Here is a 47271-nt window from a genome sequence, read left to right on the forward strand (position 1 = left end):
AATCTGCAATAGCATAGGCAACAGAATAATTAGGTCCTGTCCAACCACCTTCAGACCACATGAAGTAATATTTACCATTCCGTATAAACATAAAAGGTCCTTCTACATACCCTTTGGGTGTAATTTCTTTAAAAGTAGTTCCATCTTCAAATGGCACAAATCCTTTAAAATCTTTGCTCAGCTTGGCAATATTACAATGTGACCATCCACCATAAATCATATAATATTGTCCATCCTTATCTTTAAAAACAAACTGATCAATAGGTTGAGCCCCATTATGAAACTTATCGATCAATGGCTTACCCAGATGATCCTTAAACGGTCCTTCCGGCTTATCTGCTACAGCTACTCCTATTCCACCATATTCCTGATCGTTTTGAATATCATTTGCACCAAAGAATAAATAGTACTTTTCTTCTTTTTCAACAATAGCAGGTGCCCATATAGCTCTTTTGGCCCACTTTACCTGCGTTGTATCCAGTATACGTTCGTGTTTAGTCCAGGTCACCAGATCAGGAGAAGAAAAGGCGTCAAAAAACACCTGTTGATTGTAAGGTGCTGAATAGGTAGGGTAAATCCAGTATTTCCCTTTAAATAAAACACCCTCCGGATCTGCATACCATCCTGGAAAAACAGGGTTCCCACTAGTCTTTGTAGCAGACTTTTTTGAATCTTTTGGCGTTTTTCGGGATGCTTTCTGTGAAAAAACAGGGAAACAAAGAGCAATTAAAATACTGACTAAAAAGAGTTTTTTCATTTGCAAGTAGTAAAGATGATCAGAAAATTGCGACAAGGCGAAACTACACACAAACGATAAGAAAGCAAACATGGCTACTTCCGAATTTTAACTTTTCTGAAATAGAAAATGACTCAATAGAGCATGTGCTTTTGAAACAACATAGGCTCTATTTTATTTTTTATTGATTTTGACGCTGTTGGTTGAAATCTTCCTTTCTATTCTCAGATTACTTTGCATTTTTCTACTTACAGCCAAAAAGACACTTTAGAATCTTCTACCCACTTGACCAAAGACCTAATCCACAGGAAAAAGCCTTACATACCTACACTACCTACCACGGTTAATGGGAGCAAAGCTATCTTTGTTCTTTGGTTCTATTTCTACAGTCCCGCTAGCTTTATTTATAGAAATTAGAGATAATTTAAGCACTGTTTATCTGATGCTAATTTAGTTTATGAAAAACCTTTGGGTCTTGTGATAAAGTATATCCTGTGATGCGATTACGTCTATCCCTTATGAAAGTGATAGTTTCTTTTCCATTTGCATCTGTAAACGTATTTTCTTTTGTGAAAAACAGAGGATAATTACGATCCCGCACAATAGCATACAGTCCTTTTTCTCTTTCGCTCACTTTTATCTGGATCTTTGAACCGTCATTAAACTCATAGGTGCCTGTATATAATTTCAGATTATCTACAGGCTCCAAAGCCTTGTATGGATTATATTCGGTAAGAATCAATCCTTCACCAGGCGTCCATTTGTCGTATTCCATATAGTAAGCCGTTTTTCGAGCAGCATCAAATCCGTTTAGTTTGGCTACCAGATGCAGTGCCCCGTCTATACCTGCAGAAATACCAGCTGTTGTAATCAGATTGCCATTATCAACAAACCGCACATTTTTCAATACTTTTGTTTCCGGATAGCTCTTCTCCAGATTATCCAGCGAACTATGAAATGTAGTGGCTGTTTTTCCTTTCAACAATCCCGCTTCACCCAAGACAAAAGCACCCGTGCAAACAGAGAAATAATGTCCTATGTTTTGTTGTGACTGCACCCATTTGATTACATCAGGATCAGAAGCAGGCGCATTTGATGACCCACCAAAAAAAGCAAGTATATCAGCTTTAGGAGCATCTTGTATACTATAATCCGGAGTCACCGTCAGCAATCCCTGAGCCTTTATAGGAGCCTTTGTTTTAGAGACTGTAAATACATCGAAGCCAGCATAGGTAAAGACTTCCAGTGGACCTGCAAAATCCAATATCTCAATTCCATCCTGAAGATAAAATGCAATCTTTTTTCGTGTAGGAGACAGCTTGTCTTTGCTTTCATTTTTTAAGACCAATGGCATGCCACAATGGGTACAAACGCCCGGTTTATCAAAAGATAATGTATCACATTGGCTATTACAGGGAGGACACACATATGCAACAGGCATTTGTGAAAAGGATTGAAAAGATATGGACATCAACAACAGTCCCATAAACAGAGTGAGTAGTTTGTTCATAGTGTATTACTTTTATGATGGTCAAAGCTACAGATACTACTTTCCTCTGCAAAGGACAACATAACGCAGTATCAGGACATTTCCAATGAAGCAACGTCTCCCGGCAATACTCCCCGATGCTTTTTAAGCAATGCTCTGAGCTGATTAGGGCTCAAGCCACACTCTTTACTTACTACTTCTACTTTATTACCAGTCGATAAGAGCTGCACGGCTCGTTCAACCCTGAGTTTCTCAAGATAATCTCCGATTGTGATTCCTGTTGTTTTCTTAAAACACCGGGTCAGGTTACGGATACTCATGTTAACGTGCTCAGCTACAGACTCCAAAGAAGAGCTCCCAGATAAATGACTCATCAGATAATTTTGCGCCTCATGAATCTGACTGTCCATATGATTTCTGTATTGCAGAAAAATGCTTAGTTGTGGATCCCCTTCACTTCGCCGAAAATAGACTACCACTTCTTTGGCTACTTCGATGGCCCATTTTGTTCCAAACTCTTTCTCAATAATATACAAAGCCAAATCAATACCTGATGCAACTCCTGCACTGGTATATAAATTCCCATCTACCACAAACAATCTGTCTTTTCTGAGGTAAACCGCAGGGTATTTTTGCGAGAATCTGGATAAATACTTCCAGTGCGTTGTACAACTTTTTCCACTGAGCAAACCTGCCTCTGCCAATAAGAAAGCCCCCGTACACACAGAACAGACATGTGCTCCATGTGAAGCCTGTCTTCTAAGCCACTTAAAGAAGGGATCACAATTCTGTATGAAGCTACTATCTGAAATCAGCGTATATTCCAAGCCTGGCACAAATACATAGTCTTCTTCGCTCAATTCAAACTCAACATAGGGCTTCAGATTTGAAAAAGATAATCCAGCACTGCTTTCTGCATGTATAGTAGTACTTACAGAAACAAAATGTAGTTCGACAAGCATACCAAACTCTTTTGCCTCATAAAAAATATGGGCAGGACCATTCAGGTCTAACAAATGAACCTTAGGCGGAACTATAAATAGTATATTCTTACTAGTTTTCAGAAAGGTTGAGATAACAAATTGTAGGAAGTACCTGCTTTGTAGAAACCAAAATTATTATATCCTGGCTTTTCTTAAAGAAAAAATAAATCAGCAGGAAAAAATGTATACAATAAAAAAGCCTGTAAGGTTATCTCTTACAGGCTTTTATGGTAGCGGGAGCAGGACTCGAACCTGCGACCTTTGGGTTATGAGCCCAACGAGCTGCCAACTGCTCCATCCCGCGATCTAAATTGGAGTGCAAAGATGCAAGGTTGTTTTCAATAAACCTAATAGTAAGCACTTTTTATTTTATTTATTTTTCAAAACTCATTAACTCGCTACTAATCAACACACTGCAACCTTCTATCTCTTAAGAAAGTAAAAGCCTGTAAGGTTATCTCTTACAGGCTTTTATGGTAGCGGGAGCAGGACTCGAACCTGCGACCTTTGGGTTATGAGCCCAACGAGCTGCCAACTGCTCCATCCCGCGATCTAAATTGGAGTGCAAAGATGCAAGGTTGTTTTCAATAAATCAAGTATATTTGCAAAAAAAATCTTTATACCATAAATCTCTGTGTCAAAAAAATTCAAACAGGGATTCTTACTCAATATGACAGACGTACTACCAGATCAGGTCCTTCCTCAACACCGGGCAGGCTTTGTAAGCATTGTAGGCAAGCCCAATGTTGGCAAATCGACACTGATGAATGCATTAGTAGGTGAGCACCTCTCCATTATTACATACAAAGCACAGACTACCCGTCACCGTATTATGGGTATTCTGAACGGAGACGATTTTCAGATCGTATATTCGGATACACCAGGTATCATCCAGCCCAAATATGAATTGCAGCAGAAAATGATGCGATTCGTACATACATCTCTGGAAGATGCAGACATTATTCTATTTGTAACAGACATCTTTGAAAAACATGATGAGTCTGATGTTACACAAAAACTATCACATACAGAAACACCTATTTTTGTATTGATTAACAAAACAGATCTGGCAACAGAAGAACAGATAGCAGAAAAAGTCGCTTACTGGAAGGAAACTGTTAAAGCTAAAGAAGTTATCCCAATATCAGCTTTAAAGAAAAACAATATAGATCTGCTTTTTCAAACTATAATAGCCAATTTGCCAGATCATCCGCCTTATTTTCCCAAAGATGAACTTACGGATAAACCCGAACGTTTCTTTGCATCAGAAATACTTCGGGAAAAAATCTTTTTGAATTATGATAAAGAAGTTCCTTATAGCTGCGAAGTAGTCATTACCAGCTTTAAGGATAAAAAGGATATACTGGTTATTCAGGCTGAAATTATGGTAGAAAGGACCAGTCAGCGAGCCATTCTGCTGGGTCACAAAGGAGAAAACATCAAGAAAGTGGGTATGCAGGCCAGAAAAGATATGGAAGAGTTCTTTGGCAGAAAAGTATTTCTGGAAACCTTTGTTAAAGTAGAAGCAGACTGGAGAAGCAGAGAAAACACCTTACGGAGATTTGGCTATTCAGAATAAGGTACTTCGCCTGATTAATAACAAAAGAATTACACTATTTTTAAAAGATTTGAAGTCCGAATTTTTAGCGACTATATCTTTTGATGCAATGACTTAAGAATTTTATGGCAAATATTATAGCAATTGTAGGAAGACCTAATGTAGGCAAATCGACATTCTTCAATAGATTGATCGAAAAAAGACAAGCGATCATGGACAACGTCAGTGGGGTCACACGTGATCGACACTATGGGCATGGTGAATGGTGCGGAAAGTTTTTTACAGTAATTGATACTGGAGGATATGTAGTAGGATCTGATGATATCTTTGAAGAATCTATTCGGGATCAGGTTGAACTGGCTATTGAAGAAGCAAGTGTCTTACTATTCATGGTAGACGCAGATGCAGGCTTGACAGATCTGGACAAAGATTTTGCTCATGTCCTACGCAGATCCAAAAAACCAGTCTTTCTGGTAGCTAATAAAGCTGACACAATCCAAAAGGCTCAGATGGCCGGTGAGTTTTATGCATTGGGATTGGGTGAAGTGTATCCTATCTCCTCTCAAACAGGTTCAGGTACAGGAGAACTTCTGGATGAAGTAGTGAAAGACTTTACAGAAGAGGGAATTGAAGATCCAAATGCCGGTATACCTCGAATCTCGATTTTGGGGCGTCCAAATGTTGGTAAATCTTCTTTTTTAAATGCACTTCTTGGCAAAGAACGCAGTATCGTGACCGATATAGCAGGAACAACACGAGATGCTATTGACACTCACTATAAACTGTTTGGCAAAGATTTCATCATTACGGATACTGCGGGTATGCGTCGCAAAGCCAAAGTGAAGGATGATATAGAGTTTTATTCCGTAATGCGCTCCATCAGAGCACTGGAAGACTCTGATATATGTATTATCATGCTGGATGCTACACGTGGTATCGAAAGTCAGGATGTGAACATTATCTGGCTGGCAGAGCGTAGCAGAAAAGGTATCGTAATTATGATGAACAAATGGGATGCATTGGAGAAAGATCATAAAACTGCTGAAAAAGTAAAGAAAGAGATTCTAGAACGGATTGCCCCGCTTGACTATGCCCCTATTTTCTTTACGTCTGTCACAGAAAAACAACGAATTTTCCAAACTATTGAAAAAGCTGTTGAAGTGTATGATAATCGCACACAAAAGATAGCTACCTCTGCCTTAAACAATGCTCTCTTACCAGAAATCGAGCATTATCCGCCTCCTGCGGTTAAGGGTAAATACATCAAAATCAAATATATTACTCAATTACCAACCAAGACTCCAACATTCGCATTTTTCTGTAATTTACCTCAGTACATTCAGAAGCCATACGAACGATTCCTGGAGAATAAGATCAGAGAGCATTTTAGTTTTGAAGGTATTCCAATTAACCTGGTATTCCGGAAGAAATAATATAGAAAGCCCATCCTTTAATCTGAGGATGGGTTTTTGTTTAAAAAGGGAGATTACCTAGATCTACATTTCCTCCAGAGAAAATAATTCCAACCTTTTTCCCTTTAAATAGTTCCGGCTCTTTGAGTAAAGCAGCTAATGGAACCACTCCACTAGGCTCAACAACTACCTTCATACGCTCCCAGACTAATCTCATTGCAGCAATAATTTCTTCGTCTGTAACTGTAATAACACTCTTTACATATCTTTGGATTAATGGAAACGTCTTATCTCCCAGATTAGTCAACAAGCCATCCGCAATTGTTTTGATATAAGGCGCAGATACAATCTTTCCTTCTTGCAAAGACAGATAAGCATCCTGTGCACCTTCAGGTTCTCCCGCTATCACAATTGTCTTTGGAGAAAAATAATGTACACTTAGTGCTGTTCCACTTAATAATCCTCCACCCCCAACAGGTGTTAGTATACTATCCAGATCAGGTATCTCCTCTATCAACTCCTTAGCAGCAGTTGCCTGCCCTGCAATTACATGATAGTTGTTAAATGGATGTACAAATGTAGCTCCTGTACGTTCAACGACCTCATTCAATGCCTCTTCTCTTGCCTGAAGAGTGGGTTTACAAAATATTATTTCAGCTCCATATCCCGCAACTGCCTTTTTCTTGATTTCAGGTGCATTTTCTGGCATCACAATATAGGCTTTGCATCCTACTTCTCTGGCTGCATAAGCAATTGCCTGTGCATGGTTTCCAGAGGAGTGAGTAGCTACCCCCTTTTGCCGCTCTTCTTCACTCAGTTGTAAAACTGCATTCATTCCTCCCCGAATCTTAAATGCACCTATCTTTTGCAGATTTTCGCATTTAAAATAAACTTCGGCCCCTGATATCTCATTAATAGTAAGAGAGGTTAGAACAGGGGTTTTATGTATAAATGGACGGATTCGGGAATGGGCTTCTTCTATAATCTCTCTGGTAGGAATGATAATACTCTCAGATAACATTGTGTCAGGATTTATAAGATTACTAGTTGTAAAAGAAAAAAGTGAACTATACAAATCTAAACTCGCTCTACTATCCTACCCTTTCTTCTGGAAAACATAAACCCTTTTACCTTGTTCATAAAAAGGCATTTCATCAGGTTTGTTTACATTAACAACCTCGTAGAGAGCATAGGAATCTTTCTCTTTGACCAAAAGAAAATCTTCTGTCTTTTCAGCAGTTGATAAAGTAATCAGGTCTTGTTTGTTAAAAAAATTCCGGCAATCACCTGCAATACAAAGCTCATAATGCTGAAAATCTTTCCATCCTGTAATCTTACCATCCTTTTCAAACACTACAGTAGCATCCTCGGGCGCTGTCAGTTTATAATTTCCAGCTACAATATGTTGGTTGGTAACAGGCTGATACAGGAATAAAGATTCAGATATTTCGTTAGAAACATCAACTTTACTGAAAACGACTGTTTTTTGTGCACTGATATTCTTATAACTTAGTACATGTCCTTGAGTGGAAAGAACAAAATTGGTAAGAGAATCCTGATTAAACTTCTCCACTTGTAATATTGTATCATTTAGCCTTTTGAAGCCAAAGCCTACCTCTTCAAATCCATTGGTAAAATAAATAGAATCAACCTCTGGCTTAATATATATTTCTTCCAAACCTTCCTGAATTTCAGATATAGAATGAAACTGTAGAAGCTGATCTATATAGTCTTTAATAATCCAGTGTCCACTAAATGCTTCAGTTACATGATTGGTAGAATCACTTGGAGCAGTTGTTTGGTCAGAAACTGACTGCTTACAACTACTCAGACAAAATACAGCTAATAGGACAGTAAGAAAATAATATGAAAAGAATCGCATAAGAAATAGTAAGTGAGTAGATAAGTGGTTTTTATAGATATTAATACCCTCACTGTCAAAAAGTATACACGAGTTACAACACTAACCACAAAATAGTATCTCATTCACAACCAAACAATTATCTAACTACCATTCTAACATGCACTCCGAACTTCCATGTTAGCAAAAAGTATATAATTTAGTTTTTGTTTCTTTCCTATCGCAAAATGGATATATCGTTTTCCATCCGTCAAAACAAATACTGATTTTTGTTTTTTAGTAAGAAATTTTTCCAGAATAGATTCTCCTTTCAATTTCTCAAATTGATAGGCAGGGTTACTTTTTACGAACTCGCCTAATTTATCTTCCACTTGCTTTGACTCATCGCCAAGTTTAATACCTAAAAAACTGGCATAATCAGCACTTTCCGCTCCTTCTGCTAACTGTATTCCATATACCCGACATGATGCACTTAGATTTGCCTTCTGAGTATAATCATCTCCCAAAGCAAAAATTCGGCAATTTTGCCCCTCCAGATTCCAGAAATGCAACTGTCCGACAGGACACAGAGAGTCTGAATCTGCAAAAGTAGAGTCAGGTTGGTCTAACCTGGTGACAAAATTTTGGATGGAAAGATCTTTTATAGACTTTGCGGGTTGAAAATTGGTAATCCCAGAAAAGTTTTCCAGTTGATTAGTACTTCTATTCACAGAAGTTTCAGATTGCTTATCTGCTGCTTCTTTATCTACATTGCTGTTATTCTCTTCAGAAGTTTGGGCAGTATCAGACAAAATATCAGTTGTTGACTCACTGCTTTTCTGCTCTTTGGAAGCACAAGCTGATAAAAAAAGGAAAATAAGAAAGATGCTAACTATTCGCATAAAATATAGAGATAAAAATAGAAGTACGATTGCTGATCTGAAAGTACTATCAAATCAACAATCGTACCTCTGAAAATACAATTAAAGATGTTATCCAGCCATTGCAGATAGCAAGTCTGCCTGGGTAATAATGTGAACACGATTTAATTCATCGCGTACCAATAAGGCTTTATTTTCTTTATCAATCAATGATGATAGTACATCCAATGTATTGTCTAATCCCACAAATTTGAAAGGGGGGTCCATCAGTTCACTTACTGGAGAATCCCGAATCTCCGGTTTTTCGATAAGTTGACCCAATATTTTTGAGTCTGTAAGGCTTCCAACAATCTGTTCACCATCAGTAACAGGAATCTGAGAGATACCTTCTTTGGTTAGTAGACGAACAGCATCATTTACTTTCATAACAGTATCTACTGTTAGCAGTCGATCAGAAATATTTCGGGAATGAACAATATCACGAGCAGTTGCAAAGTCGCGTGCTTCCAGAAACCCGTGATCTTTCATCCAGGTATCATTATATATCTTATTCAGATAACGTGTTCCATGATCTGGTAATATAATCACCATTACATCTTCCTCTTTCATATGCTCACGGGCATATTCCAAAGCCCCATACACAGCCGATCCGCATGACCATCCTACAAACATACCCTCTTCCCGTGCCAACCGACGAGTCATGACAGCAGCATCTTTATCTGTGACCTTAATAAAATGATCAATAAGTGAAAAATCAACATTTTTCGGAAGAATGTCTTCTCCAATACCTTCAGTCAGGTAGGGATAAATCTCATTCTCATCAAAAACCCCTGTCTCTTTGTATTTTTTAAATACGGAACCATAGGTGTCAATTCCTACATTTACCACATTAGGATTCTGTTCTTTCAGATATTTGCCTGCACCACAAATAGTACCACCAGTTCCTACGCCACAGGCATAGTGTGTAACTTTTCCTTCTGTCTGTGACCAAATCTCCGGACCAGTGGTTTCATAATGTGCAGCCGCATTGGATAAATTGTCGTACTGATTCGGGTAAAAAGAATTAGGAATTTCCTGATTCAAACGACGGGCTACTGAATAATAACTGCGGGGGTCTTCTGGTGCCACGTTGGTAGGGCAAACAATTACTTCAGCTCCTACAGCACGGAGAATATTAATCTTTTCCTGTGATTGCTTATCTGAAACCGTGAAAATACACTTATATCCTTTGGCAATAGCAGTAAGAGCTAATCCCATACCAGTATTTCCGGAAGTACCTTCAATGATAGTTCCTCCTGGTCTCAGGATACCTGCTTTTTCTGCATCTTCAATCATCTTGATCCCAATCCTGTCTTTTACAGAATTACCAGGATTGAAATATTCTACTTTTGCCAAAATGGTTCCTTTAATCCCTTTGGTCACCTTATTCAATTTTACTAATGGAGTATCTCCAATAGTATCCACAATAGAATTATAATATTGCATAGAGGTAATATACTATGGGTTTGTTATCAATACAGATAGCTGTGAGCTTGCTCAAAAATAGTAGTCTTTTCTGAAAAACAGGTAGGTTATAATGTATTCTTTTACAGTAATTTTTAAAGCATGACTGTAGGTCTATTCAGAAAAATAACCTTAACCAATAAAGAAAACAGGACGTTAGTGTGCGAGATAATTTTTACTAAAAAAATAAGAGTCCAGAGCATACTTATGTAACACTATACTTTGGACTCCCACAAAAGATTTACACGCCAGATTCAAAAATATGCTCCATTACATAGGCATACATTCCAAAGGATGCTGCCGATTCGCGTAATTGGGAAGTCATTATCTTCAGGTGATCTCTGAATTCTGCCAGACAATATTTATTAATGGCTTGCTCAATAGGAATTGTAATGAATTTACCAGCTCTGGCTAGCAAACCATCCACAATGATAAGTTCCGGGTTGAATAAATGCACTGCAATAGATAGAGCCTTTCCCAACTCTGTACCTATCTCCTGAAAAAGATCTATACAAAGTTCATCGCCCTGGTGGGTAGCTGCAATAATCAAATCTTCTGTAATCGTATCTTTTTCTCCGTTGGAAAGCTGAAGAATTTTTGAAACTCTGCCTTTAGCAATTTCTTCCTTCACTCTGCGAATCAATACTTCAGTAGTAGTAACAGTTTCCAGACAACCTGTTTTGCCACACGAACAAAGTTCTCCCATTGGTCGTACCTGAATATGACCTAGCTCCCCTGCAAACCCTGCTGTTCCATTAAAGACCTCTCCTTTCAATAGAATACCTAATCCAACCCCCCAATCTATATTAATAGCCAATACATCATTGTAATCCTTAGCCAATCCAAAACGCTTTTCACCAAAAGCAATCGCTTTTGCATCATTCAATGTAAAGGCAGGCACATCAAGGTATTTTTCAATAAGGGCATTTAAGGGCTTGTCTTCCTTGTTTTTGTGTGTGTAATTATACCCTGTATTCTTATCGATCAAACCTGGCATACATATGCCAACTCCAATAATACGACTACTATCAATTTTTTCTTCTTTTAGAAACTCGCGGGTCTTCTCTGCAATAAAGGCAGCATACGAATTGTTGTTTTCCAGCTTGAAGTTGTAATCCTTTTCTGCATACACATCATGATTAAGATTATATAAAACCAACCGACCCTTTACTTTGCTTATGCTCCAGGTAACAACAAAACCATGAGAAGAATTTAAACCATATAATACAGGCTTGCGTCCTGATTTAGAAGACCCTACCCCTACTTCCATTACCCACCCCTCTTCAGCTAACTCATTGAGTAACATAGCTATGGAAGGAGGACTGGAATGAACAATCTTACTTATTTTGATAACAGTACTGGGACCACTGATATAGAGTTCCTTCAACAACAGATGTTTCAATCGGCTCTTTTTTATTTCAACAACCGACTCTTTGATCTCTAACATATTGAAAAATATTTTTTTTCAACAAATATATAAGTATTTGAATACTTTCTATTACAGAATATATAGGTTTAGTAGACTCAATCAATTAAAAAAATTTTTTATTAATTAAATAAAACAATGAAAATTAATTTTTATACTTGTACTTGAGTTATAGAATCGAGCTTTATCTGATTATTTTAAAAAAAATAACATCTCCATGTTAACAGAAACACCCTCCTTTTCAATCATTCAGGAAACTATAGATCAAAGTATCAGCTTTGAAAAAATTCCTACCAATATCTACGCAGACTCGAAGAAAGCGTCTGCCTGGGTAGCGAAGGAAATGGCAAAAGTGATCAACGAAAAAGGCAAAAGAGGAGAAACCTGTGTCTTGGGTTTAGCCACAGGCTCATCTCCAAAAACAGTATATGCGGAACTAATACGCTTGCACAAAAACGAAGGACTTAGCTTTAAACATGTAATCAGCTTTAATCTGGATGAGTACTACCCAATGACTCCAGATTCTATCCATAGTTATCATCGCTTCATGCGGGAAAATCTGTTTGACCATGTGGATATTCTGCCAGGAAATTTCCATATTCCGGATGGGACAATCCCATTAGCTATGCTATCTAACTATTGCAAAGAATACGAACAACGAATCATTGAAGCAGGTGGTATAGATTTTCAATTGCTGGGAATTGGAGGAAATGGACACGTTGCCTTTAACGAACCAGGATCATTACAATCTTCCCGCACACGTTTAATCACCCTAGACCAATCTACACGTGCAGCGGCGGCAACTGAGTTCGGCGGTATTCATTTAGTACCAAAGAAAGCAATCACAATGGGCGTTTCAACGATTATGAATGCTCGCCAAATTGTACTGCTGGCTTGGGGCGAACGTAAAGCACCTGTGATTCAGCAGGCAGTAGAAGGAGTAGTGAGTGAACAAAATCCAGCTTCTTACCTGCAGGCACATCCAAACACTCGTTTTGTGATTGATGAAAGAGCTGCTGCCGAACTTACCCGTATCAAAACTCCATGGTTGGTAGATGATGTGACATGGAATGATTCCATGACTAAAAAAGCAGTTACTCATCTTGCGTTGAAACTGGAAAAACCTATTCTGAAATTAACCAACCGGGATTATAATGACAATGGGTTGAGTGATTTGCTGGTACAGTATGGTAGTGCCTATGATATAAACATAAAAGTTTTCAATAAACTTCAGCGTACGATTACAGGATGGCCAGGTGGAAAACCGAACGTAGATGATACCAACCGCCCGGAAAGAGCCAATCCTGTTCGCAAACGTGTTTTGATTTTCAGTCCACACCCTGATGATGATATTATCTCTATGGGTGGTACTTTTCAACGCTTGGTAGATCAGGGACATGATGTACATGTTGCTTATCAGACATCTGGTAATATTGCTGTGGCAGATGATGAAGCTCGTCGTTTTATGGAGTTTGTAGTTGACTTCAACAATGCATTCGCTATTCAGTCTGATCAGGCATCGGATATGCTGAAGGAAACTGATACATTCCTGCAACAGGCACATGAAATGGACACAGCTTCGCTTCGCCATGTAAAAGGTCTGATCAGAAGAGGTGAAGCAAAAGCAACCTGTCGCTTTGTAGGTATTCCTCCGGAAAACGCACATTTTCTGGATCTGCCTTTCTATGAAACAGGACTTGTACAGAAAAATCCACTGGGAGAAGCTGATATTCAGATTGTGATGGATATCATTCGCCAGGTACAACCTCATCAGATTTACGCAGCTGGAGATTTAGCCGATCCACATGGTACTCACAAAGTTTGTCTGGATGCTATCATAGAAGCAGTAAACAGATTGAAAAGCGAAGATTTCATGAAAGATTGTTGGGTATGGTTGTATCGTGGAGCCTGGGCTGAGTGGGACATCCATGAAATAGAAATGGCAGTACCCATGAGTCCGGATCAGGTTATGAAAAAACGGTTTGGTATCTTTAAACATCAATCACAAAAAGATGGTGTAGTATTCCAGGGATCTGATGATCGTGAATTCTGGCAAAGAGCTGAAGAAAGAAACCGTGGAACAGCCGATTTATACAACCAACTTGGCTTGGCTGAGTACGAAGCAATGGAAGCTTTTGTCCGCTGGAAATTTTAAATAAATACTGTAAAATTAAAATCTCTAACCCCGATAAGAGTACCCCAATATACCTCTTATCGGGGTTATTCTTTCCCTAAAACAGACTTCTGGCTACTAAATGAGTCAGAGCAGAGAGTAAATCTGTTTATCTAAAAAAAGGTTCTCAACTTAATCTAAAACTATTATCTATTAAGCACATTATTTTCTATAGCGTTATAATCTCAGTGTATTTCAATAAAATTCCAAACCTGAAATTATTCTATCAAAAGCCTTTCTTATACTCTCCAAAATCCAGAAAATACAGTATGCTATATAATACCTCTGTTAAATAATGGAAAGGAAATATAAACTTTACATGAAGCAAGTTGACTAGTTCAACTTACTCCATATATTTTAATCTAAATATCGTAAGCAAGAGTATATTTTATTTCATTCAGTACAAAAGAGCTGTTTAGATTACCAATATTTTCAATAGTAGATAATTTATTGCGAACAAAGTCGTGATATTCACTCATATTCTTGACAGTCACCTTAAGCAGGAAATCAGTAGCGCCTGCAACATGATAACATTCCTGTACCTCATTGAATTGTTGAATCTCTTTTTCAAATTGTTCCACATTATCTTTTGTATGATGACGCAAAGAGACACTACAGAAAGAAGTTAACGTTTTGCCAATCTTCTCTTTATCCAGTAAAGTAATGTATTTCTTGATATATCCCTGATTTTCTAAACGTTTGATCCGCTCATATACAGGAGTAATGGTCATACCTAATCGGGCAGCGATTTCCTTATTGGTATAATGGGCGTTTTCCTGAAGCAGCCGCAGGATTGTAACGTCAAGATCATCTAATTCCTCCATAAAAAGAAAATTTTTCTAAAAAAACAGTTTACAAGTTACATTAAAAATAAAATATTACTATTAAATAAACTAAAATAAGTTTTATTTACCAAAAATTAAAATACTATTGGAAATAATTACTACATTCTTTAGTTTTGTCATAATAAAAGACCAATACTTCATCAACAAATATTATAGTATCAACAAACTAAAACGAAATACTTCGGAGGCTACAATCTCCGAAGTATTATTTTTAATATCATACTTTTTGTAAAAAATTATTTTGTAAAAGGAGCTTTTGACCGTTTTTCCTTCAAATATACGATGGTCCAAACAATCAATTACAATTTTTAAAAAGAAAGTAGACGAGTAATCAAGAATATTGATACAGATAAATAGAAAATACTTCATCAACAAATTAAAATTCCTCTTCAATTATGATTATTGGTGTTCCTAAGGAAATTAAAACCAATGAAAACCGTGTAGCAGTTACACCAGCAGGTGTAGCCGAACTAAAAAAACACGGACATCAGGTATATGTTCAGGCTGGCGCAGGAGAAGGCAGTGGGTTTGCCGATAAAACGTATATTCAGGCTGGGGCAGAAATTCTACCAACCATTGAAGCAACGTATGGTATTGCGGAGATGATAATAAAGGTAAAAGAACCTATTGCTAGCGAGTACGGACTTATCAAAGAAAATCAACTGGTATTCACTTACTTCCACTTTGCATCTTCTGAAGAACTGACTCACGCTATGATCAAAAGCAAGGCAATATGTCTGGCTTACGAAACAGTAGAAAAATCAGATAGAAGTCTTCCTTTGCTGGTTCCTATGTCAGAAGTGGCAGGACGGATGTCTATTCAGGCAGGAGCTAAATACCTTGAAAAAACGCACAAAGGCCGTGGTATCCTTCTGGGGGGTGTAGCAGGTGTAAAGCCAGCGAATGTATTGGTATTAGGAGGAGGAATTGTAGGAACACAGGCAGCAAAAATGGCTGCGGGTCTTGGAGCCAATGTAACGATTATGGATATTAGCCTGGCGCGTTTGCGTTATCTAGAAGATATTATGCCTACCAATGTAGACACGCTGGTTTCCAATGAGTATAATATCCGGGAGATGATACAAAACGCCGATCTAATTATTGGTGGAGTATTGATTCCTGGAGCAAAAGCACCTCGTCTTATCACACGTGATATGCTTTCCAGTATGAAGCCGGGTACTGTAATGGTAGATGTTGCGATTGATCAGGGTGGATGTTTTGAAACCAGTAAACCAACTACTCACGCAGATCCTGTTTATATTATAGATGATGTAGTACATTACTGTGTAGCCAATATGCCTGGAGCGGTGCCATATACATCTACATTAGCACTAACGAACTCTACTCTTCCTTATGCACTTCAACTTGCCAATAAAGGCTGGAAAAAAGCATGTCGTGAAAATCACGAGTTACAACTTGGACTAAATGTTATACAGGGAGACATAGTATATAAAGGTGTAGCAGAAGCATGGAATCTGCCATTGGTTGATGTTAACAATTACCTGGAGCTGGAAACAGTGCATTAATAATATTTCATATAAAAACAAACAACCCTGTAAAGATCTTTACAGGGTTGTTTGTTTTTATGTAAGTCATTTTTTCAGATAAGTTGGTAGTCAGTAGTATACTCGGATACTCCTATATTATTCTGCTACATAGATTCAAAAATTTTTGAGACGTAATGAAAAGTAGTAAATCACAAGAAAGATAAAACTGCCCAAATTCTCATAAGTAAATTTTGAATAAGAAAAATACAAAGACAGATGTATAAAAGGAGTCTATAACTTTTATATGATTATTACATAACCTATTGATTATCAAAACTAAAAACAGGCATTCGGTAACTAGAAAAATCAAAGCCTGACACTAACTATCTGAAAATCAAAAAAACTAGGAAAAGGTAAATGACGGAACTTTATCCTGCCCATTCAGATATATTAAAAGTAAACAGGTGCATGGGAGGCAGGTGTGAGTTTTTTTCAAAAAAAAACATCTTTTGTAAAGACTCCTACCTGTTTGCATCCAAATAAATATTAATCATACATGAACTAGAAAATACATATTTCTTTCTCACAGATAATTACTGCATCTTTATACTCCAATCGATAGAAGTTCCTGTTAAAGCATTGCCTATGAAATATTTATACCCAGCTTTTTTCAGGTCATCTTTGCTTTGTGCATTTGCAGCAGCTATTAGTACGGAAGGAATATCTTATCCAAAACTATCTGCAGCCCAAATGCAGGAAAGAGTGGAAACACTCCAGGCAGAGAACCAGATTCAAAGAATGTATATTACACTATTAATTATCGTAAGCATTATATTGACTATCCTTGTTGCTGTTGTCATATGGAGCCGAAAAAATATACAAGGCAATATGCATCTCGAAATAGAGAAAAAGCGACAGGAATTATTCGATATCCAGAATCAGGTTCAACAAGCCAATGAAGAGCTACGGGTTATCAATACGAATCTGGAAGCTATTGTGGAGGAGAGAACACTTAAACTAAGTAAGGTTAATCGGGAACTTGACATGTTCCTATATCGTGCCTCACATGATTTACGCCGTCCAATCACAACCCTGATGGGATTGGTTGAAGTATCAAAGCTTGGCTTTGATGAAGCATCAGGAAGAATGCTTTTTGAAAAGATCAATGACACTGCTATCAATATGGATAGTATGCTGGAGAAATTCTCAATGATCAATACGATCAATCATGACGAATATGAATGTGGGGAAGTTGATTTTGAAGATGTAGTGTGTCAGGTACAGCAATCTTCGATTATAAGTACTTACGCATCCAAAATTCAGTTTGATATAGATATAGAAAAAAATATCCGCCTCATATCTGAGCCCCGGCTTATTACATTTATTCTAAAAAACCTGATAGCAAACTCTGTTATTTTTCATTGTCGGACCAATCGTCAACCAGTAGTCAGATTAACAATCAAACAAATACAGGATTCCATAGCTATTGAATTGTATGATAATGGCATAGGAATTTCCAAAAGCATGCTTCCTGAAATTTTCCATTTATTCTATCGTGGTTCGGAAGTTTCCAAAGGAAATGGTTTAGGGTTATATGTTGTACAAAAGGCTATTGAAAAACTTAACGGACAGATTCAGGTAGAGAGTGAAGAAAATCAATGGACGAGTGTACACATAGTATTACCTCCTATGGAAGCCAAAACTATCGTGCTGTCATCAACAGGAACAACAACTTCATCTGCTATTGCATAAATTTTGACAGGAAGCAGACAGATTAGCAGTAATTGTCTACTTCCTATCCCTTTCATTAGACATTTTAAGATGTATTCTTAAAATTACTCCTCATTCAGCTACATTCTTAGTACTTATTAGTAGCTTTGCACCAAAAAAAGGAGCAGCGACCAACGATTATTCCTAATCTTTTGTTGTAGCTTTAGTTTACCTAGTCTTATTTTTGAGTAGAAATTTCCGTTATTATGAAACCAGATTCCATGCGGACTATCGACAGGTGGGCAGGTGTTCCTCTCACATTTCTGTTTTCGATAGTTTTATTTTTCACAGCTATTTTTCGAAAGCGCTCGGCAAAACCCAATCTTCATCATACATTATTCATTGAGCTTTCAGAAATGGGGAGTGCAATTATTGCAGATCCAGCTATGCGCAAGTTGAAAGCAGAAGGCAATGCTGAACTATACTTTGCAATCTTTAAATCCAATAAAAAAAGTCTTGATCTGCTAAAAACTATTCCAAGTGAAAATATATTTGGTATGCGATCTGAGAACATCTGGGTTTTAGCTGTAGATGTCATTAAATTTATATTCTGGTGCCGAAGCAAAAAAATCAACACAGTAATAGATCTTGAGTTATTTTCTCGATTTACGGCCTTATTAACAGCCTTGAGTGGGGCTAGTACCCGCATTGGATTTGGTAGCATACATGATGAAGGCCTATATCGTGGTAAGATTATTACCCATCCGGTTCGTTATAATGCACACGTTCATATATCCGTTAACTTCATTTCCCTCATTAACACAGCCTTAGGTTTTCATAATACGCCTTATCCTACACATCCCATTGACTTTCAGAGCATAAAGCTGGAAAAAGCTATCATCGACTCTAAAGATCAGCAAGAAGTACTGCAAAAGATAAAGAATTTATATCCACAACTTGGCCAACAAAAAATATTTCTTCTTAATGTGAATGCATCGGATCTCCTTCCTCAACGAAAGTGGTTACCTGAACGTTTTGCAGAGATTGGCCGTAACTTTCTGGAAAATAACCCGGATTGGATTATTCTTGCTACTGGGGCTCCTAATGAATATGAGTATGTAAAGAATGTAGTTGATATGATTAATGACTCCGGCTGTATCAATACAGCCGGAGCATTTAAATTTGAAGAATTAGTTCCTCTCTACAGTATTTCATCATTAATGTTAACAAATGATTCAGGTCCTGCCCATTTTGCATCTGTAACCAATTTGAAAACATTTGTTATTTTTGGTCCTGAAACACCTAATCTGTATCTTCCATTAGGTGGTAATGCTGAACCTATTTACCTAGGGCTTCCCTGCTCCCCCTGTGTAAGTGCAGCCAATCACCGAAAAACTACTTGTATTACAAGACCCTGTATAACAGGTATCAGTACCGCTATGGTACAGCAAAAAATTGATTCTTTTGTTCAATCCACATTTCCTGTATATATCAAAGCCACCTGAGTATAACAAAGGCATTATTCAAAAACCAACCTTGAATAATGCCTTTGTTATACCATAGTTCAGACTACCTACCTAATTTTATATGGGTAACCAAACCACACCTCTCCTACTCCCAGCCGAAAGCTCAATCAACCAATTTCTATTTATTGCACTTTGTAGCCTTATAGGGCTATTATATATTGCAGGATTACCCATCTACTTAATGGAGCCAGATGCAGCTGTGTATGCAATCTTGTCTAAAAATATGGTACAAAGTAGCAATTATTGGGACTTATATCTATATGACAAAGACTGGCTTGATAAACCTCACTTTCCCTTCTGGATTACTGCATTCAGCTTCCTTCTTTTTGGGGTTAATACAATAGCCTATAAACTACCCGCTTTACTGTTTATCCTGTTAGCTGCTTATTATACTTATCGTTTTGCAAAAGAATTGTATTCCACAGAAGTTGCGCGCCTGTCTGTGCTGATTTTGCTTACCGCTCTTCATCTGGTTATGTCTAATAGTGATGTAAGGGCAGAACCCTATCTGACTGGACTGGTCATTGCCTCGACCTATCACCTCTATCGATTACAACACCAATTTACATGGGGTCACCTGTTCTGGGGGGCACTCTATGCGGCTTGTGCCATTATGACCAAAGGTATCTTTACGATTGTTCCTATCGGTGGAGCGATTTTTATTGAGTTGCTGATAAAAAGACAGTGGAAGGATATGTTTCACTGGAAATGGTTGCTTGTTGGTATAATTACTTTGTTATTTACAGCACCTGAACTATATAGTTTATATCATCAGTTTGACATGCATCCGGAGAAAGAAGTCTTTGGTGAAACACATGTTTCAGGTATTCGTTTTTTCTTTTGGGATAGCCAGTTTGGCCGGTTCTTTAATACAGGCCCTATCAAAGGACAAGGAGATAAGTTCTTCTTTCTCCATACACTTTTATGGGCATTTTTGCCTTGGGGACTACTAATGTATTATGCTTTAATCAAACAGGTAAAGGAAAATATACAAAGGGTGCAGCAGGAGTTTTATACTATAGGAGGTGCATTTATTACTATTCTGCTATTTTCATTGTCACAATTTCAGTTACCTCATTATACAAACATTATTTTTCCATTCCTGGCTATCTTTACAGCCAAAGAAATAGTAATTATTGGCACCACCAGGAAAGGAGAATTATTCTATACATCTACTCAATACTTCACCATAGGAGTTTTACTTTTTGCTCCAGTACTACTCCATTATTTTTTCAGGCCAGAAACGATATCTTTCTGGTTTGTTTTGGCTGCTATATCTCTTATTGGCATTTTTGTATATCTGATTAGATCCACAATCCATTCCTGGTTAAAAGTATTTTACTATACATGCTTATCCTGTTTATTCTTTACCTTTTATCTCAATCTGATTTTCTACCCGACTGTCCTCCAATATCAGGCGTCTAGTGAAGCTGCATTTTATGCGAATAAATATTATCCCAATACACCTACTGCTGTCTTTGGAGACTTACGTACCCTTAGCTTTGACTTTTATGCTCACCAACATGTAAAGTGGTATTTTACACTGGATGAATTTAAACAGGTATATTCTACTAAACCAATGATTGTTTATACAACAATGGAAAAGCTACAGGAGCTGAAAAATGCAAATATTCCTTACCAGTTAGTAAAAGAATTTAAAGGTGTGCATGTAACTACACTTGCAGGTGAATTTATCAATCATGAAACACGTTCACAATCCCTTGAGACTTCTGTCTTAGTACTTATATCTCGTTAACATTCAGCTACATTTACTTTCATAACATAGGATTGTTCATTGGTATGATCAATCCTTTTTTTGTACTTTTGCCGACTTTTGTTTCAACTTTATACTTTAGCATATGCCTTATTCTCAAATAGTTGGTGTGGGACATTATGTTCCAGACAATGTGGTTACCAACCATGATCTGGAAAAACTGATGGATACCAGCGATGCTTGGATTCAGGAACGTACTGGCATTAAAGAACGTCGCTTTTTTACCCCTGGCAAGGATACCGTAACCAGTATGGCAACTCAAGCCTCACTGATAGCATTAGAACGCGCTGGAATGAAGCCTTCAGATATTGATTTCATTGTCTTTGCGACCATTACAGCCGATTATTACTTTCCAGGTTGCGGAGTATTATTACAAAGAGAACTCAATATTCCTGGAATTGGCGCACTGGATATCCGCAATCAATGTTCCGGATTTATTTATGCACTATCTGTAGCTGATCAGTTCATCAAAGCTGGCATGTATAAAAATATCCTTGTTGTGGGCTCTGAAATACAATCATCTTTTCTGGAGATGAGCACAGAAGGACGAGGAATAGCGGTTATTTTTGGAGATGGAGCAGGAGCTGTAGTACTTAAAGCAACGGATCACCCTGATCATAAGATTTTATCCACCCACTTACACGCAGATGGTCGGTTTGCAGAGGAACTTATTGTAAAAGATCCGGGAGGTAGCCGTCAGGGACGCTGGATTTCACACGAGATGATAGAGCAGGGTGGAACAACTGTTTATATGAATGGGCAAAACGTATTCAAACATGCAGTTGTTCGCTTTCCGGAAGTCATTAAAGAAGCCTTGGACACCAATGGGTTAGAAACCTCAGATATAGATGTATTAATTCCTCATCAGGCTAATTTGCGGATTACTAAATATGTAGGTGAACAATTAGGTTTACCTGAAGAAAAGATTGTCAGTAATATTCAGAAATATGGTAATACAACAGCCGCATCTATTCCAATTGCCTTAAGTGAAGCATGGGAAGCAGGTCGAATTCAATCAGGCAATCTGGTTTGCATGGCAGCTTTCGGTAGTGGTTTTACCTGGGCGTCTGCACTTATTCGCTGGTAATTTTTCTAAAACAAAAATTCCTGTTTCAGGAAAGTCACTTCAAGAGAAGCACTTCACACTGAAACAGGAATTTTCTCAATCAATAACAGTGATTAATGATGATGCCCACCAGGACCATGAACATGACGGTGAGTCAGTTCTTCCAGAGTAGCCTCACGGATATTGACCACTTTTCCAGTAAAATGCATATTCAGACCCGCTAATGGATGGTTGAAGTCCATTAGGATTGAATCATCAGCAACTTCAAGTACACGTCCCTGCATCTGATTGCCATCCTGATCCATCATAGGAAGTGTATTTCCTTCTTTTACCATTTCAGTATCAACTTTACCATCTACCTCGAAAATATGAATAGGCAGGCGCACAACGGCTTCTTCATCCACTTCACCATATCCTTCAGTTGGCTGAAGTGAAAAATCGAATGTATCTCCTTGCGTTAAGCCTTCCAAATTCTTCTCGAATTTCTCCAGCATATTACCAATACCATAGAGAAACACTAGTGGCTGATCTGCTTCTACTCTTTCTACTAACTCAGGCTCACTACCATCTGTATCGGTTACATGCAGTTCATATGTCAATGACACTACTGTTCTAGGTTCTACTTTCATGAAATAATTGATTTAGGTTTAATAAAACAGATATTCTTTTATGAATATATGAGAAAAGTCTTTAAAAATATCAAATAAAATACTGTACCAGAGGTATATGCAAATAACAGTTAAACGGAAAAGACTGTAACTGTAGACGTACGAAAAGAGGTTTACACAAACGATTTTTCAGGTGTTTTTCAGCAATTTTCTGCTTATCTGGCGTCCAGGTATGCAAAGGAAATAATTTTTATAAAGGAAACCAATGCTTTTACATATTTTCTGGCCAAACAATCTATTGTGCATGTCAAACCTTACTTCTGCATTCCAGATATCCAGTAGGAGTAATTTTATTCTTTGTTATCTTAGCCCAACCTTATTGCAGTATAATTTTCAGAGGAATGAACTGGTTACAAATTATTACCTATGCAGGTACGTTCATATTTGCCGTAACAGGAGCCTTGAAAGCTCGTACACACTTAATGGACATTTTTGGAGGAGCCGTATTGGCATTTGTAACTGCCTACGGGGGTGGTACTTTACGAGATATTCTCTTAGGAGTTAAACCCGTAAATTGGGTAAATGACAACATTGCACTAGGTTTGGTTATTAGTGCTCTTATCAGTGTATTCCTATTCAAAGAAAATCTAAAACGTTTTAATCGGATTATCTTTTTTACAGATGCAATTGGACTAGGATTATTTACAGCGTCTGGAATCAAGATAAGTCTGCAAAATGGAATCTCACCTACCTATGCAATTATTATGGGGGTAATCAGCTCTACTTTTGGTGGACTACTGGCAGATATTTTATGTAATGAGATACCAGCCTTATTACGAAAAGGCGAACTGTATGCAACAGCTTCTCTGATTGGAGGAATTGTATTCATTAGTCTGAAACATAATGGTATAAATGACAGCACGAATCTGTTGGTGTGTGTTGTGCTTGTTGTAAGCATCCGGATTCTTGCCAAACGAAAAAAACTGTATCTGCCAGAAATATAACTTCTTTGTTAATTAATCAGATTTCAACTCTTCTTCCTTCATAAATCTACAAATTACCTCCAATAGCAGAAAAATCCATTTATTTTTTATATTTACCCAAATCTTACTAACAATCTAACCCAACAACTATATGAAATCAGTTCTTCTTACTTTCCTTGTATGTGTTACATTAGTAGTCTCTACCCAAACATATGCTCAGGAAAAACCCAAATTATACAATCCAGAAGCGAATGCCCAGACAGAAATACAGAATGCAGTAAAAAAAGCTCAAGCAGAAGGCAAACACGTATTTTTACAAATCGGAGGAAACTGGTGTTCCTGGTGTTTAAAATTCAATAAATTTAGTACAACTGACACACAGTTGGATTCTTTATTTAAAGCCTCCTATGTCATTGTTCATGTAAATTACAGCAAAGAGAATCAGAACCTTCCTACATTAGAAAAACTGAGCTACCCACAACGTTTTGGATTTCCGGTATTTGTGATTTTGAATGACAAAGGAGATAGAATACATACACAAAATTCTGCCTACCTGGAAAAAGGAGATGGTTATGATAAAGAAAAAGTATTTGATTTCCTGAGCCAATGGACCAAAGCCTCTCTCGACCCTAAGCATTATCAGAAAAAAGCGAACTAGGTATTTTCAGAAGAATGCTACTTTCTAATCGGAAGTAGCGTTTTCTTTTACAAAGACATTTCTATTTCTCGTTTACAATTTTTTAAAGCAGCTTGTGTACAATATGTTTGATAGGGAATTGCCAAAACAGGACCTACTAACCTGATAAACCAGTTTCCGGGAGCTGAGAAAGTATGGATTCTAAAGACTAAACCTTTATTGGTTTGCTCAATAGTAAATGTAGAAATTCCTTTCTCTCCATGTCCTGCTAACGTCTCATAACTGAAGCCTTTCCGCGATGAGGTATTGATGATTTCTTTTATTCTTACTCCAAATATCATTTTCTGCGAAAACGACTTTACTGGTGGTAAAAATACTTGTTGTACAATGGTATCACCTGTACGCATACTTCTACCCTCAGCTTCCCATTGTCCAAAAGCTATCAATATATTTTCAGGAAATACTTTATAGGAAAACAAAGTCTGTAGATTCAGGTCCTCTATATTCCTATCTACGGTAAGGACAATTTCCGAGACTTTTTCTACCAGTCTAGTCCTATCATAAGGCATTACTGAGACCCTTTTGAATGTCTCCAATAATACAGGAAAGTTCTTTTGCTGATTTTTCAGGTAGATAAGCATTCAGACTAAAAGTATTGATCATTATATAGAAATTCAGATAGAACAATCCAGAATCAATCAGGGTATAAATCTGTATCCTCCTTTCTAATCCATCCATACAATTGTGTAGGTTGCTCTAAAAACTGAGGAAATTCACTGTTTACTGGCTTGGATTCGGGATTCATAGATACATACAACCATTCTTCGTCCTGATATCTTTTACTACCATATACTATTCCTTTACTCCCTATTGAGTATAAACTTATAGAATTACCTTCATTACCCCAAACTGGATTTTCAAATCCATCAAATGAAGCTGCCTCACACCTCAACTTAGATATTTTTTTCAAAGTGAAAGCAACTGGAGCACTTAGTTTCTGTGTTGGTTTTTCTAGACGATTTAAATAACCTAAAGTATTTACTAACGTCAAAGACACTTTCGAGCTATCAAACTTTATTGTATAAAAATATTCCACGATAGCAGGATCAGTACAACATCCAGGATTTATTATTGAGAATGAAGATAGTTTAGCTTCCTTGAAATTCATTTTAGTAACAACCTGATAACCGGAAAATATCTTTTTAATCCCTAGAGTATCTATCAGAAAAAATTCTGTAAGAAATGGTTCGCCTCCAGATTGTCCTTCATAGATTAGATCCAACTGATTATCTCCATTCAAATCAATAGTATGAAGATATTTAGCCCATTCTTCAAGAGATAAAGTAAGCCCTGTTCTTTTTGTCAGAGAGTCTGCTAGTTGTTGTGCATAGTAAGTAATCAATATTGTATCGCGTATTTTCTCATGGTCTCTAATAGTATTTTTATAGTAGTTATCATCATCATCTGTATATTCAATTGAATCTTGCCAGGCAAAATATCTTTCTATTAGTATAGAATCAGAAACAAGGGTGGTATCTGGACTGGGAGTGCTACTTTCCTTTACAGTTGAATCATTACCACACCCACTTAATAAACTAACAAAAAATACAATAAGAACAGATTTGTACATATACATCTACAAAAACAAACACGCTTTTAAAGGCAAATAAAGAATATCAAAATAGACAAATGCTACTGATTCACGGGTACTCCATTTAGAATATTCCGACTGATCTCTCCAGGCAATACTCGAAAAACAGGAATAGTAATGGCATACTTTTCACATAGTTGTTTGATACGCAGATCAATTTGTTCGGCAGAATAACGTGACGAAAAATGTCCCAGGATTAAGGTCTCAATAGTACTGGAACCTATCATCTCCATTACTTCCTCCAAGGTACTATGTTTATTACTATGGGGACGAATTTTAGCGTCTTCTTCCCCATCCAGAAAAGTTGCTTCATGAATCAGGATCTTTGTGTCTTTCCAGCGTTGGGGATCTTCGACAGGAGTATCACCTGAATAACTTATTAAATTAGTGCGAACTTCCACTGTTGTATTTACTTTTCCCTGTTCTTCTACTATTCGTTTTATCTCCATACCTGAAAGTTTTGCCAGTTCTGGTTTCAGTTTTCGTTTGGTCTGTACAATGTGATAACTCAGACTTTTAATTCCTTTGCCCTGAGTTACTACATGACCATTTTGAATAGGGATAGCTACTATATCCTCACGAATACGAATCTCCACTCCTTCTTTTGTCGGAATCCATTGAGTTCCATTCACATGTGGATCAAATTTCTTTGAGAATGCCTCCAGTGGAGGGAATGAACCACTATTCTGCGGATAATAAATAACAGGATACCCTGGTCTTGCATTTAACTGATTGAGTTGGAGCAAACCCGTTAAATGATCCCGATCTGCATGTGAGATTAAGACATGTTCTATTTTGCGACTCTTTTGCAGCAGCCCTGATGAAACACCATCGCCTGCATCAAATAATATCCCAAGCTCTTCAATAAAATACCAGGTTGAAAAAAGAGCTGTTGAATAGCCCGTAATTGTTAATTGCATTGCTTTTATAAATTGACTATACAAAGTATGGTAATTCTGTCATCATTCCCATACATCTTATTAAAATGAGAGGAAATAAATCATAAAAAAACACCTCAGATTATAGTATTAAAACTATTCTCTGAGGTGTTTAAACATGTATGATCTTGTATTACTACAGATATTTTTCCCGAATAACTTTTATTGTTCCGGCTATATCTTTGGCTTCTATAGGTTCACCGATGGCAGTAAAGGTCCATCTTCCACCAGGAGCACGATTCATTTTAGCCATTACCATAGAGGTAAATCCTTTGAATGAAGAATCACCAGACAAATCATAACTGGCAAATACCTTATTTGGATTATGGTGCTCTCCTTCTATAATCCGAATCTTTGAATACGGAATATCCGAGAAATCCTGTTGCTTGAAGGAGTTCAGGTAAAACACAATGGTATCTACATCTGCAGAAACCTTTTGCAGATCAATGTAAATAACTTCATTGTCTTTGTTATCGGCAGAACTATCCCCTACTCTATCATCACCACTGTGCCGAATCGCTTTATCATTAGACACAAGCTTGCGATAATATACTGTATCCTTTTCTTTCTTTTTAGTATCAAACATGGTCACAGATCCATCCAGATCGACAGATTCTTTGTCGTTGAAAAGGCCAAAGAAAGATTTTTTATTGATTACACCCCAGTCAAGGCCAATACATATATGTTTGAAATCTTCTCCGTTTTTTTCCAGAGAGATTTGTGAGTTCTTCTTTAAATTAATCATTGTACTAAATATAATATGCAAATAAGTAAAGCAGAATTACAACCTCTTATCTTGTATGAAGATCATTACGCAAACATATCGACCAATCCCTGTAACTCATTTTGAGTTCCCTGAGATGCAGCATGAAAGTGCCACTCACCACCAGACTTACGAATGCGACCAAAAACTACTGCATTCTCGCCAGCATGGCTAGCATCCAGGTCGTAACGGGCAATTTCTTTCTGATTATCAACATCTACAATACGGATATAGGCATCTTTCAATAAGCCATAATTATGACGACGGGCGATTGCATCATGAATAGAAACACAAATTACCAGATCTTCAGCAGCAGGATTGATATTTTCCAGATTTACCAGTATTACTTCATCATCGTCATCAGCAGAACCACTCCGGTTATCCCCCAAATGTTGTACAGAGCCATCTGGAGATTTCAGGTTATTGTAAAATACAAAGTATTCATCTGAGATCAGCCTGTTGGTAGCACCCAGTATAAAAACTGAGGCATCCAAATCAAGTGTATACGAAGACATTTCCCAACCCAATCCAACCATAACCTTGTTCAGTTTGGGCATTTGCTTGGTCAGATTAATAGAACCGCCTTTTTTCAGATTGATTGACATAAGTGTTTGAGTTAAGTGAGTGTTTGGATATATATAGTTTTTGCTTTAATGTAATTTGTAATGAAAATAGTATTCCTACTCCTGCCAAATTATATCTGAAATGATTCAGAACAATTTGGCAGGATCGAAAAGTAAACAACCTCTTTATCAGAAATCTGATTACTTTTTATTAAAGAAGTCGTCGATTTTTTTGTTGATGTCTTCCTTAGGAGCAGGCTGAATCTTCAACTGGTTGGTGTTGGTACTCCGGTTTAGCTCATCAAACATTTGCTGAATGTCCACAATTTTCTGTTCTTCTTTCTGCTTGCTCTTCAGCGCCAGTTCTTCTTTCAGCTTATCCAGATCAGATTGTACACTAATGGTATTTTCCAGTGCTTTAAACTCTTTTTCCAACTTATTTTTATCACTATTCAGTTGGGTTAAGCTTTCAGCCTCAGCCTCCATCTGATTGATGGTATTCTCGTATTTCTCAATGTTTGCCAAAGCAGAACCATTTACACCGCTAAGAGATTCCGCGATCTGTTTTTGAGCTTTGGCACTTTCAGCCTTCGCTGTATAGATAGACTGACGAGTCTTTAGCTCTTCCAGTTTAAGTTTGTAATCGTCCAGTTGTTCCTGTAACTGTCCCACTATTTTAGCAGCATTCTCAGCCAAAAGTTTGTATTCAACCTCTTTCTTATCTGCCAGTGCTTTTTGTGTCAACGCTTTTTGAGCCAGATCTTCTTTGCCAGATTGTAGAGCTGCGGCTGCTTTCTGGTACCAGTTCATACTTTCGAGCTTAAACTGATCATGATCTTTCTCCAGCTTTTTCTGATTTGCCATAGCTACTGCCAATGCCTTTGTAGCTTTTCCAATAGCTTGCTCTAACTCTACAGTGGCAAGCTTAATCATCTGCACAGGATCTTCGATGTGATCCAATGCATCATTGGCTTTTGCTTTACCAATATTAAAGAGTCTTTGTAGTAAGGATGACCACATAATTATTCAAATTATATATAGCGAAACTGTTTTTTCAATAGAACAACTCTTGATGGGAAACTTATAGAATTGGTAACCCCATCAAAATGAAAAATAGTATACATACATTATTCACTCATGCTCACCAAGTAACCATAACAACCTATTTATCAACCGCTTGCATCGTTATTCCTTCATCGAAAAATATTTTATTACATGTAGCAAAATGCTGCTTTTCGTAAATTTCCTCAAAAGATAACACTATAGGTATACCAAATATTGTATAAAATACTAGAAAATCGGTTTGAATTTATAGCATTTATTTATACTACCTCTACTCAGAGAAACTCTTTACGAAAATAGTGTAAACTATAAGAAAAGTAAAAGTATATAACTGCGCCTTCTATTACTATCAAATTTCTTAATCGAGTGCTAACATTTTTAAACAGGACGGCCCAGGTATATTGAGTGCAGTATTTGTCTTAGTCAACAATCCTGTTTTACGATCCCTCTTTAGAACAACTACCGAATTAGATATTTCATTCGCAACTAACAGGTATCTTCCAGTAGGATCAATCATAAAGTTTCTGGGATGGTCTCCATAAGTAGACTCATATCCTATACTTGTAAGCTTACCACTTTTCTGATCAATTTTGAAAATAGCAATGGTATTTTCTTTAGCCCGATTGGAAACATATAGGAAATGACCATCTGGAGAAATATGAATGTCTGCACTGGCATAAGGGCTTGGTGTAGCTGCCTCATGAGCAAGGATGCGTTGAATGGAATCAAGCTTTCCATTATTGATATAGGTATAAGCAGCAACCGTTCCACTCAATTCCTCAGCACAATAGGCAAACTTTTTATTGGGATGGAAAACAAAATGTCTTGGGCCACTTCCTGGAACAGCATACGTGGCAGGTGTTGATGCAAACTGTAATGGTTTAGTAACTAAAGCATCAAAAGAAAAACACCGGATCTTATCTGCACCCAAATCAGGCACAAAAACAAACTTTTCATCAGGAGCAAAAACGGTAGCATGAATATGAGACTTATTGTCTCTTTGATTTACAATGGTGCTGTCAGTATAACGAATTATCTGGCCAGCAGGAAGAATACTTCCATCGTTTGCCAGTGGAAATACGGTAATACTGGTTCCTGTATAACTACCACTAATTAACCATTTCCGGCTACTGTGCTCAGCTATATACACAGGATTATCTCCACCGCAAGGTTGTTTATTCACAAATGTAAGTACACCAGTCTGTTTATTAAAAGCGAAACAACTCATATTGCCTGATCCTGATAGTCGGCTTTCAGTACAGGAATACACAAATTTACCATCAGGTGAGACAGTCAGATAGGATGGATTAACAAGTTTCTGTGTATTACTAACTTTGGTTAATGTACCTGCTTTGCTATCAAAACGATATACATGTATTCCATCTCCTCCTGCAGGACCTGTAAATGTTCCTATAAAGAGATAGAAGTTTTGAGCAAATCCGCCGTGTGTTTGTAAAAAAATGATTATAAATACAAGTAGTGGTTTAAATACCCTCATAAAACGACAGAAACAAGTTTTGTGGTTCATTAAACAATTTTTAATCAGACTTCCGGATTATAAACTCATATTCTACGTCATCACCCATAAGGTCTTGTGTCTTAACAAAACTTAGGCGATTCAGAAGGTGCAATGCTGGATTATTATGTTTGGTTGTAATAGCGATTATTTTCTTTAGTCCCATCTGTTCTTTTCCAAACCCAATAGCTAACTGAAGTGCAGAAGTCATATACCCTTTTCCATAATATGCTGGTCTTAAAATACATCCCAATTCTCCTGTTGCATCTGCAAAACCACGATAATAACCACAGGTTCCTACCAGTATAGTAGTAAGCTTATCAAAAATTCCCCAATGGATAGAAGTACCATCCTGATAATCAACATCAATTTTTTGTAGCATAGCAGACGCTTCTTCTATAGTTGAAGCCCTTTTACCATCGTAAAATGAAATGTCCAGAATATCTTTGATCTCTTCTGATTTAATCTGTCTCAGCAAAATTCTTTCATTACTTACAATAGGATACTCTTTATAAGGTGGCAATTGTAATTCCATTAAACTATGTATATTTTATGTATACAGTTAACTCCTTAGTATTTTCTTCTCATTTTTCAGGTAAAGCAAAGGCTACATAGCTATCTCCTGACTTTGTGTTCATCTTTCCACCACCACAAGCAATTACCACATATTGCTTTCCGTTTACGGCATAGGTACTGGGGGTTGCATATCCCCCTGCAGGAAGTTGAGTCTCCCATACGATCTTACCTGTTTTCTTATCAAAAGCCCTGAATTTTTCATCTTTCGTTGCTGCGATAAAAAGTAATCCCCCTGCGGTTACGACAGGACCTCCATAATTCTCTGTACCTGTAACAGCAATGCCTTTAGTTGTCAAATTCGTATATTCTCCTAAAGGTACTTTCCATAAGTATTCCCCTGTATTCATATCAATAGCATTCAAAGTACCCCAAGGTGGCTTGATTGCAGGATAACCATCCTTGTCTACAAACCGATTGTATCCGGTAATAGTATAGGGTACCCCCAATGTACGCATATCAGCTAATGAGCCCGGTTCTTTCTGTTGGGGAACCTTGTCAAATAAAAAATTCACTAATGCCTCACGTTCTGAATCCTTTAAAGCTGCAAATGCAGGCATAAATCCTTTTCCTGTTTTCAGAAGATTGAGTGCATAAGTCTCTGTACGTCGTTTCTTTACATCTATAAGGGATGGATATACACCATTTCCTTGTCGATTTGCACCATGACAACTGGTACAATTGGTTGCAAACAACTGCTTGGCCTCGCTATGTGGGTCACTGGCATTAACAGTCGGAATATCTATCATTTGCAATATCCAGGGCATCTCATTGGAATTGATGTATAAGATCCCATCAGGATCAGCCGCAGCACCACCCCATTCTGCGCCACCATCAAATCCAGGCAAGATTACAGTACCCTCACGACTGGGTGGAATAAAATTCTCACCTGTTTTAACAGTTTTAAGCTTGGCAATCAACGAATCTTTTTGTGTAGAGAAAGAGTTTACATCTGCGACCTCAAATGATTGTCTGGCAAATGGTTGGGGTTTTACAGGTCTGGGTTGTGTAGGCCAGGCTTTTTCGCCGGGCATAGTAGATTCCTGTACAGGCTTTTCTTCTATTGGAAAGAGAGGTCGTCCGGTTTCCCGTTCAAACAAAAATACAAAACCGGATTTGGTAGTCTGTGCTACAGCATCGATCTTTTTACCATTTTGTGTTACCGTAATCAGGTTGGGTGGTGATGGCAAATCCCGATCCCATATATCATGATGTACAGTCTGAAAATGCCAGATTCTTTTCCCGGTTCTGGCATCCAGGGCAATCAAACAGTTGGCAAATAAATTTTGTCCTTTCCTATTTCCGCCATAAAAATCAAAAGCAGCTGACCCTGTAGGAACAAACACAATTCCTCGCTGTGAATCGACAGCCATACCAGTCCAGCAATTAGCTCCTCCTATCTTTTTCCAGGAGTCCTTATCTTCCCATGTATCATATCCATATTCTCCGGGTTGCGGAATCGTATGAAAAATCCATTCTCGTTTACCAGTCCGAATATTATAGGCTCTTACATGTCCTGGTGCAGCATCAGCTGTTTCAGACAAACGCATACCCATAATCAAAAAGTCTTTGTAGGTTACCCCAGGTGTATTGGAAACAATGAAAAAATCTTTCTTATCATAATCCAGTTCTTTGCGCATATCCACTCGTCCACTATCTCCGAAACTTGCAATAGGTTTACCAGTTCTGGCATCCAAGGAAAATAAAAACGAACCTGCAGTAAATAGGATTCTCTGATCATCATCCGAATCAGACTTCCAGTATGTTACGCCTCTGTTTGTTCCTGCACTTGCATTTTTCCCACCCCAAAAATCAGCCGCACTAAACTTCCAGATTTCCTTTCCTGTAGCGGCATTCAACGCAAACACCTCAATTCGAGGCGAAGTAGCATATAGTATTCCATCTATGATTATCGGATTACATTGTATCTGTGTTTGGTTATTGGTTGTATCCCTTCCTCCAGACTGGTATGTCCAGGCAACCTGCAACTGGTTTACATTTTGTAAATTAATCTGCTCCAGCGTTGAGTAGTGGCTTCTGGCCGCATTTCCAAGATATTCAGGCCAGTCATTACCAGATTGCCCAGGTAGGGAGTCTTTTTGTTGAGTGCAGGAGTTAAATAAAAGAAATAGTAAACTAAGATGGAATAATCGGGAGAGTTGTATCATGGATAAAGTAGGTATACATGTAAATGTAGATATCTATCTCTTCAAAGTAATATAAATTCTTACAAATGTTCAAATATACACCAAGTCTGTTCAAAAAACATCTTCTCCAAAAACAAAACCTTTTATCTTTGCTGCTTCATATTTCTATCCAAACTTTATGAATATACTTGGAGTTATTCCGGCTCGTTATGCATCTACACGTTTTCCTGGAAAAATGCTGGCAGACATTGCTGGTAAATCCATGGTACAACGAGTGTACGAACAAGCTAAAAAAGCAGAATCGTTAGCCAAAGTAATTGTGGCAACAGACAATGAATTGATTTTTAATCATGTACAAGACTTTGGAGGTGAGGTTGTGATGACAGCTGAAGAGCATCCCAGTGGTACGGATCGCTGTTATGAAGCATTTCAGAAAGCTGGTGGACACTATGATTTCGTTGTAAATATTCAGGGGGATGAACCATTTATTCATCCCGCGCAGATTGACACACTTACCTCTGTCCTATCTCCTGAGGCTGAGTTATCTACTTTGATAAAGACCATTGAAGACTATCATACCTTAACAGATATTGGAGAAGCGCATGTTGTAATTAACACTCGTCAGGAGGCTATTTATTTTAGTCGTAGCATTATTCCTTTTGTTCGGGGTGAAGCTACTGAAAACTGGCTTCATAAGCATACATTTTACAAGCACGTGGGGTTGTATGCCTATCGTACTGATATTTTGAAGGCTATTACTCAATTACCTGTATCTTCTTTAGAAAAGGCAGAATCACTGGAACAGTTGCGCTGGATTGAAAATGGCTATCGTATCAAGGTTGCTTTTACAGAAATGGAAAGTGTTTGTATAGAAACGCCCGAAGACCTCGAGCGAGTATTAAAAACACTATAGATTGCGTATGTTTCTCTGGAATAAGTACGCCATTCCAGAGAAACAATATACACTTAACTTTGAAGAGCTTTTTTGTAAGCCTTTAAAACTCTCTCTCTGGCAGATTCATGCTCTACAATAGGAGCAGGATAATTCTCAGTCCCTACCTCAGGCACCCATTTTTTAATGTATGCCTGAGACTTATCAAATTTTTGTGTTTGTAATGCCGGATTAAAAACCCTAAAATATGGAGCAGCATCACATCCACTACCCGCCGCCCATTGCCAATTGCCATTATTACTTGCTAATTCATAATCCAATAACTTACGGGCAAAGTAAGCCTCTCCCCAACGCCAGTCAATCAACAGATGTTTTACTAAGAAGCTAGCTGTAATCATTCGTACCCGGTTGTGCATAAAGCCTGTTTCATTCAATTGTCTCATACCTGCATCTACAATAGGATAACCTGTTTGTCCATCACACCATTTTTGAAATTCTTCAGGATTATTACGCCATTGTATCCGATCATAGGCAGGCTTAAAAGCGTGTTTCTCCACCTGTGGAAAGTTTGCCAATATCATCATAAAAAACTCCCGCCATATTAATTCATTTAACCAGACTTCATTCCATTGTCTGGCTTTTGATACCAGTTGCCGAATACTTACTGTTCCAAACCGCAAATGTATTCCAAGATGTGTGGTTGCGTCCAAAGCTGGATAATCCCTATTTTTTGCATACGAAACCACTGTATGTTCTTCGACTTCAGAAGTAGGAATATACAATGGGGATAGTACAAAACCCATATCTGTTAGAGAGGGTAATGCCTCTACCTTTACAGTATATAAGTTGGTAAAATACTGATTGCAGTTATATGCAGCCAGATCTTTATCTGTCAACTGGCTTTTCCACTTTTTGCTGTAGGGTGTAAATACTGTATAGGGTTCATTTTTTCCATTCAAAACCTCTCTCTTTTCAAAAATCACCTGATCTTTATATGTTCTCAACGGAATATTGTGTATTTTGAGTATGGTCTGTATTTCATCATCCCGCTGTATAGCATAGGTTTCATAATCATGATTGGTATAAACTTCCGCGATATCATAATCATTTACTAACTTTTTCCATATATCAACAGGTTTGCCATAGTAAGCCAGCAATGTACCTCCAACCGCTTCCAGTTCCAATCTCATCTTTTGAATTGCCTCATAAATAAATGTTACACGGGGATCATCCTGATCTTCAAGCTGTGAAAGAATTGTCTGATCAAAAATGAATAATGGCAATACAGGATATTTACTTTGCAGTGCAGCAGAGAAACCGGCATTATCTTCCAGGCGCAGGTCACGCCGAAACCAAAAAAATGCAATTTTCATGTGATAGAATAAAATTATTATCAATGTCCTTGATAGAGTGAGTCAATCGTTCGGACATCAATCAGATTCTATACAAATCAAAAAAGTGGGAAATTGTTTTGATAAATTATCCTCTATGCCAAAAAAGATTGTATTTTCGATGTGACATATTTTTTTACACACATGAAAAGTATTCTACCTGCCTTCATTTTTGCCGAGGTTCATTTCAGCGATATGGCTGGCATGGGCTTCTTTTTTCTGCTACTGGCAGCTTTTATTCTGTTTATAGGTTTGATCTTACTGATACCAAAGCCCAGCAGAAAGGTTGGCAAGATAGTTTGTTTGATAGGGTTGGGATGTTTCCTCGCTGGAGGAACAATGTGTGCTGCCGGATAATTTTTTCAGAAAAGAAGAGTGAGATGAGAAAATACTATCTCACTCTGAAATATTATTCAGCCGCTTGTTGGGTTGTGTCAGCCCGATGTAGATAGAAGTTGGCTCTTTTAGGCCATAGAATTGCCTGCACTACATTTACCCGGCTCAAACTATGATTAGAGGCTCTATTACTTAGAATCACAATGGTGCTGTGATCCCGCTGATTACGCATAAAATAGGATTTAAAACCATGCCACCATCCGGCATGAAATACCAAAGGCTCCCCGCCTGGTGCATAATACGTGCGCCATCCAAATCCATAGTTTGCATACGTTTTAACATCAAAGTGTTTGGGAGTAAAAGCTTCTTCAAGTGTACATGCTTTAAGTATCTTGCCACTATATAAAGCCTGATCCCATTTAAACATATCTTCTACAGTCGAATATACCCCTTTGTCACCTGTCACTCCCTCCAGATAATAGTTATCTGTAACAGGCCGTATATATCTTCCACCCACATATCCGATAGCTGCCTTCGCTACTTTTGCAGAGTCTGTACCATCAAAGATAAAGCTATGAGTCATACCTGCTGGCCCAAAAATATGTTTTGCTACATACTCTTTGAAACGTTCACCTGTGATTTTTTCCACAATAGCTGCCAGTAAAAAATACCCGGTATTGCTGTAGTTAAACTTCTTATTAGGTAGGTAATAGATTCCAGGCTTATGCTTAATAAATAAGTCGATTACTTCTGCATTGGTAAGGGGTTTATTTTTATCCCGAATAATTTTTTCAAAGGCATACATATAATTGGGAAGTCCCGAACGATGAGTCAACATAGACCGAATGGTAATCTCATGATAAGGAAAGTCTGGAAAGAACTTTTGTATAGAGTCTTCATAACTCAGCAAGCCCTTTTCCTGTAACTGCATGATGGCAACAGCAGTAAACTGCTTTGAAACCGATGCTAACTGGAAAGGAGTATTCAGAGCTAGTGTATCATGAGAAGAGAAGTTTTTATACCCAAAAGCTCCCTTGTAGATGGGCTTCCCATATTGAGCGACCAGAACAGTCCCATTGAATCCATGTTTCTGATTCAGATTATGAAAGAAAGTATCCAATTGGGCGGCTTTTATAGCTGAATCTTCCGGGCTAAACAACAAAGAAACGCTATCTACCATCAAGGCATCCTGTCGGGCTTGTTTCTCTTGTGAACGTGACTCACAAGCAGCAAAGGCCATCACACTTACAATTATCCAACACAGGACAAAAACTTTCATTCCTATAACAATACCATAGGATTCTTTTTTTCTACAAAAGCTGGTCATTCTTTAAATCAAATAATTATAACACTAGATTAGTGCATTGTGAAACAATTGCGTAATCTGACTCAGAGATACATGTAGTATTCTATACGAGCAAACGTAAATGAATATACTTTTCTTCTATTATAAAGATATTTTTTTTAGTTTTTTTCACTTAACAGGCTCCAAATCAATATCCTCTATTTTCATCAAGCTTTTTAAAAGAAAAATAGGTTCTTAATTCCTGGTGCATTATCTTCTATTACTAAGTTAAAAACGTACTAATACAAGCCTGTCATTCAACTTCATAAAAGATATAAAGTACAAAAGAATAATTTGTAAAGCTATTTCACAACTTACGCAACAAAAAGGGGCAACATTTTTGTTGCCCCTTTTGAAATTTAATCTATACTATTAAGCAAAAGCTTATTGTACTACAAATTTAAATCGAGTAGATGAAGAACCATCTTTGGCAACCAGAATAGCCACATAGGTACCCGCTGCCAGCCTTTCACTGAAGGTCACTTTTAGTGTACCCTCTGCATTCCAGCTGGTTTGATAACCTATCATTCTTCCTAACATATCATGAATGGAGGCAATCTTTACATCTGTATTGTTGACAGTAAAGTAAATTACATCTCCATTTCCTGGGTTAGGGAATAAAGTAATCTCTCCCAATGCTCCACTTACGCCAAAGTTTACTTTGATCACTTTTGAATAAGTATAGCTTCCATCCTGATCCACCATTTTCAATCGATAGTAGGAAACACCTGTATAAGGTTTGTAATCAATAGACTGATAGGTCTGCAATCCGGAAGAATTACCTGTTGCAGTTACCTGTGTCACCTCTTCGAAGGTTTTGCCATTCTGACTTTTTTCAACTACAAAGTACGATGTATTGAGTTCCGAAGCAGTCTGCCAGTTCAGATTTACCTGCTGCTCCACGGCTTTGCCTGTAAAATCAAGTAAGGTTACCGGAAGAGGATTGTAGTCAATCTGTGTAGCCAGCGTAAATGGACTGAAGCTTTCTACCGGACCAGCAGCATGCACTGTATTATATACGGAAGTTAATGCACCACTCGTATCACTTACAGTGCTCAGTGTAGGATGGTTGGTAAATCCAGTAGCTCCCATATTTTGCCACTTGGAGATTGTTGTATTCCAGTGAGCTACCCGTAAACCCAGATAGTTATTCGGATCTCCGTTGGTTCCTACTCCGCCAGACTCAGGGTTACGCCAAGTCAGAGTTACATATACCTTATCTGTTAGATTTTCCCGGTTAATCATCCAGAATTCTTTCGCACTTGCATTCCGTATGGAACCATTCGGATCTCCCAGTTCAACAGCCACAGGGTTGAAGCCTTCACTATTTGGATTCTTGTAATAAAACTGACTAATAAACGAAGCCAAGCTATTCAGAGGAGTTCCAGAAGAGATACCACTTGGACGGTAGTAAGAATTTGTACCAGCTACGTATCCGATTGGGAAATAGAAAGTACCCGAGGAGATTCTTCCTACTTTTCGTACCGCTCCTATCACGAAACTAATATCACTTGTATTGATTACACTTGCATTATCACGAATAATCAATAACTGACTGGAAGGTGATTGATCAAGTTTTCCCACATTATTACTCAGATCATTACTTCGAACTAATCCTTGCAGGAACTTCATCTGACGAGAAACACCTACATTAGATCCCAGCATCACAGCTATTCCAGGAATGACTGTTGTGTTATTAACTGTCAGGTTATAGAAATCCTGTGTTCCTGCCTCACTTGCATAATTTTGAGCACTTCGGGTAGTGATAGTCTGAGTGGAAGTACCTTCCAGTTCTACTTCACCTGCACGTGCATTAAAATTATTAGCTGGATGATGATACCAGTTTCCTCCCAAGTAGATTTTATAGTTTGAACCACTCATGTCTACCAAATTGGTTACCCCTGAAGCACTAATTGCATTTGCACCACCAATTGTCAAATTCTCTCGTACGCGTGCATTATTGGTAAACGTTTTGGTTACAGAACCTGAAGCAGCAGGGTTGACAAAGGAGATATTTGCATAGTTAGCAGTTGAAGCCTGTGTACTATTGAAAATCCCCTGAACTTGTTGAGCTACACCAGCATTATACACTACAGTCGTGCCCAACTCAAAATTAATGTCATTATCATTTAATGTTAAAAATCCAGTTGGGAAAGTTGTAGCAGTGGCTGCCGTACCCAATGTCAGCCGACTCTCTCCTGTAGCGCCTATTACAGTAGAGTTACTTGTAACAGCCCTTACATAGTTTACAGACTTAGTTGCATTATTCATAGTGAATGTCTGTCCCGCTATACCACTAATTTGTAATCCATTATCAATAAAGTTATTATTTGGATTAACTGTCAGGCTACCACGTACACGTGTTCCTGGTGAGGCAGTACCATTGGACTGCAAGGTTTTACTTACCAGAGAAACGCCAGTGTTACTACCATTTGTTAACACCAGATTGGCATAAGTAGTATTACCAGTACCACCCAAGCCCTGAACAAGTTGAGCATTGGTAGAATTATAAACTACCGTAGTACCTGATTCAAAGTTTATATCTGATGGATAAGTACCTGTTCCATCTCCTGTACGGAATCCTGTAAGACTAGGCGAAGTTACTCCAGGGAATGTTGTTGAAGTAGTACCTGTGCTACTGATCACAAAACGACTTTCACCTGTTATACCTGTAGTAACTCCAGTTTCGGGTATAACCGTTTGTGCCAATGTAGTATTAAACATACTGAACTTACTACCTGAAGTACCCATAATCTGGAATCCACCATCTGCCAATGTATTATTCGGATTTATGGTCAAATTACCACGCACAGTGATGGATCTGCTTTGTACTGTTTTTACCACAGGCCATACAACTGTTGCAGCAGGTGGTACACTGGCAGGGTTTGTCAGAATCAAATTGGCATACGTAGATGCTGGATTTGCATTATTCTGTAAACCGGCTATTTGTTGCGCAACGGCTGCATTATAAACTACGGTTGTTCCCAACTCAAAGTTCACATGATTCGAAGTTAATGTATATCCGGTCGGGAATGTAGTTGCTGTTGTAGATGTCGCATTACCAAGTGTTATCCGGCTTTCTCCTGACGTTCCTGTAGTAGCTACATTCGTTAATGCATCGCCTGTCAAAGGATTTTTTGCTAATGTGGCATTCTGCATAGTAAAATTACCAACCCCTCCCACACCTGCAATTTGGAAAGCATTATCAATCAGGTTATTATTTGGATTGATTATTAACTTACCCCGAATCGTAGCTTTTGCATCCAGTGTTTTGGAAACTACTTTTGGTAAACTAATAACAGGGTTGGTTAATACCAGGTTTCCATATTGCTGAGAAGCAGTACCTGAGCTTAACCCTTTCACAGTTTGTCCTACTCCCGCAAAATATACAATTGTAGTACCTGCATCAAAGTTTATATCCGCATTTACATAATTTGCAGGAAACGTAGTAGGCACGGTTGCATTTCCTAAAACGAGTTGAGATGTACCTGAAACAGTTACGCCAGTTGTTGCATTTTGAACCGTCAGATCCTGAATTGCATCGGATGCAGACATTCTGAAGGTTTTCCCACTAGTCCCTGTAATCTGAAAGCCATTATCAATCAGGTTACTATTTGGATTGATAGTAAGTGTTCCTCGTACTGTTGTGGCAGCAGTAAGGGTTTTATGTACCATTACAGGAGAAGACACTGTTGGATTCTGTATAATCAGGTTACCATATTGTTGAGAGGCAGTAGCAGAACTTAAACCTTTGACAAACTGATTAGCAGCCGCATTGTAAATCACATAGCTATTGGCATCCAGATTCAGATTAGCATTAGTAAAGTTTAATGGAAACTGAGTAGCGGTGTTACCAACGGTTGTCTTACCTGATTTATTGGCATTTGGGTTGTAGCCTGTTCCTGTAGTGGTAGCAACGTCCATTGCTGCAGACCCTAGGGTAAGTATAGCATTAGAACCCATTGTAAGCTTACCTGTAGCAGTTCCTGTAATCTGGAAGCCATTATCAACTAAGTTAATACCCTGCTCTATAGTCAGATCTCCATTGATTTTGATCGGTCCCAATGCCATACGCTTTCTCTGGGAACCACTCATAAGCCCCCCTGTACCATTAGCATTGCGCAAATACAGGTTTCCATAGGCTGAAGGAGTCACACTAATATCCTGGTGTCCATGTGAACTGTAGGACACTGTACTTCCAGTAGTAAGAGCAATATGAGCTGTCGTAAAGTTAGTCGGGAAAAGAGAAGTCAATGGTGCTTCATTACTATAATCAGACCATACTGTAGCATTGCCTATACTTAATACCCCTGAATCATACACATTTAGATTTCCTGTGATATTACCGACAATCTGATACCCATTATCAAACAATCCTCCTTGTGCTACAGTAAGGTTATTGTCGACTTTAATACCACTATCATATGGCTGATTTCTATTATTGTTAGTACCAGGATCATTACTATTACCTCTTTGATTCTGAACAACAACCCATCGGAAACTATTACTAATACTTCCATTATTAATATCTGTTGGATCAGGTTTTGATTCCCGACCAATTACCAAATTCCAGAATGGACTGGTAGCAGCTACGATATTCTGTGCCCCACCTACAGCATTTTGTCCATCAAAAGTTACAGTATTTCCGTTATTATGATAGAACATACTTTGTGGGTTTGGCGCTGTAGAAGGAGCAATAATCCAGTTACCACTCAAGTTTATGTCATTACCATTGGCCTTTAAATCCCCATTGAGTAAAGTAATATTCCCTCTTCTTACCCCTCCCAAATCTGCAGCATTTACAATGATAGGGCTAGTTAACTTATAGGTAGCTTTAACGGAATTTATTTCTATTGGCCCTTTAAATTCCTCTATTTGACCACCACCAGTACCGTCTGCATCTATTGTTTGTTCCACATTTCCTCTTGTAATAGGATATCGGAAAGAAAATAAACCTGTAAATAGATTGTTCATTTTCGGATCGAGCTTCAAACTTCCATGCACCCAAATCTCGTTGGTAGTTGCATCAGTAGTTAAAATAACATCCTGCCGAATATTAGTCTCCCAACTCATATTTGCACAAGTTGCAACAGGAATATCAACAATAACACGATCAAAGTACTTACCACCGCTATAGCCTTTATTACTAAAGGAATCATTATTAAATACTACGTTATTAATACTACCTGGAATACAGCTACTTCCATTAATAATGCTCGATACTGGTATAGCAGGCAGTGGGTCATTTGGATTTGTTGGATTTGGTACTACCGCCCAGTTTTTAGGATTACTCCATTTGCTATCAGTACTTGTATTTTGTGAATTTCCTCCTACCCACACAAACGTTCCATCTGCTGGTACACTGTTAAATGACATGTAAGTAAGTGTACAACTATTCCCCACGTTTGTACTGTTATTCGCTGTAACAGTTTTTGGTCCTGTCACATTCAAATCCCGTGCTAATACATATGACCATGTCTGATTACTGTTAAAAGTAATATCTGCCAAATCTCCCGGAATACTTGCGTTAATAGACCGCCATGTGTTACAAGTTCCTGTAGCTGTAAATAAACCTGTAGTTGTAGAAGTTGCCAGTGAAGTAAACTCAAAAACACAATAATCATTTATGGTTATATTTGAGTATGTATTGGCAGAACTATTATAGAAAGTCGTTTTGGCTTGAGTTTTCAATACTAAGTTACCGGCGAATGTATACGCGCCTGTACCTGGTATAGCTTCACCGGCTATATTTGTTCCGTTTCCACCTACAAACCATCCAATGCTTTCGTTATCAAATGTCATAGTACGTGTAGCAGCCAGAGTAGCAGAACCACTTACTCTGTAAATAACAGAAGCACCATGAAAGTTAACATTTCTATTGAATGTGGTAGGAAGATTATTAGCCCCAAAAACCACTGTAGGAGTAACCCTGTTAACATTCAGACCTGTAATATCTACTACACCATTAAATACGTTGGTTTCTGTAAAGACAAAAGCATTATTGGCATCAGAAGTTTGGGCCACTGTAAAGTTTTGCTGAAACACATTGTCTCCTTCAAATCTAAATCCACAATCACTACCAAATGTTACTGTACTGGTGAAGATGTTATTATTAGGAGCAGGCTGTGAAGACCCTACAATACGACGCTGGTCAGCAGAATTTACACTCAGTCCACTGGCAACCAAAATTGTACCATATGTATGAGGACATGTACCATCAATAAAGAACTGTCCACCATTTACATTGGTTACATTTCTAAACGTAATGCGGTTGGCAATTGAATTAGAAACGTTATAATCAGCCGTATGAATATCTACATCTGTATTTTCCAGTCTTATATTCGGCATTGTGCGTAGCATACTTGCCGAACGTGGAGAACCTGGATTTAGCCCCCATGTCGTGTTGTCACCCAAAAATGCCTCTACCCAACCCGGAACATCGTCAAAAACCAGTAAGGAACTTGCTCCAGGAGTAACAAAAGTAAATTTATCTCCTCTAAAATCGAGTCCGGTAGATAATCCATTGGCACTGCTACCTGTAATATGGATCTCCGAATTCTGAATATCTAATACCCGATCAGCAAATGTACCATTGCTTTTGTTCGCATTTAAGCGTCCACAGCTTACTGAAATATCATTTGTATTCAGTGTACCAGCTTGCAAGCCTAATTCATTTGCAACCGTAAACGGTCCTGAGTCAGAGAGAGTCCATGTCACACCCACACTATTGAATAATGCATAGGGAAGTTTGGCAACAGTACCGGAAGGAATTGTAATAGTTCTTGTTGGTACTGCATTTGTAGCACCATTAGTAGTAAAGTGAACCAATGCATTGGTTCCTGAGCTACTCATAGTCATTCCCGTTGCAAGTGTAAGATCTCCATTGATCTCCAGTTGATTATTACCAAAAGACAATACTGGAGTCATAGGATCAACATCAGGTGTCCATGTCATATTCCGGCAAGTAGCCCATGGTGCTGCTGCTGGAGTTACACTAGCAATCTGATTAGGCCCACTAAATGAGTTAATATCAAACACCACATCATCTGAAGCTGTTGGAATACAAGCTCCTCCTGCACCACCAGAATGGGTTGACCATGATAGTGGACTATTCCAGCTACTTGTACCACCTACCCAATATAAGGTACGATAGCCAACAATACCGTCATTGTAAAGAACATTGACATTATTGGGAGAAGCCGGGGCTGGATTTGCATAAGCATTAACCATTGCTCCTGAAGAAGCATCAATGTCTTGTACCAATACATAATTATTAAAATACTGTACAGAAGGAAAGTTTACATTGGCTCGTGATCCGGCAACAGTAGATTTAACAGTTACAGAAGCACTACACAAAGCTCTGGGGTCCATATTTCCAGAGAATGTGGCCATCATACCACTTTTAAACATCCAGGTTACTCCTGACCCACTCTGACTGTTTATAGTAGCAGAAGCAAAGCTGCTATTACCATTGTTATTCAATGTAAATGTACTGGATGGATTGACAATCACATCCGCAAACGTATTATCTCCTGTTCCCTGAAAAGTAGTATTACTGGTATTACCAATGGTCAATGTAGAAGTAAAATCAGTAGCATTATTAAATACAACATCTACATTGGCATTGTTTGAGGGATTCAGAGAAACTGCACCTGTAAAAGAAGTTGTTCCACTTCCAGAAGCAAATTGTAATTCTGTACCTGTTGTATTCGCTAAGTTGGCAGTAAATGTACTGGCAAATACGTTTGTACCTGTAAATTCGATATCATTAGCCCGACCAGCTCCGGTATTTAAATTAACTGCTCCATTAAATGTATTTGTTCCATTAAAAGTAGCCACTGTACCCGTACGACCAGCAGTAAAAGTTACTGCTGAAAATATATTATCATTTGGAGAAGCAGAGTTACTACCATTGAAAGCAACAACATTGTTATTTCCGTTGATAGTAAAGTTACCATATGTCTTTGGTGCACTACCATTTACTGTAAAATTATGAGCAATTGAACTGCTGAGATTAATAGTTCCAAACGTAATCCGATTGGCAGTATTGGAAGTATTGATGGTAATATCAGTAGGATTCGTAATTGTTAAGTTTGGTAATGTTTTGCTTTGAGATCCAGTTTCTACAACTATCGATCCGTTACCAGATAATGTAATAGTAGAAGTTCCGGGATTCAATGTAAAGTTTGAGGTATTACCTTGCAGATCCAGAACCGTTCCGGTACCACTTATTATGTGTCCTGTTGAGCTTCCCAGATTCAGAGAACGTGTCAGATCAGATGCATTGTTTACTGTCAATGTACCTGTAGTGATACTTCTTGAGGTTGCATCTAATACTCCAGCAACCAGATTTAAAGTATTCACTACAATAAAATTATTCGTATTCAAAGCCCAGCCACCACCTTGTCCATTAAAATCAACATTTGCGAATGTTTTTCCACCTGAATTAATAGTTCTCCCAGTAGATGTGGCAACAAAAACTACTTTCCCAAGGAAGGTGCTGCCAGCACCAGTCTGATTCATTGCACCAATCATCGTCAGGTTACCCGCAATAGTTAACGTACGAGCTGCAGTCCCTGCAAGAGTAGGTGTATTGGTTGCCCCTGTCCAGTTCATAGACCGACACACAGCATCTATATCAATAGTAACAGTACTACTTCCAGCACTAAAAGAGCTACCATTAAAGTTGACATCATCATTGATGGTAGGAATACATTGTCCACCAGGACCACCTGATGATGAACTCCAGTGTGCTGTTTCACTCCAGTTTCCAGATCCACCTACCCAGTATAGGGTACGGGCAGGAGAAGCACCAAAACTAAAAGTAATACCCGTATTATTTCCATTGTTCACACCATTACTAGCAGTCAGATTTGAAGTACTATTCTGGATATCTTGAATCGTTGTTCCACTCAATGTCTGAGCACTGGACAAAACCACTCTTGCCTGGCTACCAGAAGTCGATGATCCAACGATGATATCCCCACAACCAGGTGTGGAAGTAAATGCACCTGTAATTGTATTTGTACCGCTACCTGAAGGATTAAATTTCCATGTAACATCATTGATTGCCCCATTCAAGCTGACAGAAGCAAAGCTATTGTTTCCTGTATTAGCAAAGCTGACATTTCCAGCATTAACAGTTACCCCTGAAAACACATTATTTCCACTCCCGCCAAATAACAGGCTTCCCCCATTCATAGTGGTTGGTCCTGTGAAAGTATATCGACCATTCAAGGTCTGTGTCCCATTAAAGGTAACATTGTTCAAAGTTAACCCTGCACTCAGTGTACCTGCGATTGTTCCATTAGCGATCAGGTTAGTCCCTGCCCAACTCCCTGCTACTGTACCTAAACTCAATGTTCCATAACTTTTGGTCGAGGTTCCAGTAATGTTGATTGTCGCATTCGAACCTCCACTTAGAGAACCAATCGTATGGGTAACCGCTCCATTACCT

General features: G+C 38.1%; 34 protein-coding genes and 2 tRNA genes (1 of these 36 only partly in view). 12 read left to right on the forward strand and 24 right to left on the reverse strand.

Annotation, left to right across the window (positions count from 1 at the left end):
- The 5 genes from QNI15_RS16620 to QNI15_RS16640 all read right to left on the reverse strand — a co-directional run.
- A protein-coding gene (locus tag QNI15_RS16620) for a glycoside hydrolase family 43 protein (RefSeq protein ID WP_313996800.1) crosses the window boundary here: on the reverse strand, window positions 1–757 show its 5' portion. It extends 257 nt beyond the left edge of the window; only the first 757 of its 1014 coding nucleotides appear in the window; it begins with the start codon at window positions 755–757; its stop codon lies beyond the left edge, outside the window.
- Window positions 758–1181: 424 nt separating this feature from the next.
- Entirely contained in the window at window positions 1182–2246 is a 1065-nt protein-coding gene (locus QNI15_RS16625; protein WP_313996798.1) for a DJ-1/PfpI family protein, read from the reverse strand.
- Between the two features lie 71 nt (window positions 2247–2317).
- Window positions 2318–3301 (reverse strand): GlxA family transcriptional regulator, encoded by a 984-nt coding sequence (locus QNI15_RS16630; protein WP_314032677.1) that lies wholly within the window; start codon window positions 3299–3301, stop codon window positions 2318–2320.
- A gap of 135 nt (window positions 3302–3436) precedes the next feature.
- Window positions 3437–3512, reverse strand: a tRNA-Met gene (locus tag QNI15_RS16635).
- 170 nt (window positions 3513–3682) lie between these two features.
- Window positions 3683–3758: transfer RNA gene (locus QNI15_RS16640), tRNA-Met, on the reverse strand.
- Between the two features lie 120 nt (window positions 3759–3878).
- On the opposite strand from QNI15_RS16640, the gene era reads away from it, so the two are divergent.
- Both era and der read left to right on the forward strand, forming a co-directional pair.
- Window positions 3879–4787, forward strand: a complete 909-nt coding sequence (gene era / locus QNI15_RS16645; RefSeq protein WP_313984389.1) for a GTPase Era — start codon at window positions 3879–3881, stop codon at window positions 4785–4787.
- A gap of 104 nt (window positions 4788–4891) precedes the next feature.
- Window positions 4892–6199, forward strand: coding sequence for a ribosome biogenesis GTPase Der (gene der / locus QNI15_RS16650; protein WP_313996796.1), 1308 nt, complete (start codon window positions 4892–4894; stop codon window positions 6197–6199).
- 40 nt (window positions 6200–6239) lie between these two features.
- On the opposite strand, the gene QNI15_RS16655 is transcribed toward der, so the two are convergent.
- The 5 genes from QNI15_RS16655 to QNI15_RS16675 form a co-directional block, all read right to left on the reverse strand.
- A complete protein-coding gene (locus QNI15_RS16655; protein ID WP_313996794.1) occupies window positions 6240–7199 on the reverse strand; it encodes a threonine ammonia-lyase in 960 nt (319 codons plus the stop codon).
- 75 nt (window positions 7200–7274) lie between these two features.
- A complete protein-coding gene (locus QNI15_RS16660) occupies window positions 7275–8060 on the reverse strand; it encodes a hypothetical protein (protein ID WP_313996792.1) in 786 nt (261 codons plus the stop codon).
- A 134-nt stretch (window positions 8061–8194) separates the two neighbouring features.
- Window positions 8195–8920 (reverse strand): hypothetical protein, encoded by a 726-nt coding sequence (locus QNI15_RS16665; RefSeq protein ID WP_313996790.1) that lies wholly within the window; start codon window positions 8918–8920, stop codon window positions 8195–8197.
- A gap of 90 nt (window positions 8921–9010) precedes the next feature.
- Window positions 9011–10384, reverse strand: coding sequence for a cystathionine beta-synthase (locus QNI15_RS16670; protein WP_314032651.1), 1374 nt, complete (start codon window positions 10382–10384; stop codon window positions 9011–9013).
- Between the two features lie 259 nt (window positions 10385–10643).
- Entirely contained in the window at window positions 10644–11849 is a 1206-nt protein-coding gene (locus tag QNI15_RS16675; RefSeq protein WP_313984404.1) for an ROK family protein, read from the reverse strand.
- A gap of 196 nt (window positions 11850–12045) precedes the next feature.
- Between QNI15_RS16675 and nagB the strand changes: the two genes are divergently transcribed.
- Complete coding sequence (nagB, locus tag QNI15_RS16680) at window positions 12046–13983, forward strand: glucosamine-6-phosphate deaminase (RefSeq protein WP_313996788.1); 1938 nt, start codon at window positions 12046–12048, stop codon at window positions 13981–13983.
- 380 nt (window positions 13984–14363) lie between these two features.
- Here nagB and QNI15_RS16685 read toward each other — a convergent pair whose 3' ends face one another.
- Complete coding sequence (locus QNI15_RS16685) at window positions 14364–14825, reverse strand: Lrp/AsnC family transcriptional regulator (RefSeq protein ID WP_313984420.1); 462 nt, start codon at window positions 14823–14825, stop codon at window positions 14364–14366.
- Window positions 14826–15241: 416 nt separating this feature from the next.
- Between QNI15_RS16685 and ald the strand changes: the two genes are divergently transcribed.
- The 5 genes from ald to QNI15_RS16710 all read left to right on the forward strand — a co-directional run bounded on the left by ald (window position 15242) and on the right by QNI15_RS16710 (window position 22430).
- On the forward strand, window positions 15242–16372 hold the full coding sequence (gene ald / locus QNI15_RS16690; RefSeq protein ID WP_313996786.1) for an alanine dehydrogenase: 1131 nt from the start codon (window positions 15242–15244) through the stop codon (window positions 16370–16372).
- A 606-nt stretch (window positions 16373–16978) separates the two neighbouring features.
- Window positions 16979–18085, forward strand: a complete 1107-nt coding sequence (locus tag QNI15_RS16695) for a sensor histidine kinase (RefSeq protein ID WP_314032653.1) — start codon at window positions 16979–16981, stop codon at window positions 18083–18085.
- Between the two features lie 224 nt (window positions 18086–18309).
- Window positions 18310–19548, forward strand: a complete 1239-nt coding sequence (locus QNI15_RS16700; RefSeq protein ID WP_314032654.1) for a glycosyltransferase family 9 protein — start codon at window positions 18310–18312, stop codon at window positions 19546–19548.
- Window positions 19549–19630: 82 nt separating this feature from the next.
- Window positions 19631–21325, forward strand: coding sequence for an ArnT family glycosyltransferase (locus QNI15_RS16705; RefSeq protein WP_314032655.1), 1695 nt, complete (start codon window positions 19631–19633; stop codon window positions 21323–21325).
- A 103-nt stretch (window positions 21326–21428) separates the two neighbouring features.
- Entirely contained in the window at window positions 21429–22430 is a 1002-nt protein-coding gene (locus QNI15_RS16710) for a beta-ketoacyl-ACP synthase III (RefSeq protein WP_313996777.1), read from the forward strand.
- A 92-nt stretch (window positions 22431–22522) separates the two neighbouring features.
- Here the strand turns inward: QNI15_RS16710 and QNI15_RS16715 are convergent, their stop codons facing one another.
- Complete coding sequence (locus QNI15_RS16715) at window positions 22523–23038, reverse strand: FKBP-type peptidyl-prolyl cis-trans isomerase (protein WP_313996775.1); 516 nt, start codon at window positions 23036–23038, stop codon at window positions 22523–22525.
- Between the two features lie 380 nt (window positions 23039–23418).
- On the opposite strand from QNI15_RS16715, the gene QNI15_RS16720 reads away from it, so the two are divergent.
- Both QNI15_RS16720 and QNI15_RS16725 read left to right on the forward strand, forming a co-directional pair.
- Window positions 23419–24021 carry a trimeric intracellular cation channel family protein gene (locus QNI15_RS16720; protein ID WP_313996773.1) on the forward strand — a complete coding sequence of 201 codons (603 nt, stop codon included), beginning with the start codon at window positions 23419–23421 and terminating at the stop codon, window positions 24019–24021.
- Window positions 24022–24151: 130 nt separating this feature from the next.
- Window positions 24152–24658, forward strand: a complete 507-nt coding sequence (locus QNI15_RS16725; RefSeq protein WP_313996770.1) for a thioredoxin family protein — start codon at window positions 24152–24154, stop codon at window positions 24656–24658.
- 47 nt (window positions 24659–24705) lie between these two features.
- Here QNI15_RS16725 and QNI15_RS16730 read toward each other — a convergent pair whose 3' ends face one another.
- From QNI15_RS16730 to QNI15_RS16770, 9 genes are all read right to left on the reverse strand, one after another.
- Entirely contained in the window at window positions 24706–25278 is a 573-nt protein-coding gene (locus tag QNI15_RS16730) for a DUF1990 family protein (protein ID WP_313996767.1), read from the reverse strand.
- Between the two features lie 53 nt (window positions 25279–25331).
- Window positions 25332–26267, reverse strand: coding sequence for a hypothetical protein (locus QNI15_RS16735; RefSeq protein WP_314032657.1), 936 nt, complete (start codon window positions 26265–26267; stop codon window positions 25332–25334).
- A gap of 62 nt (window positions 26268–26329) precedes the next feature.
- On the reverse strand, window positions 26330–27208 hold the full coding sequence (locus tag QNI15_RS16740) for an MBL fold metallo-hydrolase (RefSeq protein ID WP_314032658.1): 879 nt from the start codon (window positions 27206–27208) through the stop codon (window positions 26330–26332).
- 154 nt (window positions 27209–27362) lie between these two features.
- Window positions 27363–27971, reverse strand: coding sequence for a TerD family protein (locus tag QNI15_RS16745; RefSeq protein ID WP_313996763.1), 609 nt, complete (start codon window positions 27969–27971; stop codon window positions 27363–27365).
- 65 nt (window positions 27972–28036) lie between these two features.
- Window positions 28037–28594 carry a TerD family protein gene (locus QNI15_RS16750; RefSeq protein WP_314032659.1) on the reverse strand — a complete coding sequence of 186 codons (558 nt, stop codon included), beginning with the start codon at window positions 28592–28594 and terminating at the stop codon, window positions 28037–28039.
- 159 nt (window positions 28595–28753) lie between these two features.
- A complete protein-coding gene (locus QNI15_RS16755) occupies window positions 28754–29572 on the reverse strand; it encodes a PspA/IM30 family protein (RefSeq protein ID WP_314032661.1) in 819 nt (272 codons plus the stop codon).
- A 400-nt stretch (window positions 29573–29972) separates the two neighbouring features.
- A complete protein-coding gene (locus QNI15_RS16760; protein WP_314032663.1) occupies window positions 29973–31112 on the reverse strand; it encodes a lactonase family protein in 1140 nt (379 codons plus the stop codon).
- A 40-nt stretch (window positions 31113–31152) separates the two neighbouring features.
- The gene (locus tag QNI15_RS16765; protein WP_314032664.1) at window positions 31153–31665 is read right to left on the reverse strand and encodes a GNAT family N-acetyltransferase; all 513 of its coding nucleotides are present in this window, start codon (window positions 31663–31665) and stop codon (window positions 31153–31155) included.
- A gap of 49 nt (window positions 31666–31714) precedes the next feature.
- On the reverse strand, window positions 31715–33871 hold the full coding sequence (locus QNI15_RS16770; protein ID WP_314032665.1) for an outer membrane protein assembly factor BamB family protein: 2157 nt from the start codon (window positions 33869–33871) through the stop codon (window positions 31715–31717).
- Between the two features lie 157 nt (window positions 33872–34028).
- On the opposite strand from QNI15_RS16770, the gene kdsB reads away from it, so the two are divergent.
- Window positions 34029–34763, forward strand: a complete 735-nt coding sequence (kdsB, locus tag QNI15_RS16775; protein ID WP_314032667.1) for a 3-deoxy-manno-octulosonate cytidylyltransferase — start codon at window positions 34029–34031, stop codon at window positions 34761–34763.
- 53 nt (window positions 34764–34816) lie between these two features.
- On the opposite strand, the gene QNI15_RS16780 is transcribed toward kdsB, so the two are convergent.
- Window positions 34817–36115: a cryptochrome/photolyase family protein gene (locus QNI15_RS16780; RefSeq protein ID WP_313996753.1), complete on the reverse strand. Its 1299-nt coding sequence runs from the start codon at window positions 36113–36115 to the stop codon at window positions 34817–34819.
- A 162-nt stretch (window positions 36116–36277) separates the two neighbouring features.
- Here QNI15_RS16780 and QNI15_RS16785 point away from each other — a divergent pair, with 162 nt between their 5' ends.
- Window positions 36278–36490, forward strand: coding sequence for a hypothetical protein (locus tag QNI15_RS16785; protein WP_313996751.1), 213 nt, complete (start codon window positions 36278–36280; stop codon window positions 36488–36490).
- Between the two features lie 52 nt (window positions 36491–36542).
- Here QNI15_RS16785 and QNI15_RS16790 read toward each other — a convergent pair whose 3' ends face one another.
- Window positions 36543–37748 carry a serine hydrolase domain-containing protein gene (locus QNI15_RS16790; protein ID WP_314032669.1) on the reverse strand — a complete coding sequence of 402 codons (1206 nt, stop codon included), beginning with the start codon at window positions 37746–37748 and terminating at the stop codon, window positions 36543–36545.
- 450 nt (window positions 37749–38198) lie between these two features.
- Window positions 38199–47174, reverse strand: coding sequence for a T9SS type A sorting domain-containing protein (locus QNI15_RS16795; RefSeq protein ID WP_314032671.1), 8976 nt, complete (start codon window positions 47172–47174; stop codon window positions 38199–38201).
- Between the last annotated feature and the right edge of the window lie 97 nt (window positions 47175–47271).

The sequence above is a fragment of the Xanthocytophaga flava genome, from assembly GCF_030068545.1.
Classification (GTDB): domain Bacteria; phylum Bacteroidota; class Bacteroidia; order Cytophagales; family 172606-1; genus Xanthocytophaga; species Xanthocytophaga flava.

Bases quoted from the DNA above. Each gene is read 5' to 3' on its own strand.
- QNI15_RS16625 (WP_313996798.1), bottom strand. From the start codon at position 2,246: ATGAACAAACTACTCACTCTGTTTATGGGACTGTTGTTGATGTCCATA.
- era (WP_313984389.1), top strand. From the start codon at position 3,879: ATGACAGACGTACTACCAGATCAGGTCCTTCCTCAACACCGGGCAGGC.
- der (WP_313996796.1), top strand. From the start codon at position 4,892: ATGGCAAATATTATAGCAATTGTAGGAAGACCTAATGTAGGCAAATCG.
- QNI15_RS16655 (WP_313996794.1), bottom strand. From the start codon at position 7,199: ATGTTATCTGAGAGTATTATCATTCCTACCAGAGAGATTATAGAAGAA.
- QNI15_RS16660 (WP_313996792.1), bottom strand. From the start codon at position 8,060: ATGCGATTCTTTTCATATTATTTTCTTACTGTCCTATTAGCTGTATTT.
- QNI15_RS16665 (WP_313996790.1), bottom strand. From the start codon at position 8,920: ATGCGAATAGTTAGCATCTTTCTTATTTTCCTTTTTTTATCAGCTTGT.
- QNI15_RS16670 (WP_314032651.1), bottom strand. From the start codon at position 10,384: ATGCAATATTATAATTCTATTGTGGATACTATTGGAGATACTCCATTA.
- QNI15_RS16675 (WP_313984404.1), bottom strand. From the start codon at position 11,849: ATGTTAGAGATCAAAGAGTCGGTTGTTGAAATAAAAAAGAGCCGATTG.
- nagB (WP_313996788.1), top strand. From the start codon at position 12,046: ATGTTAACAGAAACACCCTCCTTTTCAATCATTCAGGAAACTATAGAT.
- QNI15_RS16685 (WP_313984420.1), bottom strand. From the start codon at position 14,825: ATGGAGGAATTAGATGATCTTGACGTTACAATCCTGCGGCTGCTTCAG.
- ald (WP_313996786.1), top strand. From the start codon at position 15,242: ATGATTATTGGTGTTCCTAAGGAAATTAAAACCAATGAAAACCGTGTA.
- QNI15_RS16695 (WP_314032653.1), top strand. From the start codon at position 16,979: ATGAAATATTTATACCCAGCTTTTTTCAGGTCATCTTTGCTTTGTGCA.
- QNI15_RS16700 (WP_314032654.1), top strand. From the start codon at position 18,310: ATGAAACCAGATTCCATGCGGACTATCGACAGGTGGGCAGGTGTTCCT.
- QNI15_RS16705 (WP_314032655.1), top strand. From the start codon at position 19,631: ATGGGTAACCAAACCACACCTCTCCTACTCCCAGCCGAAAGCTCAATC.
- QNI15_RS16710 (WP_313996777.1), top strand. From the start codon at position 21,429: ATGCCTTATTCTCAAATAGTTGGTGTGGGACATTATGTTCCAGACAAT.
- QNI15_RS16715 (WP_313996775.1), bottom strand. From the start codon at position 23,038: ATGAAAGTAGAACCTAGAACAGTAGTGTCATTGACATATGAACTGCAT.
- QNI15_RS16720 (WP_313996773.1), top strand. From the start codon at position 23,419: ATGAACTGGTTACAAATTATTACCTATGCAGGTACGTTCATATTTGCC.
- QNI15_RS16725 (WP_313996770.1), top strand. From the start codon at position 24,152: ATGAAATCAGTTCTTCTTACTTTCCTTGTATGTGTTACATTAGTAGTC.
- QNI15_RS16730 (WP_313996767.1), bottom strand. From the start codon at position 25,278: ATGCTTATCTACCTGAAAAATCAGCAAAAGAACTTTCCTGTATTATTG.
- QNI15_RS16735 (WP_314032657.1), bottom strand. From the start codon at position 26,267: ATGTACAAATCTGTTCTTATTGTATTTTTTGTTAGTTTATTAAGTGGG.
- QNI15_RS16740 (WP_314032658.1), bottom strand. From the start codon at position 27,208: ATGCAATTAACAATTACGGGCTATTCAACAGCTCTTTTTTCAACCTGG.
- QNI15_RS16745 (WP_313996763.1), bottom strand. From the start codon at position 27,971: ATGATTAATTTAAAGAAGAACTCACAAATCTCTCTGGAAAAAAACGGA.
- QNI15_RS16750 (WP_314032659.1), bottom strand. From the start codon at position 28,594: ATGTCAATCAATCTGAAAAAAGGCGGTTCTATTAATCTGACCAAGCAA.
- QNI15_RS16755 (WP_314032661.1), bottom strand. From the start codon at position 29,572: ATGTGGTCATCCTTACTACAAAGACTCTTTAATATTGGTAAAGCAAAA.
- QNI15_RS16760 (WP_314032663.1), bottom strand. From the start codon at position 31,112: ATGAGGGTATTTAAACCACTACTTGTATTTATAATCATTTTTTTACAA.
- QNI15_RS16765 (WP_314032664.1), bottom strand. From the start codon at position 31,665: ATGGAATTACAATTGCCACCTTATAAAGAGTATCCTATTGTAAGTAAT.
- QNI15_RS16770 (WP_314032665.1), bottom strand. From the start codon at position 33,871: ATGATACAACTCTCCCGATTATTCCATCTTAGTTTACTATTTCTTTTA.
- kdsB (WP_314032667.1), top strand. From the start codon at position 34,029: ATGAATATACTTGGAGTTATTCCGGCTCGTTATGCATCTACACGTTTT.
- QNI15_RS16780 (WP_313996753.1), bottom strand. From the start codon at position 36,115: ATGAAAATTGCATTTTTTTGGTTTCGGCGTGACCTGCGCCTGGAAGAT.
- QNI15_RS16785 (WP_313996751.1), top strand. From the start codon at position 36,278: ATGAAAAGTATTCTACCTGCCTTCATTTTTGCCGAGGTTCATTTCAGC.
- QNI15_RS16790 (WP_314032669.1), bottom strand. From the start codon at position 37,748: ATGAAAGTTTTTGTCCTGTGTTGGATAATTGTAAGTGTGATGGCCTTT.